This window comes from Pseudomonas sp. MPC6 (genome assembly GCF_006094435.1).
Classification (GTDB): Bacteria; Pseudomonadota; Gammaproteobacteria; order Pseudomonadales; family Pseudomonadaceae; genus Aquipseudomonas.
Window position 1 is genome coordinate 2,268,404 of the sequence record NZ_CP034783.1, and the last position, 57,671, is coordinate 2,326,074.

Here is a 57,671-nt window from a genome sequence, read left to right on the forward strand (position 1 = left end):
GTAAACCACGGCATCGTCACCAGCCGTCCGTTCACCGTGGCGTTATCTACCTGTGCCTGGAAATAGCCTTGGGTTGCGTCGGCTGCAAGCACCTCGCGCAGATCCATCAGGTGTTTGGCGAGCATCCCTGGCCACACCATATCGATTTGAATGATGTCGATGTCGGCGGACTGCGCACTGAGGATCTGCTGGTAGAACGACAACCTCTCGGTCGCTGAATTAGGCGTGGAAACCACCTCGACGTGGTGACCGGTCTGTTTTGACCACGCCTCGACAGCCTCCTTGCACAGTTGCAACTCCGCACCCACCGCACCGCAGGAGATCGTCAGACCGGCTGCGTTCGAGAGGGATGGAAGCCCGGCACACAGGGTGAGTAGTGCTGCTGGAAAGAGAGATTTGAGCAGTTTCATAAAGGCCCCTTTATTTTTGTTTTTATAAAAGTTAACGTTAACATCGCCAAATGTAGCAGCGTATTTGCGATGAGGCATCCTTTTTTTCGTGGTTTCTGACAAATCGTCATTCGCGAAAAAAGGCCAGTCGCGGCAGCAACAACAATAAAAACAACACAGGAAATCCACATGCAGAAAGCATCAAGCTGGTTACTCGCAGGTGTGCTTGGCACCTCGGCGGCAACCTCCCAGGCCGCGACGCTGGAACAACGCGTGGCCGCGTTTGAAACCCGTGCCAGCGCAGCGGAAAAACGCGCTGCCGCCGCCGAGCAGCAAACCCAGGCACTTGCCAGAGAGTTGCAACAGCTCAAACTTGCCACTCCCGCCTTGCAGCCCGCAGCGTCGCCGGCCGCAGCCAGTTCGGCGCCGGCCCTGGACACCCGAGTGGCAAAACTCGAAGCCCGTCAGCAAAGCCTGGAAAAGCAGGGCAGCAACGGACACCTCACCGACGGTTTCAGCTTCAAGGGCTATGCCCGTTCCGGATTGCTGATCAACGATGGGCTCGGTGGTGGTCGTGGCGGTCCTTACACAACCCCTGCCGGTTCAGTCGGTGGTGCCGTCGGGCGACTCGGCAACGAAGATGACACGTACATGCGCATAGACCTGTCGAAAGAGACCTATGCGCAAAACGGCACCCGCGCCAAATTCACCGTGTCCATCGCCGACGGTGTGGAGAGTTCCAATGACTGGACGGCCGACGAGAGCAACCTCAACGTGCGTCAGGTATTCACCGAACTCGATCATCTCGCCGCCTTCAAGGGCAACTCAGTGTTCGAGAACTCCACCTTGTGGGCAGGCAAACGTTTCGACAGAGATAACTTCGATATCCACTGGCTGGACTCGGACGTCGTCTACCTGGCCGGTACTGGAGGTGGCATCTACGATGTGCAGATGAACCAGGACTGGCGCTCGAATTACTCCCTGGTCGGGCGTAACTACGGCGATTTCAGTGAGGGCGGTATCGATGCCGATGTGGAAAGCTACATCCTGACCTCCAACCAGTTCTTCGACAGGGGGCAGTGGCAGTGGATGTTCAATGCCATTGGTTCAAAGAAAAACGACATTGCCACCCGCAGCAATGAAGCGGGTCTGTCGCCGGCGGATTCCGGTTTGCAGAGCATGCTGGCCAATCACCAGAAAGACTTTTTCGGCCGGCAAGGCTTCTTCAAGACGGCGGTGCTCTACGGGCAAGGCCTGGGGGCAGAGGTTAAGAACATCGGCTCGGATGGCGAACTGATCGACGACGCCCGCGCTCTGCGTCTGGCGGTTTACGGCGAGACACCGATCGCGCAGGGCTGGCGCATCGGCCCCAGCCTGTTGGCCGAGCAAAGCAAGGACAGGTACGTCAAGGGTGACGATTACCGCTGGATGACCCTGAACGTACGGTTGGCTAATGAAATCAACCGCAATTTCGAGATGGCCTACGAAGTGAGCTGGCAAACCATGGACCTCGACCCCAAGGGCTACCTGCAACGGAATGCGGTCGACGGTGACTTCTGGAAATTCACCATCGCCCCGACATTCAAACCGGATGTTGGCGACCTGCTCACGCGTCCGGAATTGCGCGTGTTCGCAAGTGTAATGGACTGGTCTTCGGACCTGGACAGATACAGTACCGCTGACTCCTTCGGCAAGTCGGACTTCAACGCCGGAGGTGTATGGCAATACGGTATACAAATGGAAACCTGGTTTTAATATTTGAACGCGTCGACCAACACGCCTTCAGCTCATCGATCCGACAGAACGCCAGGCGATGGATGATCTTCGCGCTCTTAATCCTCAGGCGCTGATCCTTATTACCCGAGGGGAACACGGGATGATTCTCCACCCCCCGGATAGCCAACTCGATCAGCCGGCTATTGCCGTGAAGGTGGAAGACACGGTTGGAGCAGGAGACGCTTGTATGGCTGGCTGGCTGGCTGCGGAGTTGCTGGGGATCGCAGACTTGAGAGAGCGCCTGCAATTTTCAGCGGCTTGCGCATCCGTATCTTGCCGCCATGCCGGAGCCCATGCTCCAGCGCCAGCTGATGTGGAAGGTTTGCTGCAGCTGCTAAAACATACTTGACCATGCTAGCCGCGCATCAAAGGCGCGGAGGAGCATGTGGCAGCCTCCACGCTGCGTAAGACCTTCCACAGACCGATCATCGAAAATGACTATCTCGATTTTCCATTCGCAACCTGATGGTTAACATGCCGGGGCCGGAACTATCACCGGCAACCTTCGTAGTACTGCTGGAAAACTCAAAAGCCCCAGAGAGGACTGGATCTAACCTGGATCATCAGTAAGTGACTGTTTTAAGGCAAATTTTTTGTTTTTGGTCTTCCCAGGCGAAGCGAAAGTTGATAAATTTCCGTGCCTCTTGCAGAGGCCCTTACAGGGCTTATAGCGTAAGGACGCAGCATCTCGATGTTGCTCGCAAGCTGCAACATCAGGAAGAGAGTGCTGGGCACTCGTCGCAACAGATACAGGGGCGTCGCCAAGCGGTAAGGCAGCAGGTTTTGATCCTGCCATGCGTTGGTTCGAATCCAGCCGCCCCTGCCATTTTCCTTATACTCATTCGGGTATAACTCAGCCGGCATGCTCGGAAGCATGCCGCCATACCGTCTACTGTTGCCTTGATCAGTTCGATAGGGGTGAGCGCTCCTACTTGAGCGGCTCGATCTGATCCAGCACCCGGTTCGCCGTAATTTCCGCCAGCATGATGCTATTGGAAATGCTCAACAAGGCGTGACGCGACCCACCGTCCAGATGATCCACCAGGTGATGAACCATCACATCGACCGAGGCCAGCGTTTCGACCAGATAAACCACGAGGGTTTCGGTCGTAGCCTCTGGGTCTACGGTAAACAGGGTGCTGGGTGTACGCGGCGTGGCTTTGATGTCGGCAACTGAGGGGATGGGAAAGTCGAAGGACTGTTCGGCGGTCTCGTTGAGTTTGTTTAGATCAGATTCATACGTGGAGATTGGATCGGTTTCTGGCGGGTTTGGAGAGGGCTTCTTCATGTTCTGAGTTTTCCTGATGGTTGCCAATCCTCCTGCTGCTAAACGAGGAGGGTGGCAGCTGCACGCAGGTTAGCAGACCGGGAAACTCAGAAATCCGGCGCGCCCGAGGGCGCCCTACGTACAGCCACCATCAAGTACAGGCCATTAAATACCTGCATGACAGATGCACGCACATCCGAGTTATCGCGGGCTGCTAAACCCGATCACTGATGAGCAGTGACGGGAATCAAGTTACCGAGCGGCTCCGGCGCGCACAAGCCGGCGGATTCTGGCGTACCTGTAGGCAACGACGCAAGGTCTTGTAGCTTTCAGGAAGTCAGCAGTAGGACGCTTAAACACGCGCCTTGCGCGGGTGTTTAATTTGCGAGCGTACACGACAACTATCCTGACATCTGGGGGGGAGAACCAATGCCCCCCGCCTGAATCAGTTGGACGCCTCAAGCTCACAGGTTCATCCTTCCCACCTGTGAAAAGATCGGGACAGTTGAATGAATTATTTGTGGGCCAAGGCTCTGTTTGCCGGAATGTTACTATCGTTAAGCGCGGCCAGCTTTGCTGGTCAGGAAAGCGCTCTCTATTCAAACCTGGATGCAGGCAAGGCGCAGACCGTCGTCGCTTATGGTACGAGCTTGACGGCCTTTGGCGCCTGGGTGCAGCAGCTTGGGGATGATTTGAATCAGCGTTACCCTGGACGTGCCACGGTTATAAACAGTGGCAAGGGTTCGATGTGGTCGGGATGGGGTGTTGAAAATCTCGACAGTCGAGTTATCTCCAAAAGCCCGGATACGGTGTTTATCGAATTCGCGGTCAACGACGCTTTCCTTCCCAACAACACCACTGTCGAACAAGCACGGAAAAACCTCGAGCTAATGATTGACCGGATCAAGGCTGCCAAGTCATCGACGGAGATCATTTTAACGGTGACGAATCCAGTGATTGGACCCTCAGCAGTGCAGAGACCGCAGTTAAGGGATTACTTCCAGATGTACCGGGATGTCGCAACAGCCAGGGGACTTCGCCTGATCGACAATTATCCAAGGTGGGAGGCGGTCTTGAAATCAAATCCTGACCTGTTTAAGCAGTATGTACCAGATGGATTGCACCCAAATGCCGATGGATATCGCGCAGTGGTGACCCCGTCATTGATTGAAAATTTGAGTGGCACCTCGCCAGATTGACCTGAACATAGGGTTGTCGAAGTGGCGCAAGTCGGTACACAGGATGCCGGGGCCGACCTGCCAATCGTATTTGAGGCCCGGAAAGTTCTGTTGGTAGAAGTCAGACTGACCCCACTCAAGGGCAGAAAACCCAACCGAACGGCCCAATCTGATACGGTTTTTTATCCTGTATCTGAGCCTTCTTGTGCCCAGGTCGGTGCTTTATAAAGTGCGCGACCGGAGTACGAGCGGACTGTGCCCGGCCGCCCACTTTTCCAGACTCTTTGTAGATCGGATGGTCTCGGCAGTCCTCAGGAACCACCATGAATACCCGCTGCACGAGTTTTCACAGCGAGGCTCTCCCCGAGTCGCAGCGTGACATTCTCGGCATGATCGCGACCAATCATCGATTGGACGACATTCTTGCTGCCATCTGTTTGATGCTCGACGCACAGGATCCTGACACGCTGTGTTCGATACTGCTCACCGATGCGCAGGGCAAGCACCTGCTCAACGGTGCGGCACCTGGTCTACCGCCTGAATACAGCCAGGCGATTCATGGCATGGCCATTGGTCCACAGGAAGGAACCTGCGGCACCGCAGCGTTCCGGCGCGAGCTGGTGGTCACCGAAGACATCGCCCGGGATCCGAGCTGGGAGCGTTTTCGGAGTCTGGCACTGGGGCACAATCTGCGCTCCTGCTGGTCGGTGCCTATATTTTCGCATCAGGGCTGCGTGTTAGGGACGTTTGCGCTGTACCAGAACCGCGCCCATGCGCCGGACGAGGCGCAGATTCAACGGCTGACCTGCGCGGCGCAGCTGGCGGCCATTGCGATCCGCCATGAGCGTGACGGCCAACGTCTGGAGGCGAGCGAACAACGTTTTCGTTCATTGTTCACCTACAACCCCAACCCGGTGTTCGCCCTCGATCTGGCCGGCAACATCCAGAGTGTGAATCCAGCGGGCTTGAAGCTGAAACCGCACACTGCAATCGATTTCATCGGTCATCACTTTTCCCATCTGGTGTTTGAAGAAGACCTGGAACGGGTCAGTCAGCATTTTTCCGCAGCCCGCACCGGAGCGCCTCAACGCTTCGAGGCACGGGTTCTCGACGAGAGTGGCAAGCTGTTGACCATGGACATCTCTAACCTGCCGATCATGGTCAACGGAGAGATCGTCGGGGTGTTTGGCATTGCCCGGGACATCAGCGAGCAGAAGCATTACGAGCGCCAATTGAGCTTCAATGCCAGCCATGACCGGCTGACCGGTTTGCTCAACCGTGTTTCGCTTGAAGACCGGCTCATTCTGGACTGTCACATCAGTCGTCGGCGTAAGCGTCGTCTGGCGGTGATGTGCATTGATCTGGATGGATTCAAATCCATCAACGATTCGATCGGGCACTACTTTGGCGATCAGGTGCTGATTGAGGTGGCGCAGCGTATGACCCGGCAGGTTCGTCCTGGTGACACCATCGTGCGCATGGGCGGTGACGAGTTTATCGTGCTGCTGCCGGACCTGCTGCATGATGAGGACGTGGTACCAGTGGCCGAGCGATTGATGGCCAGCATTGCCAGACCCTACTGCATCCAGGGCATTGACCTGCACGTGAGTGCAAGTGTCGGCATCACCCTGAGCGATGGTCACATCGAGCAGCCGATGCAACTGATCCAGCAGGCTGACATGGCCATGTACAAAGCCAAGCAGCAAGGCCGCAACAACTTTCAGTGGTACACCAGCGATCTTAATCAGCGCGTTTGCGAGCACGCGAGCCTGCGCAATGACCTGCAGAAGGCTATCGAAACCCAGTCGTTCAAGCTGCATTATCAACCGCAGATAGAAGCGCGCTCGGGTCGGGTGGTCGGGGTCGAAGCGTTGTTGCGCTGGGAGCATCCGGAAAAAGGATTTATCTCACCTGCGGTGTTTGTACCGGTGGCAGAGGACAGTGGTCAGATCATCCCGCTGAGCCTTTGGGTACTCGATACGGCCTGCGCGCAGCTGCGCCAGCTAGGCGAGCAGGGCATCACGGGCATTTCGATGGCGGTGAATATTTCGCCGATGCATTTCCAGCGTGGCCAGTTCGTCCAATGTGTCCAAGCCGCCTTGGAGAAACATGGTCTGCGTGGTGAGCAGTTGGAGCTGGAGATCACCGAGTCGCTTCTGTTGCATAACGCTGAACAGGCGATCGATACGGTGCACCGGCTCAAGGCGTTGGGGGTGCGCATTGCGCTCGATGATTTCGGCACCGGTTTTTCCAGCCTCAGCTACCTCAAGCGGTTGCCCATCGACAAGATCAAGATCGACCGCTCGTTCATCCAGGACATCGCCACCGACCATCATGATGCAGCGATCACCCAAGGCATTATTTCCATGGCCCATCACCTCAGCCTGACGGTGGTCGCCGAAGGCGTGGAAACGGCGTCTCAGGTGGATTTCCTGAGAGGCAGTCGCTGCGATGTTTTTCAGGGGTATTACTTTGCCAAACCGATGCCCTCTGCGGAAATCGAAGCGTTCCTGAGCCAGCCCGCGTCCCGTCCCTGACCGGCCATTCTGTCCGGTCCCAGTGCTGAAAATCAGACGCCAAGGCAAATTTTCAGACCCCAGCGCAGAACTCCCTTCCCCCAGGCAAGGCGCTTCCTGCGCCTTTCTCACACACTCGGCTCTAACGCTATCGCGCTGCAAAACAACAAGAGCCGCGAAAAAAATGACCAGTTTCCAACCTGCTACCGAAAGCCAGACCGGCCACATCGGCGCCCGTCAGGCCCGTGTCGAGGACGCCGCCTTGTTGCGCGGCCTCGGCTGCTATGCCGATGACGCTGCGATCCCTCCGGGTACGCTACATGCGGCGATCATCCGTTCCCCCCACGCTCATGCGCGGATCACCTCGGTGGACTTTGCCAAAGCGTTGCTGATGAAAGGCGTGCACGGCGTGCTGGTCGGCGAAGACGTCAAACGCTGGGCGCTGCCGTTTCCGGTGGGTGTGCGCCAGCCGATGGAGCACTGGTGCGTCGCCGTCGACAAGGTGCGCTACGTCGGAGAACCGGTAGCCGTAGTGATCGCTGAAAGCCGCTACCTGGCCGAAGACGCCATCGAAGGTGTGCGCGTTGAATACGAGCCGCTGCCCCCGATCATCGATCCCGAACTGGCCACCGCCGAACAGGCGCCGATCCTGCACGAAGCCGTCGGCAGCAACGTGGTCAACGAACGGCGTTTTCGTTATGGCGAGCCGGAGCAGGCGTTCGAGCAGGCGCCGCACAAGGTCTCGCTCAAAGTGAAGTTTCCGCGCAGTTCCTGCACACCCATTGAATGCTATGTGGTGCTGGCTCAGTACGAGCGCGCCACCGGCATTTATGACGTGCTGGCCAATTTCCAGGGCCCCTATGCGTTGCACACGGTCATGGCCCGTGCCCTGAACGTACCCGGCAACCGCTTGCGTTTGCGCACACCGAAAGATTCCGGCGGCAGCTTTGGCATCAAGCAAGGGGTGTTCCCTTACGTGGTGATGATGGGCCTGGCGTCACGCAAGGTCGGTGCACCGGTGAAGTGGGTCGAGGACCGTCTGGAGCATCTTCAGGGGGCTTCTTCGGCGACCAATCGGGTGACCGAAATTGAAGCGGCGGTAGAAGCGGATGGCCGCATCACCGCTTTGCGTTATGACCAGATCGACGATTGTGGTGCCTACCTGAGAGCGCCCGAACCAGCGACGTTCTATCGCATGCACGGCAACCTGACGGGAGCCTACGCGATCCGTAATTTGCAAGTGCGCAACCGGGTGGTGCTGACCAACAAAACCCCGTCCGGCCTGAACCGTGGTTTCGGTGGCCCGCAGGTGTATTTCGCCCTTGAACGGCTGCTGCAACACATCGCGGTGCAGTTGAAGCTTGATCCGTTGGACGTGATCCGCCGCAACCTGGTGCCGGCCGATGCCTTCCCTTATCGCGCGGCCGCCGGTGCGTTGCTCGACTCCGGCAATTACCAGGCAGGCATTGCCTTGGCGGCGGCTGACGGCGGACTCGACGAGTTGCTCAAACGTCGTGATCAGGCGCGTGCCGAAGGCCGGATCTATGGCATCGGTTATGCCGCAGTCATTGAACCGTCGATTTCCAACATGGGCTACATCACCACCGCGATGACACCCGAGGAGCGGCGCAAGGCCGGTCCGAAAAACGGCGCGGTCGCCACCGCAACCATCAACGTCGGCCCGTTGGGGGACGTCAGTGTGCACGTGTCCTCGGCACCGCAAGGGCAGGGCCATCAAACCACCGTCGCGCAGGTCGTCGCCGAAGTGCTTGGGGTCGCGCTGGAATCCATCGTGGTCAACGTCGAGCTGGATACCCAGAAGGACGCTTGGTCGATTGCCTCGGGCAACTATTCCAGCCGCTTCGCCGGCGCTGTGGCCGGTGCCGTCTACAAGGCGGCGCTGAAGATCCGCGATCGCCTCGCCGCGATTGCCGCCGAGCAATTGCAGGCCAGTCCTGAAGATATACGTTTCGCGGGCGGCAAGATTTTTGTCGTCGATGGCGGGGCGGTGGCGCCATTCCACCGGATTGCCGGTGCGACCCACTGGTCGCCGGGCCTGCTGCCGGAAGGTGAAAGCGGCGGTCTGCGCGAAACCGCCTTCTGGAGCCCGCCGCAATTGGTGGCACCGGACGACCAGGATCAGGTCAATAGTTCGCTGTGCTACGGCTTTGTCTTCGACATCTGTGGTCTGGAAATCGACCGCATGACTGGCGAGATCCACATCGATCGCTACGTCACCTGCCATGACGCCGGCCGCCTGCTCAACCCGGCACTGGTCGACGGCCAGATTCGTGGTGGCTTCACCCAAGGCCTCGGCGCGGCGCTGATGGAAGAGTTCGCCTATGGCGAGGACGGCAGCTTCCTCTCCGGGACCTTCGCCGACTATCTGGTGCCGACCGCACCGGAAGTGATCGAACCGGTGATCCTGCACATGGAAACGCCATCGCCATTCACCCCGCTGGGCGCCAAGGGTGTGGGCGAGGGCAACAATATGAGCACGCCGGTGTGCATCGCCAACGCGGTGGCCGACGCCCTCGGTCGCCCGGACATCCGTCTGCCACTGACGCCATCGAAAGTACGCACGCTCATCGGGATCGACGAGCCGCCGCGGCCCGCCGGTATGGAGCCCGATGAAAACCTGGACGCAGCAACTGCCGGTGGACCGGCACTGCGGGCCAACGACTCGGTGGTGATTCCTGCTTCGCCGCAACAGGTCTTCGACACCTTGCTCGACCCGCAGACGCTGGCGGCGATCATTCCCGGTTGCCACGACCTGGTGCTTGAAGGCGAAAACCGTTACCGCGCAGACGTCACCGTCGGCGTCGGCATGATCCGCGCGCGCTTCGAGGCCAAGGTTGCCCTGAGCGATCTGGACCCGCCGCATTCATTGCGTCTGTCCGGTTCCGGCAGCAGCTCGATGGGCTCGGCCCAGGGCCAGGCCAAGGTGCGTTTCGTCGAACTGGAAAATGGCCACACACGCCTGGAATACCAATACCAGGTGGCGGTCAGCGGCAAAGTCGCCGCGGTCGGCGGCCGAATGCTGCAAGGGGCCTCGAAAGTGATCATCGGACAAATCTTTACTCGCCTGTCACAACGAGTCAGCGGCCAAGCCATCTCCACCGGCTGGTGGGCGCGACTGCGGGCCTCGCTTGGCGCGCTGTTTGGCAAGGGAGGTGCGCAATGAAACCGGCTGCTTTCGATTACGTTCGGGCTGACACCCGGCGTCAGGTGGTTGAGCTGCTCGCCGAGTACGGCCAGGAAGCTCGCATCATCGCCGGTGGCCAATCGCTGATGGCGGTGCTGAACATGCGCCTGGCTCAACCCAAGTTGCTGATCGATATCAATCATGTGGCCGAGCTGGCCTATATCGAGCTGCGCAAGGATTGCCTGGCGGTAGGTGCCGGGGTGCGACAGGCGCAGTTGCTGGCGCGTTCGACCCTGATGGACGAGGTGCCTTTATTGGCACTGGCGATGCCCTGGATCGGCCACTTCCAGACGCGTAATCGCGGTACGGTCTGCGGTTCGGTGGCTCACGCCGACCCCAGCGCCGAGTTGCCGCTGTGCCTGGTGACGCTGGGCGGCGAGATCGTTCTCGAGTCGAAAAAAGGCAAGCGCATCGTCAAGGCTGCCGACTTCTTCCAAGGCATTCTCACCACCGACAAGCGTGCGGATGAACTGGTCGTCGAGGTGCGTTTTCCACTCAAGCGCGAAGGCATCACCTATCGCTTCCGCGAAATCGCCATGCGCCACGGCGACTTTGCAATTGTCTCCCTGGCCGCAGCCATCGGCACGGACCAGGTCGAACTCGGCATCGGCGGGGTCGCCGACCGTCCGCAACGTCGCAGCCTGCCACGGGGTGCGGCGCTGCCTGACGCGCTCAATCAAACCGCCTGGTCGCTCGATGCACAAGACGACGTGCACGCCAGCGCCGCCTATCGCCGCCAACTGGTTCGCGAGCTGGGTCATCAGCTGATCGAAGGAGTCTGAACATGCGTGTAACTGCCGACCAAACCTTTCCGATTCGCCTGGAACTCAATGGCCGCTCCCGTGAAGCGCTGGCCGAACCGCGGACCCAACTCTGCGACTTCCTGCGCCACGACCTCGGTGCCACCGGTGTCCATGTCGGTTGCGAACACGGCGTCTGCGGCGCCTGCACGGTGCTGGTGGACGGGGTCGCCATGCGTTCCTGCCTGATGCTCGCGGTACAGGGGCACGAGCGGCGTATCGAGACCGTCGAGTCCCTGGCCGACGACGACACACTGAGCGACCTGCAACAAGCCTTTCGCCGTCATCACGCCTTGCAGTGCGGCTTTTGCACTGCGGGCATTCTCATGTCCTGCGTGGATTTCCTCGAACGGGTACCCAACCCGGACGAGACCCAGGTACGCGACATGCTTTCGGGGCATCTATGTCGCTGCACGGGCTACACCGGCATCGTCCAGGCCGTGCTCGAAGTCGCTGCCCAGCGCCAAACGAACAAAGGGGTATAACAATAATGTTCGATCTCGGACGCAGTTTTCTCGCTGCCGTTGAACGCCGACCGCACGCCGTGGCGGTCAGCGACGGTGCGTTGAAGAAAACCTATGAAGAATGGTTCGTCGATATCCAGAGTGCTGCCTGGGGCTTGCAATGCCTTGGGCTGCAACGCGGTGACCGACTGCTGGTAGTCATGCAAAACCGCTGGCAGATGGCGACCCTGCATTGGGCCTGTCAGTTTGCGGGCATCGTCATGACCCCGTTGAACTGGCGTTCGACTGCCGAGGAACTGGGCTACTGCATCGAAGATGCGCAAATCCGTGCCGTGGCTTATGACGACGCTACCGTGACCGCCGTGGCCGGTTGCAGCGCCGCCACAAGGCTGCCACGGATCGCCGCCGGCCTGCGTGCCGCCAACACCGACCTGAGTTTCGAGGAACTGTGTTCGCAGACCCCCTCCGGCATCATTTTGCAGGCCGACGCCGAAGATTTTTCACTGCTGCTGTACACCTCCGGAACCACCAGCAAACCCAAGGGCGTGCCCCGTCGGCACCGTAGTGAACGCGCCGCGGCGGTGGCTCACGTAGCGCAAAACCTCTACCGCCAGAGCGAGTGCACGCTGGGTGTCATGCCGCTTTACCACACCATGGGCGTGCGTTCGTTGCTGTCCATGGCGCTGATCGACGGGCATTTCGTCTGTGTGCCGAAGTTCGACGTGGAGGCCACGCTGCAGGCCATCGAGCGGGAAAAGGTCAGCAATCTGTACCTGGTGCCGACGCTCTACCACATGCTCATCGAACACCCGGCCTTTGCCCGCGAACGAGTAGCCAGTGTGGAGAAAATCGGCTTTGCCGGCGCGCCGATGAGCGATGGCTTGATGCGTCGCGTCGAGCAGGCATTCCAGCCGCAATTGTTCGTCAATCATTACGGCAGCTCGGAAATCTACACCTTCACCATCGACCAGCAGGCCAGTCGCAAACCCGGCTCGTCAGGGCGCAGTGCAATGAACCAGCGAGTGCGCGTGGTGCCGATCGATGCTGAAACGGCGGACAAGCAGGTCAACCCGTTGGAGGAGGGCCAGATCATCGCCGACCTGGCGAGCGACGAGGCGTTCGAAGGCTACCTGAACCGCCCCGAAGCGAACGCCAAGGCGTTGCGTGACGGATGGTATTTCACCGGTGACATCGGCTACTTCGATCTGGAGGGCGATCTGTTCGTCACGGGCCGCGTCGATGATTTGATCATCACCGGTGGCGAAAACGTCAGCCCGGCGGAAATCGAAAACATGCTCTCGCTGCACCCGGCGGTGGAAGAAGTGGTGGTGGTCGGTCTGCCGGACGAGCAGTGGGGCAAGATCATTGCTGCGTTTATCAAGCCGCGCGCCGAGGTTTCGGAATGCGACCTCGATGCCCATTGCATCGCTTCGGGCCTGGCCAAGTTCAAGCGGCCACGGCGTTACCAGTTCATCGATCAGATTCCCAAATCTCCAGTGGGCAAGGTGCTGCGGCGCGTGCTGCTGGCCCAATTCCAGGAACAGGCCTTGAAGGCCATCAGCTAATCACCCAGAGGACACTCCCATGCAACAACAAGCGATCCAGCAATTTCTCGACACTCGGTTCGATGGCTTCCAGGTTGAAGTCGATGTGTCCCGCGAGCGCGCCGACATCATCCTCGACCGGGCGCCGTTGAACGTCATTTCCATGGGCCAGCGCGATCAACTGCGCCTGGTCTTCGAAGCCCTCGATGCACACAAGGATGTGCGGGTCATCGTGCTGCGCTCGGTGGGTGAACACTTCTCCAGCGGCGGCGACATCAAGGGCTTCCTCGAAGCGTCGCCGGAGCACGTTTCGAAGCTGGCCTGGAACGTCGCGGCACCGGCACGTTGCGAAAAACCGGTGATCGTTGCCAACCGTGGCTACACCTTCGGCGTCGGGTTCGAACTGTCCCTGGCCTGCGATTTCCGCATTGCTTCGCAAACCACGCGCTACGCCTTGCCTGAGCAGAACCTGGGGCAGATCCCGGGCTCGGGTGGTTCTGCACGCCTGCAGAAAATCATCGGTATCACCCGCACCAAACACATGGTGATGCGCGCCAAACGCATCACGGGCGACCAGGCTTATGCCTGGGGTATCGCGACCGAGGTCGTGCCGGATGCCGAACTGGAAAGCACCGTCGATGCGCTGGTCGATGAACTGCGGCGCTTCTCGCCGTTGGCTCAACGCACGGCGAAAAAACTGATCAACGACAACGAAGACGCGCCGCTGACCGTCGCGATCGAAATGGAAGGTCACTGCTACAGCCGTCTGCGCAGTTCCAAGGACTTCAAGGAAGGCGTCGAAGCGTTTCACAGCAAGCGTGTGGCAGTGTTCACCGGCGAGTAAATGCGTACCGGCGAGCAGGTCCGGGAGCATGCCGGCAACGGCGTGCGCCCCTGCGGAGCAGGGCCTGCCGCCCCTTCAATGCAACGGATAGGGCACATCAAGGTAATACCGCTGGCCTGCTGATTACCCGCAACCCGCGCACCGGGGTGCAGAACGTTTCGATTCACCGTTTGTGTGAGGCAACCATGACTACGACAACAACAATAACTGCATCACCCACCAGCGACGCTATCGATACACCGCAGATTCCACCGGGCAAGGCCTTGCTCGCGGCATTTGCCTCGACATTCGGCTGGGCGCTGGATTTGTTTGACCTGTTCATTCTGCTCTACGTGGCGCCGATCATCGGCCGTATGTTCTTCCCCTCGGACACCCCGACACTGTCGCTGGCCGCGGTGTATGCCTCGTTCGCCGTGGCCTTGCTGGTGCGTCCGCTGGGCTCGGCGATCTTCGGCGCGTATGCCGACAAACATGGGCGCAAGCGTGCGTTGATGGTGTCGATGGTCGGTGTCGGTATTTCCACGGCACTGTTTGGCGCCTTGCCGACCATTCACCAGGTCGGGGTGTTGGCCCCGATACTGTTTTTGCTCTTGCGGGTAATCCAGGGCATTTTCGTTGGCGGCATCGTCGCCTCCACTCACACCATCGGCACCGAATCCATCTCGCCGCGCTATCGCGGATTGATGTCCGGGTTGATCGGTGGCGCCGGTGCCGGCATGGGCGCGCTGTTGGCGTCATTCACTTATCTGGTGTTGTCGGAGATCTTTCCCGGGGAAGAATTCGACGTCTGGGGCTGGCGCTTCATGTTCTTCTGCGGCTTGCTCAGCACGTTTTTCGGTCTGGTGATGTTCCGTTACCTGGAAGAAACCCCGGTCTGGCAGCAACTGCAACAAGCCCGCAAAACCAAGGGTCCGGCGGTAGTGGTCGTGTCGCCGCTCAAGCGTCTGTTCGGTCGCGAGTACCGCAGCGTGATGCTGGTCAACCTGCTGATTACGTTTGGCGGCGGTGCCACGTATTACCTGGCCTGCGGCTATCTGCCGACTTTGCTCAACGTGGTCGCCAAAGTGCCCCATACCCAGACTTCGCAGATGCTCATGTATGGGTCGGCGGCAACCATTGTCGGAGCACTGGCCTTCGGTTACCTGAGCGACCTGATCGGTCGCAAGAAGACCTTCATGCTGCTGGGTGTGATCAACCTGGTGAGCCTGCCGATGATGTTCCTTGGTGTCGCCGAACCGGGCTCGCTGACCCGCACTGCGCTGTATTGCATGGGCATCGGCTTCATGGGCGGGGCGATCATCGCGCCGATCCTGATCTTCCTCAACGAACGCTTTGCCACCGAGTTGCGCGCCAGCGGCACCGGGTTGTCCTGGAACATCGGGTTCGCCCTCGGCGGAACCATGCCGACCTTTGTGTCCCTGGTCAGCAGCAGCCCGGCGCAGATCCCCATGGTGCTGGCGATTTTCGCCGTCGGCCTGTCGGTGATCTACCTGATCGGCAGCGTGGTGATTCCGGAAACCCAAGGCAACTTCAAGTAAAGGCGGGGAGGCGCTCCAGGAATTCGCAGACCAGCTCCAAGGTCCGCTCGGTCGCTTCGGTCTGGGGAAAGTGCCGGCAGTCATCCAGCAACACACAGCGGCAGGGCCCAGGCACCTGTCGCTGGATGACCACCAGTTGCTCGGGCGTGGCGTAGTGGTCTTCGCGACCCTGAATGACCAGCAGCGGCTTTTCGATATAAGCCAACTGCGCTTCAAGATCGTCCAGGGAAAAGTCCGGGTGCAACCAGCTGTCGCTCCAACCGTGAAAAGCGCTGTCGACATTGGTCCCATGGTGGCGTGCCAGGCGTTCGCGCAAGTCACCCTGATGCCACACCTCGGTGGTGTGGCGAATGCCATCGAGGCTCTCGGTCTCGACAATCACATGAGGCGCCAGTGCAATGCTGCCCAACACCCGTGGATCGTTGGCGGCGGCATAGGCGAGGACGATGGATGCACCGTCACTGTGACCGAGCAAGACCACGTGCGGCAGTTGCAAGGCATCGAGCAATTGCCGCAGTTCACGTGGGCCGTCGCTGCTCAGGTAGTTCAGCGGACGCGGCAGGGTTACCGGGCTCGATTGCCCATAACCCTGACGGCTGTAGGTGACCACACCGCAACCGCTGGCCTGGGCCAGACGCAGGGGGAAGTCTTTCCATTGGTCGGCGCTGCCGAGGCCTTCATGCAACAGCACAAGCGTCGGTCGCGATGGGTCAGCCGCAGGCAGGTGGCGGTATTCCAGACGCAGCGGCCCAAGTTGCAAAAATTGTTGTGGCGACATGTTGAATCAACGATTGGACAAGGTTGCTCGCAGGTTACCGTAAACGTAACCCTGCAGGCAGCACCACGCTTTGCTTGAGGTATAAAACATGCGTCATCTCGATGTTCAGGTGATCGACCAGGCGCTGCAATGGGCTCGCGCCGGGCAGGCCCAGTGGCTGTGCACGGTGCTCTCCACCTATGGCTCTGCGCCGCGTGCGCCGGGTGCCATGCTGGTGACCAATGGCACGGGCGAACACGTCGGCTCGCTGTCGGGTGGCTGCGTCGAAGAGGAATTTCTCGAAAGCCTGGCGCGGGGTGAATTACGCGAACCGGCGCAGATCGTCAGCTATGGCGACAGCGTCGAGCAACGCCACCGTCTGCGATTGCCCTGTGGCGGCGTGCTGATTGTGCTGGTCGAGCACCGCGCTGCCAGTCTCGAATGGATCGCGCACCTGGAGAGCCTGCAAGCGGCGTTACTGGGTCAGCGGCGTCTGCTGCGTCACATCGAGCTGAGCAGCGGTGCCTTGCGCCTGGACCCAGACACCGGGCACGGCAGCGAGCGGGTGCAAATCGTCGACGAAAGGGTGCGCATCAGCGTTGGCCCGGCGTTACGACTGATTCTGGCCGGGCTTTCGCCGGTCGCGGAAGTCTGCGCCAGTTTCGCCCGCGCCATCGGCTGCGAAGTCATCGCCTGCGACCCCCGGGAAGAGATGCTGCATGTCCAGCTCGAAGGCGTGGAGATGCAACGTGTGCTGCCCTCGATGTTCATTGCCGCCGGAGGTTGCCATGCGGCGACCGCGGTGGTGGCGCTGACTCACGATCCGCGAATCGATGATCTGGCGCTGATGGAAGCGGTCCACACCCCGGCGTTTTACATCGGCGCCATGGGGTCTCAGGCCACCTCGGCCAAGCGCGCCGAGCGGCTCAAACGCATCGGTGGTCTGACGGAGGAACAGATCGCCCGTTTGCACATGCCCATCGGCCTCGATCTGGGCAGCAAGGCCCCGGCGGAAATCGCTCTGGCGGTGGTGGCCGATATCCTGCGCGTCTATCACGGGAAAGAACGCCATGCCCTGTAAGGCGGTTTTTCCGATGAGCGTGGGGGCTGCGAAAGTCGAGGTAGACGCTCGGTCATTCGCGCGCGATAGTGGCCAGAAAAGTGCTGAACCATTGAGTGATCGCCGGGGTCCGGAAACACATGGACGCCGCGATAATCCTTCATGGTGGCCGATAACAATATCGCTTCAAGCGAGCGGAGGAATCTGATGTCGATTGCCCAACGGGTTTTCCACGGCAGGTTTGGCCGGGTCGCCTTGCTGGACATGGATCGTTCGCTGGTTACCCACACCCATTCCGAATGCCATGTGCTGGTCAAAGTGTCCGGCGAGGACACTTACTTCAACGTCAACGGGCGGCGGGTGCCGCTCAGCGATCGCACGGCGGTGCTGGTCAACGCCTGGGAGCCGCATTTCTACGATCCGCAGCCGGGTGCCGGTGCCACTGTAATCCTGGCGCTCTACATCGAGCCTGCCTGGCTGGCCACTGCCCAGCAGTCGCTGGCGCTCAGCGCTCGCCCGGACTTTTTTGCCCGGTCATGCATCGAGCTGTCGAGTCGTAATCGCACCTTGGCCGATATCCTGGTCGCCGAAGCCCATGGCTGCGGGATCGTGCCGAAAGAGCGCATGGAATTCATGCTGTTCGACTTCCTGATCGAACTGATCGAGGACTTTTCCAGCTGGCGGCATTTGTCGCTATTGGGGGCGCCGAGTTCAGGTGAGTTCCGGGACGCGCGCGTGCGCCGTGGCACCGCCTGGTTGCTTGAGCACCTCGATGATCCGCACCCGATCGACAACGCCGCGCGGGCTTGTGGTCTGTCCCGGGCGCACTTCTTTGCGCTATTCAAGAAAGATACCGGCATGACGCCGACCCTGTTGCTTAACGACGCGCGCATGCGCCGGGCTTTTGCCTGGCTGGAGCGTGAGCGCAGTGGAACCTTGGGCCTGTTGTCGGAGAACCTCGGGTTCTCCGAGCAAGGTCATTTCACGCGGTTTTTTCAGCAACACATCGGCGCCTCTCCCAGCCAGTATCGGAGGGTAGTGGATAGCTATGCGGGGGTTTGAATATCGCCTCAGCTGAATCCTGGTCTGCTCAGGTTCTTTCCTGAAATTCAGACTCCAAGGCAAACTTGCAGACGGCAGCGCAAAACTCCATCGCTCAAGGCAAGGCATTCCCTGTGCCTTTCTCCCACACTCGGCTCTAATGCCAGGGGCTGGGTGTGGTTGGCAAAAGCGTTGGCTATGTCTATAGCCGCTTAACCATCCCCGGTCACAATACTGAAAAATGGCTGGACTCGAGAAAATAAAGACTTTTTACGTATAAATGGTTCCTTAAAATAATATTGGACCAGTATTAGTCGACGACTTAGATTCACCTTACAAGAAAAGCAAGAACGTGAGTTGAAAATAATATGGCTAATGATGCGATTCTGGAAACTGTTGGTTTGACCAAAGAGTTCAAAGGATTTACCGCTGTTGAAAATGTCAACTTGCGTGTGAAGCGTGGCTCAATTCATGCCCTGATCGGTCCCAACGGTGCCGGAAAGACGACATGTTTTAACTTGCTCACCAAGTTTCTCGATCCTACCCAAGGGACTATTCGCTTCAACGGCCAGGACATCACTCGTGAGCACCCAGCTGCAGTAGCGCGCAGAGGGATGATTCGCTCTTTTCAGATATCGGCAGTCTTTCCTCGCCTTACCGTGCGAGAAAACATCTATATTCCGCTACAGCGAAGCCTGGGGACTTCCTTCCATTTCTGGAAGTCGCGCGCTGCACTTGCCGCTCTTGACGATAGAGCGATGGAGTTGCTCGCCCAAGTGGGATTGGAGTCATTCGCCGATCTAGTAGCAATGGAACTGTCCTATGGCCGCAAGCGCGCGCTGGAAATAGCCACCACTTTAGCGCTGGACCCTGAGTTGATGTTGCTCGATGAACCCACCCAAGGCATGGGGCATGAAGACGTCGATTGGGTCATGGAGCTGATCAAGAATGTCGCCGCCAACCGCACTGTCCTGATGGTCGAGCATAACATGAAGGTTGTAGAGGGGATTTGCGACACTATCACGGTACTTGCTCGCGGCAGTGTGCTCGCCGAGGGCAGTTATTCTGAAGTTTCAGTCAATCCACTCGTGGTCGAAGCCTATATGGGGAGTGCCGACAGTGAGCTGCGCTCTCCAGGGAGCCATTGATATGACCAATGCTACCGAATACATGCGAGTTGCCAACTTGCAAGCCTTCTACGGTGAGTCTCATGTTCTCCATGGCATTGACTTCACTGTGAAACAGGGTGAATGCGTTACCTTATTAGGTCGCAATGGCGCAGGCCGCACCACCACCTTGCGAGCCATTATGGGGCTCACGGGGAAGCGCCAGGGTTCGATCATAATAGATGGTACTGAGACCATTGATCTTTCGCCCCATAAGATTGCGCGCCTGGGTGTGGGTTATTGCCCAGAGGAAAGAGGCATCTATGCCAGTCTTTCCTGTGAGGAAAATCTGCTGTTGCTGCCGCGTTTAGGAATCAATGGAATGTGCCTGGAGGAAATCTATGAGATGTTCCCCAACCTCTACGAGCGTCGTCACAGCCAAGGTACCCGCATGTCGGGTGGTGAACAGCAAATGCTTGCCCTGGCCCGAGTCCTGCGCACTGGTGCACGCCTTCTACTGCTTGACGAGATATCCGAGGGACTTGCACCGGTCATCGTCCAGCGGCTCGCCGAAATCATCCGCCAGCTCAAGAGCAAGGGCTTCACAATCCTTCTGGTCGAACAGAATTCACGTTTTGCCGCCCCCCTCGCGGATCGCATGTATATCGTCGAGCACGGCAAGATTATCGCTGAGATTCACCAGCACGAAGTTGGGCAAAAAAGCGATCTGCTTCAAGAATATTTAGGGATCTAATATCGGCTAAAGCACTTGTCTGGTTTAGACGGTTCCAACGGCGAGCCAAGGGATTTAAAGCCTGCAACCCCTACAACGCACCTTCTGGGTACAAGGCTGAAGCGTGTGGCTCTATAAGTATTCCAGGCTCTTCGGCGAATATCCTACTAATAACAAATTGTCAGGATAAACAATATGGCAACATTCTTCGACGTTCCGTTGTCGGCCTTGATGGGCCAACTTATGCTAGGGCTGGTTAACGGCTCGTTTTACGCGATCCTCAGCCTGGGCCTGGCAGTTATATTTGGCATGCTTCGCATCATCAATTTCGCGCACGGTGCGTTTTTCATGATGGGTGCCTTTTTTTCATGGATGTGTCTCAATTATTTTGGCGTCAACTATTGGTGGTCATTGTTGCTTGTACCACTCATGGTGGGGATTGTCGGCGTTGTGATCGAACGCGCTCTGCTGCAGTGGTTGTATAAGCTCGATCATCTATACGGTTTATTGTTGACGTTTGGATTGGCGCTCATCATCGAGGGCGTTTTCCGTAATGAATTTGGTGTTTCAGGTCAACCCTACGCAGTCCCTGAAGCACTGAAAGGGGCAATGAATCTGGGTTTCATGTTTCTACCCGTCTACCGAGGCTGGGTGATTGTTGCCTCGCTTGCCGTATGCGCCCTGACGTGGTTCATGATCGAAAGGACACGCTTGGGGTCATACTTGCGTGCTGCCACGGAAAACCCGGCATTGACCCAAGCCTTCGGCATTAATGTACCTGTCATGGTGATGCTGACTTATGGTTTCGGCGTCGCGCTGGCCAGTTTTGCCGGGGTGCTGGCTGCGCCAGTATTACAAGTCAGTCCCATGATGGGCTCGCAGTTGATTATTGTGGTGTTTGCGGTAGTGGTGATTGGCGGGATGGGCTCAATTTTTGGCGCCATTATTACCGGTCTTTCCCTCGGCGTAATTGAGGGTTTGGCCAAACTGTTCTATCCGGAAGTTTCCGCAACCATTGTTTTTATTATCATGGCGATCGTCCTGTTATTTCGGCCGGCCGGTCTATTTGGGAGGGCTGAGTAACATGTCATCGAGAACGCGACTATTAGGCTGTATCCTTCTGCTCATCTGCGGCGCTATTGTCCCCTTCGCCATATACCCGATACTGGCCATGAAGGTGCTTTGTTTTGCGCTGTTTGCCTGTGCATTCAATCTTTTGCTTGGCTATACCGGCTTGCTTTCGTTCGGTCATGCCGTCTTTTTCGGCGCAGCTGCTTATGTGAGCGCCTACAGCATCAAGGTGTGGGGCTTCCCGCCCGAGCTGGGGATCCTCACAGCGGTTGTGGCTGCCGCCGTGCTGGGGTTGGGATTCGGCCTGTTGGCGATACGGTGCTCAGGCATCTACTTTGCGATGATCACATTGGCGTTGGCGCAGATGATGTATTTCGTCTTCCTGCAATCTCCGTTCACCGGAGGGGAGGACGGTTTACAAGGTGTGGAGCGCGGGCTGTTATTTGGGTTTATCGACCTCAGCAACGACGTAAATCTGTACTACCTGGTGTTTGCCATCTTTGTTTTTGGCTTCTGGTTGATTCATCGCGTTATCCAGTCTCCTTTTGGCCAGATTCTCAAAGCCATTCGAGAAAACGAGTCGAGGGTGATTTCCCTGGGCTATCAGGCAGCCCGATACAAATTGTTGGCCTTCGTTCTTTCGGCTGCTCTGGCGGGGCTCGCTGGCGGTACCAAAGCCGTGGTGTTTCAGTTCGCGACCTTGAGCGACGCCCATTGGCAGACCTCGGGCGAAGTAGTGCTGATGACCCTGCTCGGAGGCCTGGGCACCGTCTTCGGCCCACTGATAGGGGCCGCCATCGTTGTGACTCTGCAGAACGCATTGGCCGATAAGGTGGGCGCGCTCTTGCCAGTCATCATGGGCGTCATTTTCATCGTTTGCGTGCTGCTCTTTCGCCGCGGTATTGCCGGGGAGTTTGCGGCTTTCTACCAAAGCAGGCTGGCGGCAAGGCGCGCTGATGCAAACCGCCGAAAGTCTCTTGGGGCCTCTCGCAAAGGGGGCGGTGCAAGGGGAGCGGATGGTTCGGCGAGGGAGGCGAACCCGTGATGCGGATGTCGAGCATTCAACTTCGAAAAATATAAAAAAACCCGTACTAAACACCCGAATGAACGAGTAGGAGAAAATAATAATGATCAAACAACTGAATACTCATCTGCGCAAGATCTGCTTCGGGCTGTTGGTAGCCGCTCCGGCCGTGCAAGCCCAGGTTTCAGATGGTGTAGTGCGTATCGGCGTATTGAATGATTTGTCAGGTACCTATGCCGGGCTTTCCGGTCCGGGCTCGGTGTGGGCGGCAAAGCAGGCGGTGGCCGACTTCGAGCCTGAAAAACATGGCCTGAAGGTCGAGGTCGTGGCGGCTGATCACCAGAACAAGCCAGATGTAGGGGCCAGTGTGGCCCGTCGTTGGTTCGATGTGGATAAGGTGGATGTGATCGTCGACGTGCCGACTTCGTCGGTCATCCTGGCCGTCAATGAAGTGGTGAGGGAAAAAAACAAGGTGCTCCTGGTATCCGGTGGCGGCAGTTCCGATCTGACCGGTAAGGCGTGCAGCCCGAACACCATTCATTGGACCTACGACACATGGGCGCTTGCCAACGGTACCGGTAAAGCGGTGGTGGGGAGTGGCGGCAAAAGCTGGTTTTTCATGACGGCGGATTACGCCTTTGGTCACGCATTGGAACGTGATACGGCGTCGGTCGTTGAAAAAAGTGGCGGAACAGTGATGGGCAAGGTTCGCCATCCGTTCCCGGGCACCGATTTTTCGTCTTACTTGTTGCAGGCCCAAGCTTCCGGGGCGCAGATAATCGGGTTGGCAAATGCCGGTGGGGACACCATTGTCGCCGTCAAGCAAGCGTCTGAATTTGGCATCACCGCTGGTGGCCAGAAGCTAGCCGGTTTGTTGGTGTTCATTAGCGACGTGCAAGCGTTGGGCCTGGAGGCGGCACAAGGGTTGATGCTGACGGCTGCCTGGTACTGGGACATGAATGACGCGAGCCGTGAATTCGGTAGAGCATTCGCTGCTGCCAACGGCGGGAAATTTCCGACAATGGCGCAGGCTGGTGTTTACTCCGCCGTCACGAACTATCTGCGAACAGTTGCCGTCAACAATGACGATGGTAATGGCGCAGAAGTCGTCGCCCGGATGAAGGCGGTCAAAACCGAGGATAAGCTCTTCGGCGAGGGAAGTATTCGTGCCGATGGTCGCAAGATCCACCCACTCTATCTCTTCGAAGTGAAAAAGCCCTCCGAGTCCAAGTACCCTGGCGACTATTATAAGTTGCTGTCCACAATACCTGCCGATGAAGCATTTCGGCCGATGTCCGCAGGCGGTTGCTCGCTTGTTACTTTGAAATAAGCACTGGGGTTTCAAACCGGTCGAGCATTGGCTTGGCCGGTTTAGAACAAAGGGAGAGCTATAGTGCTATTCGCGGTAGCGATATTGGGTGGCTGGATATAAGAGTTAAAACATTTTCCTTGCAAGTTATGGCGCCACAGAGGGCGCCTTGTCAATTATTAAAGTCGCTCGTGCTCGAAGGCCGTCATCACTTCTTTTGCGGTATCAATAAACGACTGCAATAGCGGCGAAGTGTTACTGCTGCGCCATCCAAGCATCACTTTTACCAAGGGCATCTGCCCCTGAATAGGCCGGTATGTAAGGTGCTCAAGGTGAATGCGCTGAACAGAACTCGGTACCAGGGCCAGGCCTACGCCTGAGCTGACGAGGCCCAGGCAGGCATAAATCTGGCCGACCTCCAGTGCCGCGTTGGGTGTGAAACCTGCTTCCGCGCAAAGGCGATAAATCATGGTATGAAAATCGGGAGCCAGTTTGGGCGCGTACAGGACAAAGCGCTCGGTGGCGCACTGACTCAGCGCCACGCTGTCCTGGGACGCCAGCGGGTGGTGCTCCGGGATCGCAAGTACGAAGGGTTCTGTCAGCAGCGTCTCGGTGCTGATTCCGTCGAATTGCGATGTGGGGCGCATGAAGGCGATATCGACATCGCCTCGCAGGAGCGCATCGGCCTGGTCCACCACAGGGAACCAGCGCAGGACCACTTCCACATCCGGGAAGCGTTCGCAAAAGGCGCGGTAAATCGGCGGCAGCAGGGTATAGGACATATGTTCGAAGAAGCCCACGGACAGCCGGCCAATCTCTCCGCGTTCGGCGCGTTGAGCCTCCAGTGCCGCGACATCCGTGGCCCGTAGAATCTGCTTGGCATGAATATAAAATACCTGGCCGGCATCTGTAAGTTGCACATGACGCTTGGTCCGTTGAAATAGCGTTACGCCGAGCTCCTCTTCTAATTGACGAATCTGTTGACTCAGAGGCGGCTGGGCAATGTGCAGTCGTAACGCGGCCTGAGTGAAACTCAGCTCCTCCGCAACTGCAATAAAATAGCGCATGTGCCGCAGGTTCATATTAATACCTTTTTAATATTATTCTTGATCAAATTATATATTGGAAGTCTCGGAAGTCAACTCGTAAGATGTCTTCCGTGGCCTCAAGACAGTGGCTCAATACATTGATTCTGCTCTTATCGGAAGACATTTTCTGCCATTTGAAAACGGCGCAACTATAGGAGAGATAAGTTGGATAACAAGATTCTCAAGCGCGCAATCGATAGAGTGTTGACACGCATTGACGCGACCCTCGATCAGCCCGGCCAAGGGTTTCCCCATTACGCCGACCAAACCACTGGTGAATGGACTCGTAGTCCGGCAGGTGACTGGACGGGGGGATTTTGGGTGGGCATGCTTTGGCTTGCCGCCTGGCATACAAAAGAGCCGCGTTACCATGATCAAGCGCGGATCTGGGCCGAGCGCCTTGGGCCACGCGCTTCGTCCCAATCGGCGTTCAAGGGCTTTCTCTTCTGGTATGGCACCGAGCTGGGCGCTGAGCTTCTGAACGACGAAACGGCGCGCAATTTGTCGTTGGCAGGCACTCGCGGATTGCTCGACATGTACAACCCCCAAGCGCAATTGATTCCCTTGGGCAAAGAGGCCGAGGAGGCCTCGGATGTCGGCAGCAACGAGGCAAACATCGATGCGCTGCCAGGGCCGGTTCCTTTATTGATCAAGCATGCGGCAGCGCTTGACTCCCTCGAGATTGCTCGCAATCACCTTCGCCAACATATCGCACTCTGCGTGCGCGATGACGGATCTGTCTGTCAGTCCGCCAGTTTCGATCCGCAAACCGGGGCATTGCTGCGCCGTTACACCCATAAGGGCATTCACGGCGAAAGCACGTGGACTCGTGCCCAGGCGTGGGCGATGGTTTCCCTCGCTCAGGCGCTCAATCGCGGAGAAATGGAATTCCGAGACGTCGCCATTCAGGTTGCTGACTGGTGGCTGGAACATCAGCCCAAGGACCATGTGGCGTACTGGGACTTCGATGATCCGGCAATTCCCGATACCAGTCGCGACACCTCGGGTGCTGCCATCGCCGCGGCTGCATTGTTAAAGCTTGCTGTCTGCCTGCCGGAAAGACGTGAGCGTTATCGGCAGTCCGCAGAGGCGATCGTCGAGGCATTGGTGCTGCGCTATCAGACCCCGGTCGATGCCAGCGACTCCCGCCCCGTCGGCATCCTCACCCATGGTTGTTTCAATCGAAAGCTCGGTGTCGCAATGGAAAACGAGCTGATCTGGGGTGACTACTTTCTTTTCGAAGCCCTGTTGGTGCTCGACGGTCGCCTGGCTTCCGAGCGGGTATGAGCACACAAATCAGTCACAAGGAGACAGCCATGCCTGAGTTCAATAGTCCTCATCGCGGAGAGGTTTCGTCCCTCATCGGCACGCAGACCAGCTACACCCGCACAGTCAGTGAATACGATATCTACGCGTTTGCCGGGATCAGCGGTGACAACCATCCCAATCATGTCGACGAGGAGTATTGCAAGCGCGTCGGCTTGGGCGCTCGGGTGGCCCAGGGGGCAATGTTGGTGGGTTACATCGCTGGCGCCGTTACCAAGTACCTGGGGCTGATCGACCGCCCGGCCGTTTCCTACGGATACGACCGGGTACGTTTCACCCAGTCCGTATTCATTGGTGACACCTTGACCGTGAGCTACCGCATCGCCCGTGCCGATGATGAGAAGAAGCGGCTTTGGGCAGAGGCGGTACTGACCAACCAGCACGGCGACACCGTGTGCGTCGGCACCCACATCATTCACTTCCAAGAGTAACGCCCTCGGCACTCATAAAAACAAGAGGAGAGTGTAATGACCAAAATATGCTCGGCTGCCGAGGCCGTGGCCGATATTCAGTCTGGCCAGACGGTTGGCTGTGTCGGTGTTATCGGATGGCTCACGCCGGATACCTTGCTGCAGGCGCTGGCGCAGCGTTTCGAGGAGAGTGCCTCGCCCCGGGATCTAACTTTTTTCTTTCCGGTCAGCGTTGGCGACGCGATGGACATCCGTGGGATGGATCATGTCGCGATAGAAGGCTTGATGAAGCGCGTCATCTCGGGCAACTACATCAATACGCTGGATCCGAAGACCGGAAAACGTCCGCAAATGATGCGCTTGATCCGCGAGAACAAGGTCCAAGCCTATTGCTGGCCCATCGGCGCGACCATGCATTGGCTCCGGGAAGTGGCGCGCCGCGGTCCGGGTTACCTCACGCGCATCGGCCTGGGTAGTTACATCGACCCGCGCCAGCAAGGGGGTAAATATACGGCGTGCGCTGAGGAAGATCTGGTCAAGCTGGTGGAGTTCGAAGGCCAGGAATATCTGTTTTATCCTGCTCGACCAGTGGACGTAGCCTTGCTGCGCGCAAGCAGTGCCGATGAGTACGGCAACCTCAGCTTCGAAGACGAGCCGATCACTTCCAGCGCCTTGGCCATGGCGCTCGCGGTAAAGGCCTGTGGCGGCACAGTGATCGCGCAGGTCCGCAAGATCGTCCCCCGCCAGGCGCGGCCGGTGCACGCTGTGCGTGTTCCCGGCGAACTGGTGGATCGTGTTGTCGTTGCCCCTCAAGCCATGATGACCACCGAGGTCGTGTATGACGACAGCTACCTGGGGGGGCAGCTCTTTCCTGGTGGCTGCTCGGTAGTACTGCCGGCCGGTGCCGACAAGATTATCGCCCGGCGGGCGGCTTGCGAGATTCGTCCGGGCGTGCCGAGCATCTTTGGCTTCGGCGCATCTTCCGATATCCCGGGCGTGATGATGGAAGATGGCGCCTTCGATGGCGACGGACTCCTGCGTCACCGCTTTACGACGGAGCACGGTCCGTTCGGTGGCATCGTCATGAGCGGCTGGCAGTTCTCCGCCAATAAGTATCCGGAGGCGCTGCTCGATGGCCCGGCCCAGTTCGACTTCATCAATGGCGGCAACTGCAAGGTCGCAGCGCTGGCGTTCGCCCAGTTCGATGAAAACGGCAACGTCAACGTCAGCCGATTCGGCGCTGCGAACCCGGGGCCTGGCGGGTTCATCGATATCGCCTACAACGCTGAAACCTTGATTTTCACCGGCACCTTCACGACCGGTGGGCTGGAGGTGGCGTACGAGGGTGGCGAGTTGCGCATCGTGCGTGAAGGATCGGTACGCAAGTTCGCCCGCCACGTGCAGGAAATTACCTATCCGGTGCGCCTCAACGTCGCCACCCGTGGCCAGCGCGCCATGCTCATCACCGAGCGGGCGGTGTTTGCCATCGAGCCCGATGGGCTGGTGCTGACGGAAATCGCTCCCGGGATCGACCTGCAAAGCCAGGTACTCGATCTGATGGACTATGCCCCGATGCGCATAGCCGACCCCTTGCCCCTGATGAATGCGGCCGTGTTCAAGTCCTGAGCACGCCATCGTCGCGCCAATAAACGAGGAGATTCCACGCTATGGCTGTTATCAACTATTTGACCACCATCCAATTCGAACAGGGCGCAATCGAGCTATTGCCGTCCGAGCTTGATCGCCTGGGCATACGGCGGCCCTTGATCGTCACCGACCAGGGCGTGCGCGCTGCCGGGCTGCTTGATCGCGTACTCGGGACCCTGGCCTCGCCTCCCGCCGCGATCTTCGACCAGACGCCAGCCAATCCCACCGAGGAGGCGGTCGTCGCCGCTACTGCGATGTTCAAGGACAATGACTGCGATGGCATCGTTGCCCTGGGTGGCGGATCGCCGATCGATCTGGGCAAAGCGACGGCGCTTCTGGCCACCCATCCTGCGCCGCTGCAGCAGTATTCGGTGGTGGATGGCGGTGTCGGGCGAATCACCGATAAAGTCGCGCCACTGGTGGCGATTCCCACGACGGCAGGGACCGGCAGCGAAGTAGGGCGGGCCGGCGTTATCGTGATGAAGTCAGGGCGCAAGCTTGGCCTGTTGAGCCCTTATCTGCTGCCTAAAGTGGCCATTTGCGACCCGGATCTGACGTTGGGCCTGCCGCCGATGTTGACAGCGGCTACCGGCATGGATGCGATCGCCCACTGCATCGAGACCTTCCTGGCGCCTGCCATCAACCCGCCGGCCGAGGCCATTGCCCTGGATGGTTTGCGTCGGGGCATGGCCAATATCGAGCGCGCGACGATCGATGGCAGTGACCGGGAGGCGCGCTGGAACATGATGATGGCGGCGACTGAAGGCGCGATGGCGTTTCAGAAAGGACTGGGAGCGGTGCATGCCCTGTCCCATCCCCTGGGGGCCGTGCCCGGCATTTCCTTGCACCATGGCACCCTCAATGCGGTGCTGCTGCCGGCAGTCATGCGTTTCAACCGGCCAGCCGTCGGTGCCAAGTACGAGGCGTTGGCCCAAGCCATGGGACTGAGTGCAGGCGTCGCCCCGGATGAAGCCATTGCCCGGTTGACCGCCCGCCTGGGTCTGCCCGTGAGCCTTGGCGCGATGGGCCTGGACCGGGCTGCGCTGCCTGAGATTGCCCAGGCCGCCCTCAAAGACCACTGCCACGCCACCAACCCCCGTCCTGCCACCGCAGAGGACTACCTGCGGATGCTCGAGGAGTCTTATTGATGAATGAGCAACATGTAATGATTCGCGATGCCGTCAGGCGGTTCGCCGAGCAGGAGATTGCACCGGTCTCCGAACGCCTTTGGGAGGAGCAGGAGTTTGCCTATCAGGTCTGGAAGCAGGCCGGAGAGTTGGGCTTCCTCGGCCTTCCCTACCCGGAGGAGCACGGTGGCGGTGGCGGGGACTGGCTTGGCTTTACCATTGTGCTGGAGGAAATCGCCCGGGTAGACGCGGCTGTGGCATCGTCCATGATGGCCAATTCCACGCCCGCCAGCCTGATCAACAACTATGGCACTCCTGCGCAGAAGGAGCGCTACTTGCGCCCCATCATCGACGGGACGCAGGTCGGCTGCATTGGGCTGACTGAGCCGAATGCAGGCTCGGACGCCGCCAATATCCAGACCCGTGCCGTTCTGCGAGACGGTCAGTGGATCATCAATGGTTCCAAGACCTTCATCACCAATTCGGGTACCGACATCACCGGTCCGATCGTGATCGCAGCCGTTACCGGCACGAGGGACGACGGGCGCAAGGAAATCTCCAACTTTATCCTGCCGTCCGATACCGCCGGTTTCAGTCTGGGGCGCAAGCTGCAGAAGATCGGTTGGCGCGGATCGACCACTTATGAACTGTTCTTCGAAGATTGCGTGCTGCCGGCCGACCATCTACTCGGCGAACAAGGCGCGGGGCTCAAGCAGACCCTGGGCAACATAAGCACCGGGCGCATCCTGATCGGTGCGCTGGGGCTGGGTATTCTGCAAGGCTCCATGGAGCGCTCGGTCGCCTACCTGAAGGATCGCAGCGCCTTCGGCAAGCGACTCGAACATTTTCAGGCGCTGCAGTTCAAGGTCGCCGACATGGCCACCCATGCCCACGCCGCCCGCCTGATGCTCTACGACGCGGCCTCGCGCAAGGACGCCGGTTTGTCATGTGATGTCGAGGCGTCCATGGCCAAGCTCTTCGCTACCGAGAGGGCGATGGAGGCGGCTCACCAGGCGATCCAGATCCATGGCGGTAACGGCATCATGACTGAATACCCGGTCGCACGCGCTTTCGGCGACGCCAAGGTATTGGAGATCGTCGAAGGCACTTCCGAAATCCAACGCATGATCATTTCCAGGCAAGTGCTGAGCTAAACGCGTCCTGCAGCCTGTGCCGGTTCCGTTGGGGAGCCGGTCGTTCAGCTTTCTTCGGGGAAAATCAGCATGCCAGGCTCCAATCCTTATGACCTCGGCCTTGAGCAAAGTCCGGTCAACTACCGGCCTCTCACGCCGCTGGGCTTCATAGCCCGCACCGCCCAGGTATATCCGCAGCGGTTGGCGGTTATCCATGGTGCGCGTCGATACAACTGGTCCGAGACCTACGACCGGGTCTGCCGCCTGTCATCTGCGCTCAAGGCCGCGGGCATTGGCCGTGGCGATACGGTGGTATTGATCGCCGCCAACACCCCGGAGATGATCGAGGCGCATTTCGGCGTACCGATGTGTGGCGCGGTCTTGTGCACGGTCAACACCCGGCTCGATCCTGCGGCGATCGCCTATATCCTGATGCATTGCGAAGCCCGGCTCGTGATCAGCGACACCGAATACGCGAGCACCATCGGCCAGGCGCTGGCACTTTTGGAGCACCGGCCAAGGGTGATCGACATCGATGACACCGAGGGGCCGGGCGGCGAGCGCCTGGGTGAGCTCGACTACGAGGCGTTCATCGGCGCGGCTTCTACAGACGAGCATGGGCAGGAACCTGTGGACGAGTGGCAGCCGATTGCCCTGAACTACACCTCGGGCACCACAGGGCGTCCCAAAGGGGTGGTCTATCACCATCGAGGGGCTTATCTGGCGGCGCTTTCAAATATGCTCGACTGGCAAATGCCGCGCCACTCCATCTTCTTGTGGACCCTGCCCATGTTCCATTGCAATGGCTGGGGTTTCGTCTGGACCATGGCGGTCAACGCCGGCACTCATGTGTGTCTTCGCCGCTGTGAGCCGCAACGCGTGCTGTCGATGATTCGACAACACGGCGTTACCCATTACTGCGGCGCGCCGGTGGTGCACGCCATGCTGGCCCATGCGCCCAAGGAGTGGAAAGCCGGGATCAGCCACCGTGTTCATGGTCTGATCGGTGGCGCTCCGCCCCAACTGCCGGTGATTGCGGCGTTGCATCGAATGGGCATCGATCTTTTGCAGATATACGGTCTGACAGAGGTCTACGGTCCCGCTGTGGTATGTGCCGAGCACCAGGAATGGAGCGAGCTTTCCACCGACTTGCTGACCGAACGCAAAGGTCGACAAGGGGTGCGTTATACGGCTCAGGAAGATATGGCGGTCCTGGACCCCGAGGACTTCACGCCGGTGCCGCGCGATGGCCGCAGCATTGGCGAAGTGATGTTCCGCGGCAACATGACGATGATGGGCTACCTGAAAGATCCGCAGGGCACCGCCGAGGCCTTTTCGGGTGGCTGGTTTCATTCCGGCGATCTTGCCGTGGTGCATGAGGACGGCTACATCCAGATCAGAGACAGGGCTAAGGACATCATCATTTCAGGTGGTGAGAACATCAGTTCGGTCGAGGTCGAGGAAGTGCTTTACCGCCATCCGGCTGTCCGTACCGCGGCGGTGGTTGCCATGCCCCATGCCAAGTGGGGCGAGACCCCCTGTGCCTTTGTCGAGACGAGCCCTGACGCGAGCATCGGCGAAGCGGAACTCATCGCCCATTGCCGTTCCTGCCTGGCCCATTACAAGGTGCCGACGCGGGTCATCGTGGGGGATTTGAGCAAGACGGCAACTGGCAAGGTGCGCAAAGTCGAACTGCGTGAACATGCCTTGCGGCTGGCTACCAGAGATGCGGCCATCCCGATCGATTGAAGGACGTTCGAGACTGAAATTCCGGTTTCCGTAGGCCTGTTCGGGCTTGCGCGATGTTGTGCAAAAAAAATTCAACTGGATGCCTCATCCAGGTCGAGTGACGTTGCAGACGCGGACAGTGTCGGCGGCGATCACGACGGCCCGGTGGTTTCGGTATCCCTGCCTTTTGAGCGAGGAGACACCCATGAAAATTCTCGGCCATAACTACACTGGCGGTACCCGTCGCGGTGAAAGCGGCGTCTATCTGCATAGCTACGATGCGACCTCTGGCGAGAGGTTGCCCTATGCCTTCGTCCAGGCGAGCCTCGCCGAAGTCGATGCGGCTGCCCTGGCCGCCGCTTCGGCTTATCCCACCTATCGTGCATTGCCGGCTGTCAAGCGTGCGGAGTTTCTCGACGCTATTGCCGACGAACTGGATGCCCTGGGTGATGACTTCGTTTCCCTGGTAACCCGCGAAACCGCGCTGCCTGCCGGCCGTATCCAGGGTGAGCGTGGCCGTACCAGCGGCCAGATGCGGCTGTTTGCAAACGTGTTGCGCCGTGGCGATTTCTACGGTGCCCGTATCGACCTGGCGCAACCCGATCGCAAGCCGCTGCCGCGTGTCGATCTGCGTCAGTGCAAGATGGGCGTTGGCCCGGTGGCTGTATTCGGTGCCAGCAACTTCCCGCTGGCATTCTCCACGGCAGGCGGTGATACCGCCGCCGCCCTGGCTGCCGGTTGTCCGGTGGTGCTCAAGGCGCACAGTGGCCACATGGCGACCGCCGAATGCGTGGCCGATGCCATCATCCGTGCCGCGGAACGGACCGGCATGCCCAAAGGCGTGTTCAACATGATCTACGGCGCAGGCGTCGGCGAGGCACTGGTTAAACACCCGGCGATCCAGGCCGTTGGTTTCACCGGCTCGCTCAAAGGCGGTCGCGCGCTGTGCGACATGGCTGCGGCGAGGCCGCAGCCGATTCCGGTGTTCGCCGAGATGTCCAGCATCAACCCGGTTCTGGTGCTGCCCGAAGCGCTCAAACAGCGTGGTGCCAGCGTCGCCAACGAGCTGGCCGCTTCGGTGGTCATGGGCTGTGGCCAGTTCTGCACCAACCCCGGCCTGGTGATCGGCATTCGCTCGCCAGAGTTCTCCCGCTTTATTGAAAAACTCGCCGGCTTGATGGGCGATCAGCCAGGGCAAACCATGCTCAATGCCGGCACCCTGCGCAGTTACGAGAAGGGGCTGGCGGCACTGCATGCGCACAAGGCCATCAAGCATCTGGGGGGCCAGGCACAGGAAGGTAAGCAAGCCAGGCCGCAGTTGTTCCAGGCCGATGCCAGCCTGCTGCTCGAAGGCGACGAGTTGCTCCAGGAAGAGGTTTTCGGCCCGACCACCGTCCTGGTCGAAGTGGCTGACAAGGCCGAGTTGATCAAGGCGCTGCATGGTCTGCACGGTCAGCTCACCGCGACCCTGATTGCCGAGCCAGACGACCTGGCTGCATTCGCCGAACTGGTGCCGGTGCTGGAGCAGAAGGCCGGCCGTTTACTGCTCAACGGCTACCCGACCGGCGTCGAGGTGTGCGACGCCATGGTGCACGGCGGGCCTTATCCCGCCACCTCGGATGCGCGCGGCACCTCCGTCGGTACGCTGGCCATCGACCGCTTCCTGCGCCCGGTGTGCTACCAGAACTACCCGGACGCGCTACTGCCGCAGGCGTTGAGGAATGCCAACCCGTTGGGCATTCAGCGTCTGCTGAACGGTTGCAGTACCACCCAGGCGATATAAGGCCTCATCCGCAGATTCTGATGCCTGTCGGTTCGCCGGGTATCTCGACTTAGTGCCGTTTGGGATCGCCGATTTACCACCTAACAAGAAGAGAGAGCTATGCACGTACTTCGTCCCACCCAGGTTTTTCTGCTGTCAGGCCTTACTGGGGCTTTCGGCGTTTGTTCATCCGCTTCGGCTGAGTTCCTTGCGGACAGCAAGGCCAGTCTGGACATGCGCAATTTCTATATGAACCGAGACTTCCGCCAGCCAGCGGCCCCACAAAACAAGGGCGAGGAGTGGGCGCAAGGCTTCCTGTTGCGCTACGAATCCGGCTACACCGAAGGACCGGTGGGCGTGGGGGTCGATGCGCTTGGTCTGCTCGGCATCAAGCTGGATTCGAGCCCGGATCGCGCGGGCGCCACCGGTCTGCTACCGCGTGGCACCGAGTCGAGGACGGCACCCGATGACAACAGCGAGCTTGGCCTGACTGCCAAGCTCCGGGTTTCCAAGTCCACCCTCAAGGCAGGGACCCTGATTCCCAAGCTGCCGGTATTGCAGCCCAACGATACACGGCTGCTGCCGCAGACCTTCCAGGGTGGCTGGCTGAACTCGACGGACCTCGCGGGTCTGACCTTCGACGCCGGTCGCCTCACCCAGGTGAACCAGCGCGACTCGACCAACCGCGAAGACATGACAGTCATGAAAGGCCCCAGGCGCAACATCGTGACCGGGGCGAGGGCTACCACCGACCAGTTCGACTTTCTCGGTGGCGATTACAGGTGGAGCAAGACGCTCAGTACCGGCTACCACTACGCGCAGTTGGACGACCTGTACAAGCAGCATTATCTGACGGTGATGCATGTGTTGCCCATTGCCGAGGGGCAGGCGCTGAAATCCGATCTTCGTTGGGCCCGATCGACCGATGACGGCAGCAGCAATGTCGACAACCAAATGCTCGGCGCCATGTTCACCTATTCACTGGGCGCGCACGCCTTCGGTCTCAGCTACCAGAAAATGAGCGGCGACACCGGTTTCGCCAACGTTCAGGGCACCGATCCGTACCTGGTCAACCTCCTGCAAATCAACGACTTCGGCAATCAGGACGAGCGCTCCCTGCAAGCCCGTTACGACTTCAACTTCGCCGGCCTCGGCATTCCCGGCCTGACCTTCATGACCCGTTATGCAAAAGGCGACCAGGTCGACCTGGGAGTAGCTTCGGGAACCGGCAAGGAGTGGGAACGTAATACCGACATCGGCTATGTGATCCAGAGTGGCGCGCTGAAAAACGTCGGCATCAAATGGCGCAACGCGACTTATCGTTCGAGCTTTGCCAGTGACATCGACGAGAATCGCCTGATCGTCAGCTACAGCCTGCCGCTCTGGTAAGGCTGTTGCGTCGATGTCCATGGCGGCGCCGCCGCGGTTATCGGTTGATGCCGTAACCGCGGTAGTGGCGTGTCGGATGACCTTGATGCCTAAAAGCGAAACGTAGAGCGCAGCACCAGTATTTGCGAGTTGTTGCCGCCGGCGCTTTTGATCGCCGAACCGATGTCGGAGAACAAATAATCAAGGTCAACGGAAACGTTAGCGGTCGGCGTCCAATTGGCGTTGGCCTGATACAGGGTGCCCAGGCGTTTTCCGCTGCTGGCGGTTGTTCCGGGCGCTGTGGTCATGCCGGGCAAATAGACGCCGTCATCGTTGCTTTCTCGCCAGGCAGCAAATATGCCCGGTTCGAAACGGAACTTGTTGAAGTGAGTCGGCTTTTCCGACGAGCGTGGGGGCTGCGAAAGTCGAGGTAGACGCTCGGTCATTCGCGCGCGATAGTGGCCAGCCAAGTGTTGCTGAACCATGGACCGATCGACGGGCTTGAGAAATAGATAGACGCCCCGATGATAGGCATTGAGGCCGATAACAATATCGCTTCAAGCGAGCGGAGGAATCTGATGTCGATTGCCCAACGGGTTTTCCACGGCAGGTTTGGCCGGGTCGCCTTGCTGGACATGGATCGTTCGCTGGTTACCCACACCCATTCCGAATGCCATGTGCTGGTCAAAGTGTCCGGCGAGGACACTTACTTCAACGTCAACGGGCGGCGGGTGCCGCTCAGCGATCGCACGGCGGTGCTGGTCAACGCCTGGGAGCCGCATTTCTACGATCCGCAGCCGGGTGCCGGTGCCACTGTAATCCTGGCGCTCTACATCGAGCCTGCCTGGCTGGCCACTGCCCAGCAGTCGCTGGCGCTCAGCGCTCGCCCGGACTTTTTTGCCCGGTCATGCATCGAGCTGTCGAGTCGTAATCGCACCTTGGCCGATATCCTGGTCGCCGAAGCCCATGGCTGCGGGATCGTGCCGAAAGAGCGCATGGAATTCATGCTGTTCGACTTCCTGATCGAACTGATCGAGGACTTTTCCAGCTGGCGGCATTTGTCGCTATTGGGGGCGCCGAGTTCAGGTGAGTTCCGGGACGCGCGCGTGCGCCGTGGCACCGCCTGGTTGCTTGAGCACCTCGATGATCCGCACCCGATCGACAACGCCGCGCGGGCTTGTGGTCTGTCCCGGGCGCACTTCTTTGCGCTATTCAAGAAAGATACCGGCATGACGCCGACCCTGTTGCTTAACGACGCGCGCATGCGCCGGGCTTTTGCCTGGCTGGAGCGTGAGCGCAGTGGAACCTTGGGCCTGTTGTCGGAGAACCTCGGGTTCTCCGAGCAAGGTCATTTCACGCGGTTTTTTCAGCAACACATCGGCGCCTCTCCCAGCCAGTACCGGAGGGTAGTGGATAGTTATGCGACGGTTTGAACCGAGAGGAGGGCGGGGGGGATTGGGCAATGCTCCCGCCGATGAAGTGAGTCTTTCATCTTGAAAGCTGGCGGTTTGTATCGGTTGCGAAAGTCGTAGAGTCTACTAATCGAGGCCGTGGTTCAGCTCGCTGAGTTAAAATTTTATCCATAAGTTGGCGATCAGGCATTTCTCCAGGGCGAATTCGGCTCTGGGTTGTTTTGCGATCTTGAATGCTCTCTTCTGTCAAACAAGTAGCCGTTTGTTCGAGTTCGGCCCAGTGCTAAATCGGGCTATGTCAGTTTCCCGCCATTATCCATCCTCTAACGCCATGATGTTTACTCAGCTCTTTCACGACTCGGGCCGCGTCCTGCTTCTGTTTGTACGGGCCGACGACGACAAAGTTGTTTTCTTTACGCGCTACCGGCAACCCCAGCTGCTGAATGGCTTTTTTGGCGCGATGGCGCAGGAGACGCTTGCATGGCCGGTTGGTTGGCGGCGGAGTTGCTGGGGATCTCAGACCTGCGCGCGCCTCTCCAGGCGTGCCGGCAGAACCAAGCAGTCGAAGGGTTTTTCCAGATCGAAACCCCTGTTGTAGACGCCGTCGTGATTGGCCTTCCAGAACTCCAGAAACCTGCGTCAGCACGGGAGCGGCTTCGCTTCATAGGATCAATGCGCAGGATTAAACACTGCAAGGGCGTTAATGGATCCATTAAAAGCTGGTACAGGCAAAAAAGCTTGACTTTGCCGGGTGAAAATCGATCAAATGGATCCATAAGAATAAACCTGGCCTGGAGATCCCCATGTATCCGAAAAACACCTGGTATGTCGCCTGCACCTCCGACGAGATTGCTGAGAAGCCCTTGGGGCGGCAAATATGCGGTGAAAAAATCGTTTTCTATCGCGGCCATGAAGGGCGTGTTGCCGCCGTCGAGGATTTTTGCCCGCATCGCGGCGCCCCCTTATCGCTTGGGTATGTCGAGAACGGCAACCTGGTCTGCGGCTACCACGGCCTGGTGATGGGCTGTGACGGCAAGACCGTCGAAATGCCGGGGCAGCGGGTGCGGGGCTTTCCGTGCAACAAGGCGTACGCCGTTGAAGAGCGTTACGGTTTTATCTGGGTCTGGCCTGGGGAGCAGGACAAGGCCGACCCTGCGCTGATCCACCATCTGGAATGGGCTGTCAGCGATCAGTGGGCCTATGGTGGTGGGCTGTTCCATATCGGCTGCGACTATCGCCTGATGATCGATAACCTGATGGACCTGACCCACGAAACCTACGTGCACGCTTCAAGCATTGGCCAGAAGGAAATCGATGAAGCGGCGCCGGTCACCACCGTTCAGGGTGACGAAGTCGTCACCGCGCGGCACATGGAAAACATCATGGCGCCGCCGTTCTGGCGCATGGCCCTGCGGGGTAACAACCTGGCCGACGACGTGCTGGTGGACCGTTGGCAGATCTGCCGCTTCAGCCCGCCCAGTCACGTATTGATTGAGGTGGGGGTGGCCCACGCCGGCAAGGGCGGCTACAACGCAGCGCCGCAACACAAAGCCGCGAGCATCGTGGTCGACTTCATTACACCAGAAACCGACACCTCGATCTGGTACTTCTGGGGTATGGCACGCAACTTCAATCCGCATGACGAAGCGCTGACCGCGAGCATCCGTGAGGGCCAGGGAAAGATCTTCAGCGAAGACCTGGACATGCTTGAGCAACAGCAGAAAAACCTGCTGGCCAACCCTGAGCGCAACTTGCTCAAGCTCAATATAGATGCCGGTGGCGTGCAGTCCAGGCGAGTGCTGGAGCGCATCATCGCCCGAGAGCGGGCCCCGGCGGTCGAGCTGATCAGCTCGGTCAAATAGCGACGGCGAGCGCCCTCGAACATACCGCGGTCCACTCCCATACCCATTTTTCGCGGCCACTGCGGTGGCCGGTCTTGAAGGTGCGACATGATTGAAGTCGTCGTGACATCCCGCAACAACGAAGCGTTGGATATTTGCAGCTACGAGCTGACCTGTGCCCAGGGTGGGGAGCTGCCCGGCTTCACTGCCGGCGCCCACATCGACATACACTTGCCTGGCGGGCTGATCCGCCAGTACTCACTGTGCAATCACCCTCAAGAGCGCCATCGCTACCAGATCAGCGTGCTCAAGGACGCAGCCTCGCGCGGTGGTTCTCAGTGCATGCATGAGCAGGTCAACAGCGGCGATCGGCTGTACATCAGCGAGCCGCGCAACCTATTCCCGCTGGTGGGTGAAGCGCGGCGTAGCCTGTTGTTCGCCGGCGGTATCGGCATCACCCCGATTCTCTGCATGGCCGAGCAACTGGCCGACAGCGGCGCCGATTTCGAACTGCATTACTGCGCGCGCGCCGGTGACCGTGCGGCTTTTGTCGAGCGACTCAAGGGGGCACCCTTTGCCGACCGCGTGCATCTGCATTTTGATGAAGACCCCGATTCGCGCCTGGATGCCGCCAAAGTTCTCGCCGGTCCGGCACCGGACTTGCACCTGTATGTCTGTGGTCCTTCAGGCTTCATGCAGCATGTGCTCGACAGCGCCAGGATCCAGGGCTGGAGTGAAGCGCAATTACACCGTGAATATTTCGCCGCAGCGCCGGTGGATACCAGTACCGATGGGTCGTTCCAGGTGAAGCTTGGCAGTAGCGGTCAGGTGTTCGACATTCCTGCCGACAAGACGGTGGTCCAGGTGCTGGAAAGTCACGGTGTCGAGATCGCGATTTCCTGTGAGCAGGGTGTTTGTGGAACCTGCCTGACCCGTGTGCTGGAAGGGGTGCCTGAACACCGTGACCTGTTTCTCACCGAAGAGGAGCAAGCTGCCAATGATCAGTTCACACCCTGCTGTTCGAGATCCAAATCGGCGTTGCTGGTGCTGGACCTCTGAATCAAGCGATCATTCGCCGCGCGCGATCACTTTCATCCGTTCGCTACTGTTGCCGCTCGCACCGAACACCTCGGCGTAACGCAGGGTCGCATTGGCATGTTCGCGCATGATGGCTTCGGCGCGAGCACCCTGGCGACTGACCAGAGCGTCGACCACCGAGTGGTGTTGCATGTGAGCGAAATTGAAGCGCCGGTATTCGCGTGCCATGTCTTCGCGATCGAAAGCCAGCGCAGACACTGAAGCGAAGGGACGATGGTCATTGCGCGCCAGGGCTTCGGCGATGGCCGGATTGGCGCTGCTTTCGACGATCACCTGGTGAAAGCGCATGTTGAGGTCATGAAACGCCTCAAGGTCTTCTTCTGTCACGTAGCCTTTTTCGAACAGTGCATCGCCTTGCACCAGGCATTCGTGCAGTGCCGCCTGCGCTTGCTCGCTCAATCCACGTTCGGCACTCTGCCGTGCGGCCAGCCCCTCCAGCACTCCACGCACTTCCACGGCGCCGGCAATATCGTCGGCACTCACCGAGCGCACCTGATAGCCCCGTCCGCCGTGGCGTACCAGCAAGCCTTCCTGCTCGAGGGTCAGGAAAGCCATGCGCACCGGCATGCGCGAGACGCCGAAGCGATCCGCCGTCGGAATCTCCATCAGCCGCTCGCCCGCCGCCAGCTCACCCGAGGCAATCATTTTGCGCAGTGCCACTAGCACCATTTGACCGGGTTTACTCATGCAGGCGACTTCCAGAGAGGGGGTTCGCCATAGTAACGCAAGGAGGGGGAGAGCTGCAGGGGCGACAAGCGCCCCTGCCGGGAGGATCAGAGTGACAGAGGGTAGTTGATGATGATACGGGTCTGATCGAAGTCACTGTTGAAGCTGCGACGGTTGGTGGCGTTGTTGACGCGCACGCTAAGGCTTTTCAGTGGACCGCTTTGCAGGGTGTAGCTGACCTCAGTGTCGCGCTCCCATTCCTTGCCATCGCTGCCCGCCTTGGTGGTGGCGTTTTCGCCGTGACCGTAGCGGGTCATCAGCAACAGGCCGGGGATGCCGGCGGCAGCGAAATCGTAGTCGTATCGAGCCTGCCAGGAGCGTTCGTCGGCGTTGCTGAAATTACCGTTGAACATGTCGTTGCCCAGGGTTCGCCCGCTACTGCCATATACCGACATCCAGGCGGTGTCGCCGCTGACCTTCTGCAGTCCCAGATACAGGGTATGGCCGCCAAGTTTGGCCGAGAACAACCCGTAGGCGGTGTGGCTTTGCACATTGCCGATACGTGCGCTGCCGTCTTCCTTGTCGCTGAAATAGCCCAGGTTCGCGCCGAGGGTCCAGTCACCGAACTGCTGCTTATGCAGCAGGTTCAGATAGCTTTGCTGATAGATGTCTTCGAGCCGCGAGTGCCAGGCGCCGATCAGGGTCTGTTGTTCGTTGAAGCGGTATTCGGCACCCGCATAGTTGAAGCTGTCCGACATCACGGTGGGCGCTGCCCAGGCCGAGAGGTCTTGCATGTCTGAAGAGTTGCGCAGGCTCACGGCGGTGTATTGACCTGCTTGCAGATTCAGTCCCGGCAACTCTCGGGACACCAGCATGGTGCCCTGAAAGGTCTGTGGCAGCAGGCGGCCGTCATCGTAGCGCAGCAGCGGGATGTCCGGCATGAGCTCACCGAGCATCAGTTCTGTGGCGGATAGGCGCATTTTTGCGGCCACGCCAACGCGCCCGTAATCGTCGGCGGAGTGGCCGTCATCATGCACCGGAAGCAGTTCCGAGCCGCTGCGTTGTGGGCCGCTGTCGAGCTTGAGGCCAAGCATCGCTATACCGTCAATGCCAAAACCGAGCACACCAGGGGTATAGCCAGAATTGAACTTGAGGATGGCGCCTTGGGCCCATTCTTCTATCTTGCTCTTGCTGGCGCCCGGGTCGTTGAAATCACGATTGAAGTAGTAATTGCGCAGTACCAGGCTGGTCTTGGAATCCTCGAAAAAGCCACCGTTCTCAGCATGCGCTGAAGGTAAGAGGGCGATCAGGATTGCACCGCCGAGCAAGGCCCGGGGAGGGAGGGGGGAACGAGTCATTATTATTGTATTCCTGGAGGATGTAGTCAGTAGCGAGGGCGGCCCCTCGCTACTCTTGGCCTAGGGTCAAGCCTGGCTGAATTGGGCGTCAGGTTGCTGTTTGGCTTCAGGTCGCAGTAGCAGCAACACGGCTGCGGCGATGACGAAAACCACGGCAAACACCCCATACAGATGCAGTGGCTGCCAGCCGCTATCGAGCAACAGGCCGGCCATGGTCGGCGAAAGAATCGCGCCGATCCGCCCGATACCGATGCCCCAACCGACGCCTGTTGCTCGTACCGAAGCGTCATAGACAATCGGCGACAGCGCGTACAAGCCCGCCACGCAGCCATTGGCAAACAGCCCGATCAACAGGCCCAGTCCGAGGGCCATGGATACCGATGAAGCCGAGTCAACGAACAGGACCAGCAAACCTGCCGTAACCAGCATGAACAGCGACAGCACACGGGTCAGACGCCAGCGCGAGGCCATGGCGCCAATCAGGGCCGCGCCGAAAATACCGCCGACGCTCAGCAACACACCGCCACTGATCCCTTGCTGTGCCGATAGCCCTGCCGATACCAGCAGCTTCGGCGTCCAGCTCATCACGAAGTAGAAGCCGAACATCACCAGGAAGAACAGTAGCCAGATCAGCAGGGTCGTGCGCCGTGACGCCGGTGAGAGCAACTGCGCCAAGCGCCCGCGGCCTGAAGTCGGTGCCGAGAGGGCGGCGGGCAGCTCGCGCAGTGGCGGCTGACCGAGGCGGGCGGCCAGGCGATTGATGCGTGCCAAGGCGTTGTCGGGGCGGCGGGCTATCAGAAAGTCCAGCGACTCGGGCAAATACATCAGCACCAGTGGAATCACCGCCAGGGTTACGGCACCACCGAATATGAATACCGAGCGCCAGCCAAAGTGCGTTAACAACCACACTGACAGCAGGCCACCGAGGGTCGCACCCAAGGCATAACCGGTGGATTGCAGGCTCACCGCCAACCCACGCCAGCGTTTGTTGGCGTATTCACTGGCAATCACGTTGCTGCTGGCCAGGATCCCGCCGATTCCCAAGCCGGTCAGCCCACGCAGCAGCGCCAGTTGCAATGGCGACTGGCTCAGTGCCGACAACAGCATGCCGGCCCCTGAGAGCAGCAGGCAAAACAGAATCAATGGTCGACGACCAAAGCGGTCCGCCCACGGTGCAATAAACAGAGAGCCTGCCGCCATGCCAAACAACCCGGCACTTAACAACAGCCCGATCTGCGCGCCGTTCAGGCCCCATTCGGCAGATACCGAGGAGGCCGTGAAGGCCATCACCAGCACGTCGAACCCATCGATCATGTTCAGGACAATACAGATACCCACGGCCAACCACTGGAACGAAGCCATCGGCCGTTCATCTACTACGTTCTTGAGCGCGACAGTCATAGCTGCTGCCCCTTGAGACGAGGTTGCGTACAGGTAAAACGAGAAAGGCACACGAAGGTGGGTACAAGCCAAGACTTGAGCCCGATTGAGAAGTCACTCATCACGACACCCTTGTTATTTTTATGAGCGGGCAGGCGTTTTACCTGACACCGTGTGATGCCAGTCAATCGTTTTATGGATCCATTGAAAAGTGTTTGTTAGGGAGTTTTTATCTGTTTTTCTATGTTTATTATTAAAAACCTTTAAAAACAAATACTTACGAAATATAAAAGTGTTCGTTTATCGAACGTATCGGCACTTTGTTTTCAAGGGATCCATTAGAGATGTATGAGGGGCTGATGTGGTAGATCCCGGGACATGCTTTGCGTTTTAAGCCGCAGCACCGCAGACCAGCGATATTCGCTCCAAGTCTTGGCGCAGGATCGATTCGAGACTTTGTAACTGCACGCGCCCAGTCCCAGTGCACGCTGGCACTGGGAGAGGACGGCGGTTGTGAAACCGCCTCTTACTCGATTTGATTTCGCTAGATGGTTGAAAACTTCGCAGTGATGTTCAGTTGGCGGTATTCAGTGGTGCTTCAGTGGTCGAACTGGATCGGGCGATCACGGTGATGATCGACAAGGCGGCGATCACCAGCCCGGGTGAAGTCGCCAGCAGCACGCCAGTAGTGCCGGCACCGGCGGCAAGGATCTGCCCGGCGGCCAAGGGGCCTGCCACTGAGCCCAGGCGACCGATGGCCACGGCCGCGCCGACGCCGGTGGCGCGCACTGCGGTCGGGTAGGACGGTGGCGCCAGGGCGTAGAGCACCAGTTGCGCAGCCATGACGAAAAGCCCGGCGGCAAACCCGGCGATCGACATTGGCACGATTCCGATAGACAGGCCGACCCCGGCCAGCGCCGCCAGCAACCCGGCATACACGAACAGCACGACCTTGAGGCCGTTGCAACGGTCCAGAAGCAGGCCGCCGAGCAGCGAGCCGAGGGCGCCACCGATGTTGAACAGCATCTGGATCATGCCCGCCTGGGGTTTGCTGAAGCCCTGTTCCAGCAGTAATGAAGGGAGCCAGTTGAGCAGCATGTACATCACGGTCAAGGTGAAGAAATAGCTCATCCACAAGGCCAGGGTGTTACGTGTTCGGCCTGCGCCGAACAGCGCCTGTGCGGTGGACGGCCGTGGGCTGCCAGTTGTTGAATGTTGCTGGCGGAAGGCAGTGGACTCGGGCAGCAGCAGGGCCATCAGCGGTACAACCAGCAAGGGCACCAGGCCGCCGATGATGAAGGTGGTTTGCCAGTGCTCACTGGAAAACATCGCCACCACCGCCGCGAGCGCGCCGCCCAGGGGCACGCCGCAGTACATGACACTGATGGCGGTGCCGCGGTTGCGTTCGCTCACGGCCTCGGCGCACAACGCTATCAGGTTGGGCAAGGCGGCACCTAGGCCCAAACCGGTCATGAAGCGCACCAGCAACAGGCTGGAGTAGCTCTCGACATAGGCAGTGCAAAGGGAAAACAGGCCGAACAGCAGCACTGCACCGACGAGGATTTTCTTGCGGCCGATGCGATCGGCGACCCAGCCGCCAAAGAACGCCCCAGGCAGCAGGCCGATGATCCCGGCGCTGAACACCCAACCCATCATCTTCGGGTCCAGGGCAAAACTCTGGCGCAGCCCGGCGGCAGCGGTGCCGGCGGCCTGCAGATCGAAACCCTCGATCAGCGCAACGATAAAGCACAAAGCGATTGTCAGCGTCGAACGACGCGATGGGCTGTCCATGGGTGAAACCTCATTGTTGTTTTTGTTGTGGAGTCGAGCCGTCCCATCGCACGGGGTACGCTGAAGGTGACGGCTGATCATTAAGATAACAAATATAACTAAAAAATGAACGACTCCATGAAAATCACAAAAAACAACAAATATCCTATATAAATCAATAATTAATGTAGCGATGATCAAGCTTGCTAGAAAATAGATAATAATATTAATGTTCGATTATCGGTCATTTACCGTTGACAGGTGTCATTGTCTGTTTCCATTCTCTGTTCGCGAAGCCGGCAGCAATGCGCTCCCCCGGCAGCACAAACAACAATAAAAATGGAAATCGAACATGCCAAATCTCCCCACGCACGACGTTGCGACGGCGTCAGCCACCTGTGTGCCCGGTATCAACCGAGGGTTGGTCCTGGCGCTGCTCGGTTTAAGCGTTCTGCCCACCCAGCTTCTAGCCGCAGGTTTTATCGAAGACAGCCATGGCACCTTGACCCTGCGTAATTACTACCTGGACCGCCAATACAAGGACGATGGCGCCAAGACCGCCGCCCAGGAGTGGGCCCAGGGTTTCATCATGAACATGGAGTCTGGGTTTACCGAAGGGCCCCTGGGTTTTGGACTGGACGTTCGCGGGCTGTTGGGGGTCAAGCTCGACTCCGCGCCGGATCGCAGCGGCACTGAGTTGTTGCCGGTGTCGGCCAGCGACAATCGGGCGGCGGATGAGTATTCGCGCCTGGCCCCGACCGCCAAGCTGCGTTTTGCCCAAACCACGGTGAAGTCCGGGGATGTGTCGATCTTCCTGCCGTTTGCGTTTGCCAGCCCCTCGCGACTGTTGCCACAAACCTTTCGCGGTACCACCCTCAGCTCCAGGGACATCGATGGCCTGACGCTGAACACCGGATACATCGATCGCATCGACAAGCGCAATTCCACGAACTATGAGGCGATGACCATCGCTTCGCCCAACCGGCGCTTCAACGCCACTGCCACGACCTCGCACATGGCTTACCTGGGGGGCGATTATCAGGTCAACAAGACGCTGAGCCTGCGTGCCTACCACGCCGAGGTGACCGACTTGTACCAACAGGACACCTTTGCCTTGCTGCACGACCTGCCGCTGGGCGGGGGAGTATTGACCAGCGACCTGCGCAGTTTTTTCAGTCGCGAGGATGGCAGCGCCAAGGGCGGTGAAGTGGATAACCGCAACATCTCGGGGCTGTTCAGCTACCGTTACGGCGGACACAAGCTGGGCATCGGCTATATGCATTCCAATGGCGACTCGGCGACGCCCTACATCTCCGGGACAGAGTTGATGGGCATGAGTGAGCTGACCATGGCTTCGGACTTTCTCAATGCCAAGGAGCGCACGTGGCAGGCCATCTATGACTATGACTTCGTGGCGGTCGGAGTGCCCGGGTTGAGGGGCCGGTTGCGTTATCTGCGCGGTGACCATATCGAGCTGGCAGCCTTCAACGCCGAGGACCGCAAGGAGCGCGAGTTCCAGATGGAGCTGGGCTACGTGGTGCAGAGCGGTCCGCTGAAAAACGTCGCACTGGTGGCGCGCAAGGCGATCTACCGCAATGATTTCCCGACTGGCGCTGCATTTCGCGATGAAAACCAGACCCGCTTCCTGGTGACCTACACCTTGCCGATCTGGTAACTGCCTGCAGGCTTCTCACCGGCACGCCCCTTGGGGGCGTGCGTCACTCCTGATAAATCTTCTTCAGCAGGCGCAGCAGCTCTTCGCGTTCCTGGCTGTCCAGTGCCGCGGTGGCGTCCAGGTCGCTTTGCGCGGCGATCTGGTTCAGTTCCTTGAGCAGGGTCTCGCCAGTCTTGCTGAGGAAGATCCCGTAAGAGCGCTTGTCCGGCTTGCACCGCACGCGCACCGCCAGCGCACGGCTTTCCAGTTTATTGAGCAGCGGCACCACTTGGGGCGGCTCGATGGTCAGTGCCCGGGCCAGATCGGCCTGCATCAGGCCGGGGTTCTGATGGATGATCGCCAGGGCGGAGAACTGTGCGGGTCGCAGATCATGGGCCGAAAGGCGGCCAATCAGGTTCTGGAACAGTTTGAGTTGTGCGCGGCGCATGGCGTAGCCGATCAGGTCGTTCAACGCCGAATCCAGGGGTGCCTGCATCTCGGCGTTGGTCGACGGTGCCTCGATCGACTCGGCGAGGGGGGAGGGCTTGGCCATTGCGGATGAGTCCTGAGGATTTGAGGTTAACAAGGCTATCTATTTTGCCGGCGTTGCCCGGTGATTGCTATGGCCAATATCCATTGGCGTTCGAACAGTGGGCGCCTTCAGTGTGTTGGAAACCGGTTAATTTTATTAATAGTTAATTGACATAACTAATTTGCCGGTTTAATTTCCAGTCATCTTCAAACCAAGAACAAGAGAGCATCGTCATGAGCAATTACGAAGGTCGCTGGACAACGGTCAAAGTGGAAATCGAGGAAGGCATCGCGTGGGTCATCCTCAACCGCCCGGAAAAACGCAACGCCATGAGCCCGACCCTGAACCGCGAGATGATCGATGTTCTGGAAACCCTGGAGCAGGATCCGGACGCCGGTGTGCTGGTGCTGACCGGTGCGGGCGAAGCCTGGACTGCAGGGATGGATCTCAAGGAGTACTTCCGCGAAGTGGACGCTGGCCCGGAGATCCTCCAGGAAAAAATCCGCCGTGAAGCCTCGCAATGGCAATGGAAACTGTTGCGCATGTACGCCAAGCCGACCATTGCCATGGTCAACGGCTGGTGCTTCGGCGGCGGCTTCAGCCCCTTGGTGGCCTGCGACCTGGCGATCTGCGCCGACGAAGCGACCTTCGGTCTTTCGGAGATCAACTGGGGGATCCCGCCGGGCAACCTGGTCAGCAAGGCCATGGCCGACACCGTGGGCCATCGCCAGTCGCTGTACTACATCATGACCGGCAAGACCTTTGGCGGGCAGAAGGCCGCCGAGATGGGCCTGGTCAATGAAAGCGTACCCCTCGCGCAACTGCGTGAAGTCACTGTGGAGCTGGCGCGTAACCTGCTGGAGAAAAACCCGGTGGTACTGCGTGCGGCCAAGCATGGTTTCAAACGTTGCCGCGAACTGACGTGGGAGCAGAACGAGGATTACCTATACGCCAAGCTCGATCAGTCACGCCTGCTGGACACTGAAGGCGGCCGTGAGCAGGGCATGAAACAATTTCTCGACGACAAGAGCATCAAGCCGGGCCTGCAAGCGTACAAACGCTGAGGTGCCGCGCCAGGCAGCCGGGCGCATTCCGCTACTGGCGGATGCGCCTGGTGCTGCGGTTATATCGTTCTTATGTATTCCCGACAAAGACTATAAAGAGGAATCACCATGCTGGACGTGCCCCTGCTGATTGGCGGCCAGTCGTGCCCCGCTCGCGACGGTCGAACCTTCGAACGCCGTAACCCGGTGACTGGCGAGTTGGTGTCGCGGGTCGCCGCCGCCACCCTGGAAGATGCCGACGCCGCAGTGGCCGCTGCGCAGAAGGCGTTTCCGGTCTGGGCCGCCCTGGCCCCCAATGAACGCCGGACCCGTTTGCTCAAGGCGGCCGAGCAATTGCAGGCACGCAGTGCCGAGTTCATCGAGGCGGCCGGCGAAACCGGCGCCATGGCCAACTGGTACGCGTTCAACGTGCGGCTGGCGGCCAACATGCTGCGTGAAGCGGCATCGATGACCACGCAGATCAATGGCGAAGTCATCCCCTCGGATGTGCCTGGCAGTTTCGCCATGGCCCTGCGCCAACCCTGCGGCGTCGTCTTGGGTATCGCACCCTGGAACGCCCCGGTGATTCTCGCCACCCGCGCTATCGCCATGCCATTGGCCTGCGGCAACACCGTGGTGCTCAAGGCCTCCGAGCTCAGTCCTGCGGTGCATCGCCTGATCGGTCAGGTATTGCAAGACGCCGGCCTGGGCGATGGCGTGGTCAATGTCATCAGCAACGCACCTGAGGATGCCGCGGCGATTGTCGAACGGCTGATCGCCAACCCGGCGGTGCGCCGGGTCAATTTCACTGGATCGACCCATGTCGGACGCATCGTCGGCGAACTCGCCGCGCGCCACCTCAAGCCGGCGTTGCTGGAACTGGGCGGAAAGGCACCGTTGCTGGTGCTCGACGATGCCGACCTGGACGCCGCGGTAGAGGCGGCCGCCTTTGGCGCCTATTTCAATCAGGGACAGATCTGCATGTCCACCGAGCGTCTGATCGTCGATGCCAAGGTTGCCGATGCCTTTGTCGACAAGTTGGCGGCCAAGGTCGCCACCCTGCGCGCAGGAGACCCCGCGGCTGAGGAGTCAGTGCTCGGTTCGCTGGTGGATGCAAGCGCCGGAACGCGCATCAAGGGCCTGATCGACGATGCCCTTGCCAAGGGCGCGAAGCTGGTGGTCGGCGGGCAACTGGACGGCAGCATCTTGCAGCCGACCCTGCTCGATGGCGTCAACGCGAGCATGCGCCTGTACCGCGAGGAGTCGTTCGGGCCGGTGGCCGTGTTGCTGCGCGGTGAGGGGGATGAAGCACTTCTGCACTTGGCCAACGACTCCGAGTTTGGTTTGTCGGCGGCGATTTTCAGCCGCGATAGCGGGCGTGCCCTGGCCTTGGCCCAACGGGTCGAGTCGGGCATCTGTCATATCAACGGCCCGACCGTGCACGACGAGGCGCAGATGCCCTTTGGCGGGGTCAAGTCCAGTGGCTACGGAAGTTTCGGTGGCAAGGCATCCATCGAGCACTTCACCCAGTTGCGTTGGGTCACCTTGCAGAATGGATCGCGGCACTACCCGATCTGAACTGGCGGGCATTGACTTCCCCGCAAGTCAATTGCCCGTGTGCAAGGCCGAAATAACAATAACAAGGCTGCAGCCAACGGCTGCCACGCTATCGATGAGTCACCTGTGTGTGGCTTGGGTTTAGCGTGCCTCGACGGAGAAGAAACACGTGAGTTCCGAATTCAGTTTGCAATCCCATGCCCAAGCCAGCGCACCGCGCTATCGCCACGTGTCCATCGGTTGCGCGGCGGTAGAGGTTACCGAGCAGCAGGGCGTACTGCACATGCGCTCCCTGGAACCGTTGGCCGAGATGCCCAGGCGGTTGCTCGACCGTCTGGTGCATTGGGCCCAGGTGCGTCCCGAGCAGACCTTTATCGCCGCCCGCCAGGACGACGGTGAATGGCGTCGGGTGAGTTACGCGCAAATGCTCGACAGTGTCCGGGCTATCGCCCAATGCCTGCTGAGCTATGGTCTGTCGGCCGACAAGCCCCTGGTGCTGCTTTCGGGCAATGACATTGAGCATTTGCAAGTCGCCTTAGGTGCGATGTATGCGGGAATTCCCTACTGCCCGGTGTCGCCGGCCTATTCGCTGCTGTCCCAGGACTTCTCCAAGCTGCGCCACGTTTGCAACCTGCTACAACCAGGCCTGGTTTTCGTCAGTGACGCCCCAGCGTACCAGCGCGCCATCGACGCCGTGTTACCGGCCGATACGCCACTGATCAGCGTCCGTGGACAGGTCGCGGGTCGCCGCCAGGCGAGCTTTTCCAGCCTGCTTGAACAACCGGGCGGCGCCAAGGCTGAAGCAGCTTTTGCCGCCACTGGTCCGGACAGCATCGCCAAGTTTCTTTTCACTTCCGGCTCGACCAGGCTGCCCAAGGCCGTAATCACCACCCAACGCATGCTCTGCGCCAACCAGCAGATGTTGTTGCAGACTTTTCCAGTGTTCGGTCAAGAGCCTCCGGTGCTAGTGGATTGGCTGCCGTGGAACCACACGTTCGGCGGCAGCCATAACCTGGGCATCGTGCTCTACAACGGCGGCAGTTTTTACCTGGACGACGGCAAACCTACTGCTCAGGGATTTGCCCAGACCCTGCGCAACCTCAAGGAGGTATCTCCCACCGCCTACCTGACCGTGCCCAAGGGCTGGGAAGAACTGGTCTCGGCCCTGGAACAGGACGCAGAGTTACGGGAGTGTTTTTTCAAGCGCGTCAGCCTATTCTTCTTCGCCGCTGCCGGGCTGTCGCAAAGCGTCTGGGATCGCCTGGACCGGGTCGCCGAACAACACTGTGGCGAACGCATCCGGATGATGGCCGGGCTTGGCATGACCGAGGCCGCGCCTTCCTGCACCTTTACCACCGGGCCATTGTCCATGGCCGGTTATATCGGCTTGCCGGCGCCGGGTTGCGAGGTCCGGTTGGTACCCAAGGACGGCAAGCTGGAAGGGCGCTTCCGTGGGCCGCACATCATGCCCGGTTACTGGCGGTCACCGCAGCAGACCGCCGAGGTGTTCGACGAACAAGGCTTTTACTGTTCCGGTGATGCGCTCAAGCTTGCCAACTCGCATGACCCGCAACTGGGGCTGATGTTCGATGGGCGCATCGCCGAGGACTTCAAGCTGTCTTCAGGGGTGTTCGTCAGTGTCGGCCCGCTGCGTAATCGTGCGGTACTGGAGGGCTCGCCCTATGTCCAGGACCTGGTAGTGACCGCGCCGGATCGTGAATGCCTCGGCGCGCTGGTGTTCCCGCGATTGTACGAATGCCGACGCCTGGCGGGGCTGGCGGCCAGTGCCAGCGACGCCCAGGTGTTGGCAAGCACGGCGGTACGCGAGTGGTTCGCCGATTGGTTGCAGCGGCTCAATCGCGAAGCCGGCGGCAATGCCAGTCGCCTGGAATGGATTGCCTTGCTCGACGAGCCGGCCTCCATTGATCGCGGGGAAATCACCGACAAGGGCTCGATCAATCAGCGTGCGGTGTTGCAGTGGCGCGCGGAGCAGGTCGAGGCCCTGTATCGCGGGCTCGATCCGACCATTCTGCGGGCCGGGGCGAAAACGTGAGCGAAGTCGTGAACACAGACGGGCAGTACTCGGCCTTTGCCGATGCGGCGATTTTCGATGCAGTGCGAACACCGTGGGTGGACCTCGGTGGCGCACTGGCCGAGGTTTCGCCGATCGACCTGGGCATCAAGGTCGGGCGCGAAGTACTGGCTCGCGCGGGCGTCGATCCGCTGGCGGTAGACAGCGTACTGGCGGGTTCCATGGCCCAGGCCAGTTTCGATGCCTACCTGCTGCCACGGCATATCGGTCTCTATAGCGGCGTGGCGCAATCGGTTCCGGCACTGGGCGTGCAGCGTATCTGTGCCACCGGATTCGAACTGCTGCGCCAGGCCGCCAGGCAACTGGATGACGGTATGCAACTGGCGCTGTGCGTGGCCACCGAGTCGATGTCACGCAATCCGATTGCGGCCTATACCCATCGTGGCGGTTTCCGCCTTGGCGCCGAGGTGCAGTTCAAGGACTTTCTCTGGGAAGCGTTGTACGACCCAGCTCCCGGGGTGGACATGATCGCCACCGCCGACAAGCTGGCACGGCGCTACGGGCTGAGTCGCGAAGCCGTGGATGCCTATGCCTGTTCCAGCCATCAGCAGGCGTTTGCGGCGCAGCAGTCAGGGTGGCTGGCGCCTGAGATTGTTGATGTGGGTCCTCAAATCTTTGAACTTGAAGGCTATCAATCTCGCAGTATTCGCTTACCACGTGGCGTCGACTCGGTGAGTGAAGACAGCCACCCACGACACGCAAATTTATCCGCCCTGGCCCGGCTGCGCGCCGTGCACGAGGGAGGCGTACAAACCGCCGGAAACAGCTGTGCGGTAGTCGATGGTGCAGCAGCGGCGCTGGTCGGACCTGCTTCGGCCAGCCGGAATACCCCGTTAGCCTTGCTGCGGGCCAGCGCTGTGGTGGGGGTGGCGCCGGAGTTCATGGGTATCGGTCCAGCACCGGCGATTCGTCTGTTGGCGCAGCGCAGCGGCTTGAGCCTGGATCAGATCGACAGGTTTGAAATCAACGAAGCCCAAGCCGCCCAGGTCCTCGCCGTGGCTCAGGAGTTGGAGCTGGACCGCTCCCGTCTCAACGTTCAGGGCGGCTCGCTGGCCCTCGGTCACCCGTTGGCTGCCAGTGGTCTGCGCTTGGTATTGACCTTGTCCCGGCAACTGCGCGAGCACAACCTGCGCTATGGGATTGCCGCGGCCTGTGTCGGCGGCGGGCAGGGCATGGCCCTGCTGATCGAGAACCCAACCTGGCGCGCCTGAGGCATTAATAGCCCGCCCGTAGCGACGAATGTCACCTGTTCACTACCCTATGAGGTTTCACATGTGGAGCTATCAGGCGCCCTTGCGCGATATGCGATTTGTTCTTGAACACTGGCTGCAGGCGCCCGAAGCGTGGCGTCGGAGTTCGGTATTCGAGGCGCTGGATTTGCCGCTGGCCGTGCAGGTGCTGGAGGAAGCTGGGCGTTTCAGCAGTGGCATCCTGGCGCCATTAAACAGCATTGGCGATCGCCAGGGTTGCCGTTTGGCTGAGGGACGGGTCACCACTCCGGATGGCTTTGCCGACGCGTATCGGGCCTATGTCGAAGGCGGTTGGCCGGCCCTGGCCTGTGCCGAAGCGCTGGGTGGACAAGGCTTGCCGCAAGTGCTCGACGCGGCGCTGCAAGAGATGCTTTACGCCAGCAACCACGCTTGGGCCATGTACACCGGCATCGCCCACGGCGCCTATCTGTGTTTGAAGACCCACGCAGCCGCGTGGCTGCAGGAGCGCTATCTTCCCGGGATAATTAGTGGCGAAACCTTGGCCACCATGTGCCTGACTGAGCCCCAGGCTGGCAGTGATGTCGGCCTGCTACGCTGTCGCGCCGAACCTCAGGACGACGGCAGTTATCGGCTCAGCGGCAACAAGCTGTTTATCTCGGGCGGCGAGCACGACCTCACCAACAACATCCTGCATCTGGTGCTGGCTCGCGTGCCGGGAGCGCCAACTGGCAGCCACGGGATTTCGCTGTTCCTGGTGCCGAAGTTATTGAATCAAGGTCAGGCCAACGGCGTGGCCTGCGACGGTATCGAGCACAAGATGGGGATTAGGGGCAGTTCCACCTGTTCTCTGGTGTTCGAGGCGGCCCAGGGCTGGTTGATTGGCGAGGTCAATCGTGGCTTGAAGGCGATGTTCGTGATGATGAATTCAGCACGTCTTCACGTAGGTCTGCAAGGCCTGGGGCACAGCGAAGCGGCCTGGCAGAACTGCCGTAGCTACGCCAGTGAACGCCAGCAGATGCGCGCACCGTTAAGACCGGCCGGGGTCGTGGCGCAGGCAGCCGACCCGATCCACTACCATCCGGCAATGCGCCGCGTCCTGCTCGAATTACGCGCCACCAGCGAAGGCATGCGTGCTATCGGCTATTGGGTCGCACACCTGTTGGACCAGGCCGAACATGACCCGCAGCTACTGGCTCGGCAACAAGCCGGGCAACTGGCGCAACTGCTAACGCCGATCATTAAGGCGTTTTTCACCGAACAGGGTTTTCGCCAGGCCAGCAACGCCTTGCAGGTGTTTGGCGGTTACGGTTACGTCACCGAATTTGCCATCGAGCAAACCCTGCGCGACAGCCGTATCGCCATGATTTACGAAGGTAGCAACGAGATTCAGGCCAATGACCTGCTACTACGCAAGGTATTGGGCGACCAGGGCCAGGCTTTTGACCTGTTGTTGGCGCAATTGCGCGAGGAGTCCAGGCTGGGCGCCGAAATGCCACAGTGCGCTGGCTACGCTGCGCAACTGGTAACCCTGTGTGGTGCGCTTCACGTGCTGGTTGGCGAGGTGCGTGAGCTATCACTCGAAGATGTCGAGTACCCATATCGAGCTGCAGGGAATTTCCTTCAGCTTTGCGGCCTGACCTTGCTTGCGCTGGCCTGGGCACGGGCGGCTCGGGTCTCGCGGCAATTGCCTGAGGACGATCCACTGCGCGCCGTCAAACTGGAAACCGCCGGGTTTTTTTTCAGCTACCTGTTGCCCCAGGCCGAGCAGCACATGGCTGCGGTGCGTGGGGCGCGAGCAAGGTTGGCGTTTATTTAACTGGGTTCAACGATTGGATTGGCGAAGTTGCTCGATGATTCGGTGGGCGCGATTGGCGCCGACATCAACGTGGATGTCGATCATCGAGCAGGTCGGAGTGGTGTTTCCTGCACATTGACCTGGGCATCGGGCTCAGGTCACGACTTGTCCATTACTCTATGGCTTCGTAGGGTAGGCCGACGTAATTCTCGGCAATGCTCTGGCGCCCGGCGGGCGAACCGACGAAGTAGTCGAGCTCGGTTTGCTGCATACGCAGGCCGAAGGCATCGGTGTCTGGGAACCGGTGTAACAACGAGGTCATCCACCAGGAAAAGCGCTCGGCTTTCCACACTCGGCGCAGGCAGATTTGCGAGTATTTCTCTAGCAGATCGGTGCGACCCTCGCCATAGACCTTGAGCAAAATTCGATACAGTGTGCTGACATCGCTGGCGGCGAGATTAAGGCCCTTGGCACCGGTCGGCGGGACGATGTGAGCCGCATCACCCAGCAGGAACAGGCGGCCATATTGCATGGGTTCCACGACGAAACTGCGCAGCGGCGCGATACTTTTTTCAATGGAGGGGCCGGTCACCAACTGGTCGGCGAGGTGCGCTGGCAGGCGCAGTTTGAGTTCGTCCCAGAAGCGCTCATCGGGCCAGTCTTCGAGTTTTTCCTCGGTCCCCACTTGCACGTAATAACGGGTACGAGTTTTCGAGCGCATGCTGCACAAGGCGAAGCCGCGCTCATGGTTGGCGTAGACCAGCTCCTCGTGGACGGGCGGGGTGTCGGCGAGGATACCGAGCCAGCCAAAGGGGTAGACGCGCTCGAACACCTTTAGGGCTTCTGCCGGTATGGACTGTCGCGAGACACCATGGAACCCGTCGCAACCGGCAATGTAATCGCAGTCCAGGCGTACGATCTCGCCGTTACGCTCAAAGGTGACGTAAGGGCTGTCACTCTTCATGTCGTGAGGGTGCACGTTGTCGGCGTCGTAGACGGTCATGGCTCCTGCGGCTGCGCGGGCCTCCATCAAGTCACGGGTCACTTCGGTCTGACCGTAGACCATCACGGTCTTGCCGCCGGTCAGCTGTTTGAGGTCAATGTGTTCACAACGTCCATCGAAGGCCAGTTCGAAACCGTCGTGCACCAGACCATTGGCATCCATGCGTTCACTGACGCCAGCCTCGCGCAACAGATCGACCATGCCTTGCTCCAGCACACCCGCACGAATTCGCGAAAGGATGTACTCCGGGTTCTTGCGTTCGATGATGACGTTGTCGATGCCGGCGCGATGCAGCAATTGACCGAGCAGCAAGCCGGAGGGGCCAGCGCCGATGATGGCGACTTGAGTTTTCATTGTTGTTGTCCTGTCTGTGCGGCTGAAGGCATTACGCCTTACAAAACGCTGTTATTTTTGTCTCCTGTATTTTTGATGACGAAAGTGCGGATAAGAAGGCACTATTCGGCAAAATCCATGGACTTTTCGTGGATCGCTGCCATTGGGGGAAATCGTGAAATCTTCTGCCATGTCTGTTCCAGTGTTCAAACTCTATGGTGAGACCACGGTCTGGCCGACTCCTGATCTGCTGCATTGCGAGTCTATTCCCGAGCGCAGTCAGCTGCACAGTTGGGAAATAAAACCCCACTGGCACAGCGATCTGGTACAGCTGATGTATGTGCAGACGGGACAGGCTGTACTGGAAGTCGAAGACCTGATCACGCAAGTTCAAGGCCCGGCGTTACAGGTAGTGCCCGCATTGAGTGTGCACGCCTTCAGGTTTTCCGAGGATATCCAGGGCCATGTCATCAGTTTGGCCATGCCCTTGGTCGAGCAGCTCGGCGCTTCGCTGGACAGCACGGCGCTGAACACCCCGGGCTGTTATTTGCCTGGTCCTGAGTCTGCATACCTGGACACGCTGTTCGCCGCGATCAGTCAGGAATATAGCCAGGACCAACCTGGCCGCGATCCGATGTTGCACTCGTTGATCACGTTGCTGTTTGTCTGGCTCAGTCGTCGCAGCCTGGTGCTTTCAACGCCCGACACCAAACTCCATGAGCGTGGTCGAGAGCATCTGCAGGGCTTTACCCGAGCCTTGGAGTTACGCTTTCGCGAGCACCTGCCCATCGAGCAATATGCGGCGGCGCTGGGGATCAGCGCTGCTCACCTCAATGCCCTGTGTCGGCGCTTGTGTGGGCAATCGGCATTGGCGATGATCAACCAGCGACTGCTGCTCGAAGCCAAGCGCAATCTGGTGTACACGGCGATGACCGTTAATCAGGTGTCGGACAGCCTGGGTTTTTCCGAGCCTGCCTACTTCTCGCGCTTCTTCAAGCGCGGTACTGGGCAGTCACCGAAACAATTTCGCATCCAGCGTTAGCGGATGCCAGACCTGCAAGGCAGCCAGCTGCGGTGAATATCGATACCAGAATAAAATTTCGTCATTTGCTGTGTTTTCTCGAAGTGGCGCGCCAGGGAAGCCTGGCCCGTGCCTCGGATAAATTGGCAATCAGCCAGCCAGCGCTGTCCAAAACCCTCAAGGAACTGGAAACCTTGCTGGCCACCCGCTTGTTCACACGCAGCAAGAGCGGCGCCGCACTGACCGAAGCTGGGGTGGCTTTTTTGCGCTATGCCGGACCGAGCGTGCAAGCCCTGCGCGAAGGGGTCAATAACCTGCGTTCCGGTGAACATGCGCCGATCACTGCGCGGCTCGGCGTGCTGTCCACAGTGGAAAGCTTGCTGGTGCCGGAAGTCATCTGCCGCTTGCACGCCCGACATCCGGCCTTGGTCGTGAGCGTGGTGACCGGACCCAGCGCGTACCTGCTGTCGCAACTGCGCGTCGGTGAGCTGGATCTGGTGGTCGGGCGGATGACCGATAGCCCACAGATTCTTGGTCTCGCATTCGAGCATCTGTACAGCGAATCCATGACCCTGGTGGTGCGTAACGGCCATCCGCTGCTGACCGATCCCCAAGGTCACAAACGCCTTGAAGACTATCCGCTGGTGCTGCCATTGGTCGGGACGACGATCCGCAAGTTCGCCGACAGCCTGTT

General features: G+C 59.4%; 45 protein-coding genes, 1 tRNA gene and 2 pseudogenes (2 of these 48 running past the window's edge). 37 read left to right on the forward strand and 11 right to left on the reverse strand.

The window, feature by feature from the left end:
- Window positions 1-410 carry the 5' end (the start) of an ABC transporter substrate-binding protein gene (locus tag ELQ88_RS12715; RefSeq protein WP_138965406.1) on the reverse strand. It extends 865 nt beyond the left edge of the window, so the window shows 410 of its 1,275 coding nt (coding positions 1-410); its start codon is at window positions 408-410; the stop codon falls past the left edge of the window.
- 168 nt (window positions 411-578) lie between these two features.
- On the opposite strand from ELQ88_RS12715, the gene ELQ88_RS12720 reads away from it, so the two are divergent.
- The 3 genes and pseudogenes from ELQ88_RS12720 to ELQ88_RS12735 all read left to right on the forward strand — a co-directional run bounded on the left by ELQ88_RS12720 (window position 579) and on the right by ELQ88_RS12735 (window position 2,991).
- Complete coding sequence (locus tag ELQ88_RS12720) at window positions 579-2,144, forward strand: carbohydrate porin (RefSeq protein WP_138965408.1); 1,566 nt, start codon at window positions 579-581, stop codon at window positions 2,142-2,144.
- 43 nt (window positions 2,145-2,187) lie between these two features.
- Window positions 2,188-2,514 (forward strand): annotated as a pseudogene (locus tag ELQ88_RS12725) (PfkB family carbohydrate kinase); the annotation flags it as partial.
- A 402-nt stretch (window positions 2,515-2,916) separates the two neighbouring features.
- Window positions 2,917-2,991: transfer RNA gene (locus tag ELQ88_RS12735), tRNA-Gln, on the forward strand.
- 102 nt (window positions 2,992-3,093) lie between these two features.
- On the opposite strand, the gene ELQ88_RS12740 is transcribed toward ELQ88_RS12735, so the two are convergent.
- Entirely contained in the window at window positions 3,094-3,453 is a 360-nt protein-coding gene (locus ELQ88_RS12740) for a DUF6124 family protein (RefSeq protein ID WP_138965410.1), read from the reverse strand.
- Between the two features lie 488 nt (window positions 3,454-3,941).
- On the opposite strand from ELQ88_RS12740, the gene ELQ88_RS12745 reads away from it, so the two are divergent.
- From ELQ88_RS12745 to ELQ88_RS12785, 8 genes are all read left to right on the forward strand, one after another.
- A complete protein-coding gene (locus ELQ88_RS12745; RefSeq protein ID WP_138965412.1) occupies window positions 3,942-4,631 on the forward strand; it encodes an SGNH/GDSL hydrolase family protein in 690 nt (229 codons plus the stop codon).
- A gap of 302 nt (window positions 4,632-4,933) precedes the next feature.
- A complete protein-coding gene (locus ELQ88_RS12755) occupies window positions 4,934-7,147 on the forward strand; it encodes an EAL domain-containing protein (RefSeq protein ID WP_138965414.1) in 2,214 nt (737 codons plus the stop codon).
- A 163-nt stretch (window positions 7,148-7,310) separates the two neighbouring features.
- Window positions 7,311-10,310 carry a molybdopterin cofactor-binding domain-containing protein gene (locus ELQ88_RS12760; RefSeq protein ID WP_138965416.1) on the forward strand — a complete coding sequence of 1,000 codons (3,000 nt, stop codon included), beginning with the start codon at window positions 7,311-7,313 and terminating at the stop codon, window positions 10,308-10,310.
- Window positions 10,307-11,113, forward strand: a complete 807-nt coding sequence (locus ELQ88_RS12765; RefSeq protein ID WP_010799162.1) for an FAD binding domain-containing protein — start codon at window positions 10,307-10,309, stop codon at window positions 11,111-11,113. Before ELQ88_RS12760 ends, ELQ88_RS12765 begins: the two co-directional genes overlap by 4 nt.
- Window positions 11,114-11,115: 2 nt before the next feature.
- Window positions 11,116-11,616 carry a (2Fe-2S)-binding protein gene (locus ELQ88_RS12770; protein ID WP_008060977.1) on the forward strand — a complete coding sequence of 167 codons (501 nt, stop codon included), beginning with the start codon at window positions 11,116-11,118 and terminating at the stop codon, window positions 11,614-11,616.
- Between the two features lie 5 nt (window positions 11,617-11,621).
- Complete coding sequence (locus ELQ88_RS12775) at window positions 11,622-13,160, forward strand: AMP-binding protein (protein ID WP_138965418.1); 1,539 nt, start codon at window positions 11,622-11,624, stop codon at window positions 13,158-13,160.
- 19 nt (window positions 13,161-13,179) lie between these two features.
- Window positions 13,180-13,983, forward strand: a complete 804-nt coding sequence (locus ELQ88_RS12780; RefSeq protein WP_138965420.1) for an enoyl-CoA hydratase-related protein — start codon at window positions 13,180-13,182, stop codon at window positions 13,981-13,983.
- A gap of 185 nt (window positions 13,984-14,168) precedes the next feature.
- Complete coding sequence (locus ELQ88_RS12785) at window positions 14,169-15,521, forward strand: MFS transporter (RefSeq protein ID WP_138965422.1); 1,353 nt, start codon at window positions 14,169-14,171, stop codon at window positions 15,519-15,521.
- On the opposite strand, the gene ELQ88_RS12790 is transcribed toward ELQ88_RS12785, so the two are convergent.
- Window positions 15,514-16,299 (reverse strand): alpha/beta hydrolase, encoded by a 786-nt coding sequence (locus ELQ88_RS12790; protein ID WP_138965424.1) that lies wholly within the window; start codon window positions 16,297-16,299, stop codon window positions 15,514-15,516. The genes ELQ88_RS12785 and ELQ88_RS12790 overlap by 8 nt on opposite strands.
- Before the next feature lie 88 nt (window positions 16,300-16,387).
- Between ELQ88_RS12790 and ELQ88_RS12795 the strand changes: the two genes are divergently transcribed.
- The 7 genes and pseudogenes from ELQ88_RS12795 (at window position 16,388) to ELQ88_RS12825 (ending at window position 23,643) form a co-directional block, all read left to right on the forward strand.
- Complete coding sequence (locus ELQ88_RS12795) at window positions 16,388-17,359, forward strand: XdhC family protein (RefSeq protein ID WP_138965426.1); 972 nt, start codon at window positions 16,388-16,390, stop codon at window positions 17,357-17,359.
- 186 nt (window positions 17,360-17,545) lie between these two features.
- Window positions 17,546-18,400 carry an AraC family transcriptional regulator gene (locus ELQ88_RS12800; RefSeq protein WP_138965428.1) on the forward strand — a complete coding sequence of 285 codons (855 nt, stop codon included), beginning with the start codon at window positions 17,546-17,548 and terminating at the stop codon, window positions 18,398-18,400.
- Between the two features lie 347 nt (window positions 18,401-18,747).
- Window positions 18,748-19,527, forward strand: coding sequence for an ABC transporter ATP-binding protein (locus ELQ88_RS12805; protein ID WP_138965430.1), 780 nt, complete (start codon window positions 18,748-18,750; stop codon window positions 19,525-19,527).
- Between the two features lies 1 nt (window position 19,528).
- On the forward strand, window positions 19,529-20,239 hold the full coding sequence (locus tag ELQ88_RS12810; protein WP_138965432.1) for an ABC transporter ATP-binding protein: 711 nt from the start codon (window positions 19,529-19,531) through the stop codon (window positions 20,237-20,239).
- Window positions 20,240-20,413: 174 nt separating this feature from the next.
- Entirely contained in the window at window positions 20,414-21,301 is an 888-nt protein-coding gene (locus ELQ88_RS12815; RefSeq protein ID WP_207291585.1) for a branched-chain amino acid ABC transporter permease, read from the forward strand.
- A 1-nt stretch (window position 21,302) separates the two neighbouring features.
- Window positions 21,303-22,199: pseudogene (locus ELQ88_RS12820) on the forward strand (branched-chain amino acid ABC transporter permease); the annotation flags it as partial.
- A gap of 217 nt (window positions 22,200-22,416) precedes the next feature.
- Window positions 22,417-23,643 (forward strand): ABC transporter substrate-binding protein, encoded by a 1,227-nt coding sequence (locus ELQ88_RS12825; protein ID WP_083348740.1) that lies wholly within the window; start codon window positions 22,417-22,419, stop codon window positions 23,641-23,643.
- Between the two features lie 158 nt (window positions 23,644-23,801).
- Here the strand turns inward: ELQ88_RS12825 and ELQ88_RS12830 are convergent, their stop codons facing one another.
- Window positions 23,802-24,704 (reverse strand): LysR substrate-binding domain-containing protein, encoded by a 903-nt coding sequence (locus ELQ88_RS12830; protein WP_069556822.1) that lies wholly within the window; start codon window positions 24,702-24,704, stop codon window positions 23,802-23,804.
- A 171-nt stretch (window positions 24,705-24,875) separates the two neighbouring features.
- On the opposite strand from ELQ88_RS12830, the gene ELQ88_RS12835 reads away from it, so the two are divergent.
- From ELQ88_RS12835 to ELQ88_RS12870, 8 genes are all read left to right on the forward strand, one after another.
- Complete coding sequence (locus ELQ88_RS12835; protein WP_083348741.1) at window positions 24,876-25,997, forward strand: glycoside hydrolase family 88 protein; 1,122 nt, start codon at window positions 24,876-24,878, stop codon at window positions 25,995-25,997.
- Between the two features lie 29 nt (window positions 25,998-26,026).
- A complete protein-coding gene (locus ELQ88_RS12840; protein WP_069556824.1) occupies window positions 26,027-26,467 on the forward strand; it encodes a MaoC/PaaZ C-terminal domain-containing protein in 441 nt (146 codons plus the stop codon).
- Between the two features lie 36 nt (window positions 26,468-26,503).
- Window positions 26,504-28,072 (forward strand): CoA-transferase, encoded by a 1,569-nt coding sequence (locus ELQ88_RS12845; protein ID WP_138965436.1) that lies wholly within the window; start codon window positions 26,504-26,506, stop codon window positions 28,070-28,072.
- 41 nt (window positions 28,073-28,113) lie between these two features.
- On the forward strand, window positions 28,114-29,241 hold the full coding sequence (locus tag ELQ88_RS12850) for an iron-containing alcohol dehydrogenase (protein WP_069556826.1): 1,128 nt from the start codon (window positions 28,114-28,116) through the stop codon (window positions 29,239-29,241).
- Window positions 29,241-30,374 carry an acyl-CoA dehydrogenase family protein gene (locus ELQ88_RS12855; RefSeq protein ID WP_069556827.1) on the forward strand — a complete coding sequence of 378 codons (1,134 nt, stop codon included), beginning with the start codon at window positions 29,241-29,243 and terminating at the stop codon, window positions 30,372-30,374. Before ELQ88_RS12850 ends, ELQ88_RS12855 begins: the two co-directional genes overlap by 1 nt.
- A 69-nt stretch (window positions 30,375-30,443) precedes the next feature.
- Window positions 30,444-32,102: an acyl-CoA synthetase gene (locus tag ELQ88_RS12860; protein ID WP_138965438.1), complete on the forward strand. Its 1,659-nt coding sequence runs from the start codon at window positions 30,444-30,446 to the stop codon at window positions 32,100-32,102.
- A 184-nt stretch (window positions 32,103-32,286) separates the two neighbouring features.
- The gene (locus ELQ88_RS12865) at window positions 32,287-33,864 is read left to right on the forward strand and encodes an aldehyde dehydrogenase (NADP(+)) (RefSeq protein WP_138965440.1); all 1,578 of its coding nucleotides are present in this window, start codon (window positions 32,287-32,289) and stop codon (window positions 33,862-33,864) included.
- Between the two features lie 99 nt (window positions 33,865-33,963).
- Window positions 33,964-35,232: an OprD family porin gene (locus ELQ88_RS12870; RefSeq protein WP_138965442.1), complete on the forward strand. Its 1,269-nt coding sequence runs from the start codon at window positions 33,964-33,966 to the stop codon at window positions 35,230-35,232.
- Between the two features lie 89 nt (window positions 35,233-35,321).
- On the opposite strand, the gene ELQ88_RS12875 is transcribed toward ELQ88_RS12870, so the two are convergent.
- Entirely contained in the window at window positions 35,322-35,696 is a 375-nt protein-coding gene (locus ELQ88_RS12875; RefSeq protein ID WP_228761603.1) for an alginate export family protein, read from the reverse strand.
- A gap of 93 nt (window positions 35,697-35,789) precedes the next feature.
- Between ELQ88_RS12875 and ELQ88_RS12880 the strand changes: the two genes are divergently transcribed.
- From ELQ88_RS12880 to ELQ88_RS12895, 3 genes are all read left to right on the forward strand, one after another.
- The gene (locus ELQ88_RS12880; protein WP_138965444.1) at window positions 35,790-36,644 is read left to right on the forward strand and encodes an AraC family transcriptional regulator; all 855 of its coding nucleotides are present in this window, start codon (window positions 35,790-35,792) and stop codon (window positions 36,642-36,644) included.
- Between the two features lie 782 nt (window positions 36,645-37,426).
- Window positions 37,427-38,485: an aromatic ring-hydroxylating dioxygenase subunit alpha gene (locus ELQ88_RS12890; RefSeq protein ID WP_138965446.1), complete on the forward strand. Its 1,059-nt coding sequence runs from the start codon at window positions 37,427-37,429 to the stop codon at window positions 38,483-38,485.
- A gap of 87 nt (window positions 38,486-38,572) precedes the next feature.
- On the forward strand, window positions 38,573-39,523 hold the full coding sequence (locus ELQ88_RS12895; RefSeq protein ID WP_138965448.1) for a PDR/VanB family oxidoreductase: 951 nt from the start codon (window positions 38,573-38,575) through the stop codon (window positions 39,521-39,523).
- 9 nt (window positions 39,524-39,532) lie between these two features.
- On the opposite strand, the gene ELQ88_RS12900 is transcribed toward ELQ88_RS12895, so the two are convergent.
- The 4 genes from ELQ88_RS12900 to mhpT form a co-directional block, all read right to left on the reverse strand.
- Entirely contained in the window at window positions 39,533-40,249 is a 717-nt protein-coding gene (locus tag ELQ88_RS12900; protein WP_138965450.1) for a GntR family transcriptional regulator, read from the reverse strand.
- Between the two features lie 86 nt (window positions 40,250-40,335).
- The gene (locus ELQ88_RS12905) at window positions 40,336-41,586 is read right to left on the reverse strand and encodes an OprD family porin (RefSeq protein ID WP_138965452.1); all 1,251 of its coding nucleotides are present in this window, start codon (window positions 41,584-41,586) and stop codon (window positions 40,336-40,338) included.
- A 66-nt stretch (window positions 41,587-41,652) separates the two neighbouring features.
- Window positions 41,653-42,987 carry an MFS transporter gene (locus ELQ88_RS12910; RefSeq protein WP_138965454.1) on the reverse strand — a complete coding sequence of 445 codons (1,335 nt, stop codon included), beginning with the start codon at window positions 42,985-42,987 and terminating at the stop codon, window positions 41,653-41,655.
- 552 nt (window positions 42,988-43,539) lie between these two features.
- Window positions 43,540-44,757 (reverse strand): 3-(3-hydroxy-phenyl)propionate transporter MhpT, encoded by a 1,218-nt coding sequence (gene mhpT, locus ELQ88_RS12915; protein ID WP_138965456.1) that lies wholly within the window; start codon window positions 44,755-44,757, stop codon window positions 43,540-43,542.
- Window positions 44,758-45,088: 331 nt separating this feature from the next.
- On the opposite strand from mhpT, the gene ELQ88_RS12920 reads away from it, so the two are divergent.
- The gene (locus ELQ88_RS12920; protein WP_138965458.1) at window positions 45,089-46,411 is read left to right on the forward strand and encodes an OprD family porin; all 1,323 of its coding nucleotides are present in this window, start codon (window positions 45,089-45,091) and stop codon (window positions 46,409-46,411) included.
- 43 nt (window positions 46,412-46,454) lie between these two features.
- On the opposite strand, the gene ELQ88_RS12925 is transcribed toward ELQ88_RS12920, so the two are convergent.
- Window positions 46,455-46,943: a MarR family transcriptional regulator gene (locus tag ELQ88_RS12925; RefSeq protein WP_138965460.1), complete on the reverse strand. Its 489-nt coding sequence runs from the start codon at window positions 46,941-46,943 to the stop codon at window positions 46,455-46,457.
- 212 nt (window positions 46,944-47,155) lie between these two features.
- On the opposite strand from ELQ88_RS12925, the gene ELQ88_RS12930 reads away from it, so the two are divergent.
- The 5 genes from ELQ88_RS12930 to ELQ88_RS12950 all read left to right on the forward strand — a co-directional run bounded on the left by ELQ88_RS12930 (window position 47,156) and on the right by ELQ88_RS12950 (window position 54,641).
- On the forward strand, window positions 47,156-47,986 hold the full coding sequence (locus ELQ88_RS12930; protein WP_138965462.1) for a p-hydroxycinnamoyl CoA hydratase/lyase: 831 nt from the start codon (window positions 47,156-47,158) through the stop codon (window positions 47,984-47,986).
- A 108-nt stretch (window positions 47,987-48,094) separates the two neighbouring features.
- Window positions 48,095-49,543 carry an aldehyde dehydrogenase gene (locus ELQ88_RS12935; protein WP_138965464.1) on the forward strand — a complete coding sequence of 483 codons (1,449 nt, stop codon included), beginning with the start codon at window positions 48,095-48,097 and terminating at the stop codon, window positions 49,541-49,543.
- 148 nt (window positions 49,544-49,691) lie between these two features.
- Window positions 49,692-51,575, forward strand: a complete 1,884-nt coding sequence (locus ELQ88_RS12940) for a feruloyl-CoA synthase (RefSeq protein ID WP_138965466.1) — start codon at window positions 49,692-49,694, stop codon at window positions 51,573-51,575.
- Between the two features lie 8 nt (window positions 51,576-51,583).
- The gene (locus ELQ88_RS12945; protein ID WP_138969507.1) at window positions 51,584-52,825 is read left to right on the forward strand and encodes a thiolase family protein; all 1,242 of its coding nucleotides are present in this window, start codon (window positions 51,584-51,586) and stop codon (window positions 52,823-52,825) included.
- 61 nt (window positions 52,826-52,886) lie between these two features.
- Window positions 52,887-54,641 (forward strand): acyl-CoA dehydrogenase family protein, encoded by a 1,755-nt coding sequence (locus tag ELQ88_RS12950; protein WP_138965468.1) that lies wholly within the window; start codon window positions 52,887-52,889, stop codon window positions 54,639-54,641.
- 151 nt (window positions 54,642-54,792) lie between these two features.
- Here the strand turns inward: ELQ88_RS12950 and pobA are convergent, their stop codons facing one another.
- Window positions 54,793-55,977: a 4-hydroxybenzoate 3-monooxygenase gene (gene pobA / locus ELQ88_RS12955; protein WP_138965470.1), complete on the reverse strand. Its 1,185-nt coding sequence runs from the start codon at window positions 55,975-55,977 to the stop codon at window positions 54,793-54,795.
- Between the two features lie 169 nt (window positions 55,978-56,146).
- On the opposite strand from pobA, the gene ELQ88_RS12960 reads away from it, so the two are divergent.
- Both ELQ88_RS12960 and pcaQ read left to right on the forward strand, forming a co-directional pair.
- On the forward strand, window positions 56,147-56,998 hold the full coding sequence (locus tag ELQ88_RS12960) for a helix-turn-helix domain-containing protein (RefSeq protein ID WP_138969508.1): 852 nt from the start codon (window positions 56,147-56,149) through the stop codon (window positions 56,996-56,998).
- A gap of 32 nt (window positions 56,999-57,030) precedes the next feature.
- A protein-coding gene (gene pcaQ, locus ELQ88_RS12965; RefSeq protein WP_138965473.1) for a pca operon transcription factor PcaQ crosses the window boundary here: on the forward strand, window positions 57,031-57,671 show its 5' portion. It continues 289 nt past the right edge of the window; 641 of the gene's 930 nt are visible here — the first part of the coding sequence; it begins with the start codon at window positions 57,031-57,033; its stop codon lies beyond the right edge, outside the window.

Bases quoted from the DNA above. Each gene is read 5' to 3' on its own strand.
- ELQ88_RS12720 (WP_138965408.1), top strand. From the start codon at position 579: ATGCAGAAAGCATCAAGCTGGTTACTCGCAGGTGTGCTTGGCACCTCG.
- ELQ88_RS12740 (WP_138965410.1), bottom strand. From the start codon at position 3,453: ATGAAGAAGCCCTCTCCAAACCCGCCAGAAACCGATCCAATCTCCACG.
- ELQ88_RS12745 (WP_138965412.1), top strand. From the start codon at position 3,942: ATGAATTATTTGTGGGCCAAGGCTCTGTTTGCCGGAATGTTACTATCG.
- ELQ88_RS12755 (WP_138965414.1), top strand. From the start codon at position 4,934: ATGAATACCCGCTGCACGAGTTTTCACAGCGAGGCTCTCCCCGAGTCG.
- ELQ88_RS12760 (WP_138965416.1), top strand. From the start codon at position 7,311: ATGACCAGTTTCCAACCTGCTACCGAAAGCCAGACCGGCCACATCGGC.
- ELQ88_RS12765 (WP_010799162.1), top strand. From the start codon at position 10,307: ATGAAACCGGCTGCTTTCGATTACGTTCGGGCTGACACCCGGCGTCAG.
- ELQ88_RS12770 (WP_008060977.1), top strand. From the start codon at position 11,116: ATGCGTGTAACTGCCGACCAAACCTTTCCGATTCGCCTGGAACTCAAT.
- ELQ88_RS12775 (WP_138965418.1), top strand. From the start codon at position 11,622: ATGTTCGATCTCGGACGCAGTTTTCTCGCTGCCGTTGAACGCCGACCG.
- ELQ88_RS12780 (WP_138965420.1), top strand. From the start codon at position 13,180: ATGCAACAACAAGCGATCCAGCAATTTCTCGACACTCGGTTCGATGGC.
- ELQ88_RS12785 (WP_138965422.1), top strand. From the start codon at position 14,169: ATGACTACGACAACAACAATAACTGCATCACCCACCAGCGACGCTATC.
- ELQ88_RS12790 (WP_138965424.1), bottom strand. From the start codon at position 16,299: ATGTCGCCACAACAATTTTTGCAACTTGGGCCGCTGCGTCTGGAATAC.
- ELQ88_RS12795 (WP_138965426.1), top strand. From the start codon at position 16,388: ATGCGTCATCTCGATGTTCAGGTGATCGACCAGGCGCTGCAATGGGCT.
- ELQ88_RS12800 (WP_138965428.1), top strand. From the start codon at position 17,546: ATGTCGATTGCCCAACGGGTTTTCCACGGCAGGTTTGGCCGGGTCGCC.
- ELQ88_RS12805 (WP_138965430.1), top strand. From the start codon at position 18,748: ATGGCTAATGATGCGATTCTGGAAACTGTTGGTTTGACCAAAGAGTTC.
- ELQ88_RS12810 (WP_138965432.1), top strand. From the start codon at position 19,529: ATGACCAATGCTACCGAATACATGCGAGTTGCCAACTTGCAAGCCTTC.
- ELQ88_RS12815 (WP_207291585.1), top strand. From the start codon at position 20,414: ATGGCAACATTCTTCGACGTTCCGTTGTCGGCCTTGATGGGCCAACTT.
- ELQ88_RS12825 (WP_083348740.1), top strand. From the start codon at position 22,417: ATGATCAAACAACTGAATACTCATCTGCGCAAGATCTGCTTCGGGCTG.
- ELQ88_RS12830 (WP_069556822.1), bottom strand. From the start codon at position 24,704: ATGAACCTGCGGCACATGCGCTATTTTATTGCAGTTGCGGAGGAGCTG.
- ELQ88_RS12840 (WP_069556824.1), top strand. From the start codon at position 26,027: ATGCCTGAGTTCAATAGTCCTCATCGCGGAGAGGTTTCGTCCCTCATC.
- ELQ88_RS12845 (WP_138965436.1), top strand. From the start codon at position 26,504: ATGACCAAAATATGCTCGGCTGCCGAGGCCGTGGCCGATATTCAGTCT.
- ELQ88_RS12850 (WP_069556826.1), top strand. From the start codon at position 28,114: ATGGCTGTTATCAACTATTTGACCACCATCCAATTCGAACAGGGCGCA.
- ELQ88_RS12855 (WP_069556827.1), top strand. From the start codon at position 29,241: ATGAATGAGCAACATGTAATGATTCGCGATGCCGTCAGGCGGTTCGCC.
- ELQ88_RS12860 (WP_138965438.1), top strand. From the start codon at position 30,444: ATGCCAGGCTCCAATCCTTATGACCTCGGCCTTGAGCAAAGTCCGGTC.
- ELQ88_RS12865 (WP_138965440.1), top strand. From the start codon at position 32,287: ATGAAAATTCTCGGCCATAACTACACTGGCGGTACCCGTCGCGGTGAA.
- ELQ88_RS12870 (WP_138965442.1), top strand. From the start codon at position 33,964: ATGCACGTACTTCGTCCCACCCAGGTTTTTCTGCTGTCAGGCCTTACT.
- ELQ88_RS12875 (WP_228761603.1), bottom strand. From the start codon at position 35,696: ATGGTTCAGCAACACTTGGCTGGCCACTATCGCGCGCGAATGACCGAG.
- ELQ88_RS12880 (WP_138965444.1), top strand. From the start codon at position 35,790: ATGTCGATTGCCCAACGGGTTTTCCACGGCAGGTTTGGCCGGGTCGCC.
- ELQ88_RS12890 (WP_138965446.1), top strand. From the start codon at position 37,427: ATGTATCCGAAAAACACCTGGTATGTCGCCTGCACCTCCGACGAGATT.
- ELQ88_RS12895 (WP_138965448.1), top strand. From the start codon at position 38,573: ATGATTGAAGTCGTCGTGACATCCCGCAACAACGAAGCGTTGGATATT.
- ELQ88_RS12900 (WP_138965450.1), bottom strand. From the start codon at position 40,249: ATGAGTAAACCCGGTCAAATGGTGCTAGTGGCACTGCGCAAAATGATT.
- ELQ88_RS12905 (WP_138965452.1), bottom strand. From the start codon at position 41,586: ATGACTCGTTCCCCCCTCCCTCCCCGGGCCTTGCTCGGCGGTGCAATC.
- ELQ88_RS12910 (WP_138965454.1), bottom strand. From the start codon at position 42,987: ATGACTGTCGCGCTCAAGAACGTAGTAGATGAACGGCCGATGGCTTCG.
- mhpT (WP_138965456.1), bottom strand. From the start codon at position 44,757: ATGGACAGCCCATCGCGTCGTTCGACGCTGACAATCGCTTTGTGCTTT.
- ELQ88_RS12920 (WP_138965458.1), top strand. From the start codon at position 45,089: ATGCCAAATCTCCCCACGCACGACGTTGCGACGGCGTCAGCCACCTGT.
- ELQ88_RS12925 (WP_138965460.1), bottom strand. From the start codon at position 46,943: ATGGCCAAGCCCTCCCCCCTCGCCGAGTCGATCGAGGCACCGTCGACC.
- ELQ88_RS12930 (WP_138965462.1), top strand. From the start codon at position 47,156: ATGAGCAATTACGAAGGTCGCTGGACAACGGTCAAAGTGGAAATCGAG.
- ELQ88_RS12935 (WP_138965464.1), top strand. From the start codon at position 48,095: ATGCTGGACGTGCCCCTGCTGATTGGCGGCCAGTCGTGCCCCGCTCGC.
- ELQ88_RS12950 (WP_138965468.1), top strand. From the start codon at position 52,887: ATGTGGAGCTATCAGGCGCCCTTGCGCGATATGCGATTTGTTCTTGAA.
- pobA (WP_138965470.1), bottom strand. From the start codon at position 55,977: ATGAAAACTCAAGTCGCCATCATCGGCGCTGGCCCCTCCGGCTTGCTG.
- ELQ88_RS12960 (WP_138969508.1), top strand. From the start codon at position 56,147: ATGTCTGTTCCAGTGTTCAAACTCTATGGTGAGACCACGGTCTGGCCG.